The organism is Streptomyces sp. NPDC045022 (assembly GCF_056432605.1).
The window spans coordinates 225,902-281,690 of record NZ_JBWKIR010000005.1 but is presented as its reverse complement, the minus strand read 5'-3'; the positions used below and the strand labels follow the sequence as shown (position 1 = coordinate 281,690).

Here is a 55,789-nt window from a genome sequence, read left to right as displayed (position 1 = left end):
GGTCCCTGATGACGGCCTGGATCTCGTCACCCCACTTGGTGCCCCGCACCTGGCCCAGGTACAGGGCGACCAGATAGCAGGCCACCAGCTGGGTCAGGAACGCCTTCGTGGAGGCGACGGCGACCTCGGGGCCGGCGTGCGTGTACAGCACCGCGTCCGACTCGCGCGGGATCGTCGAGCCGTTGGTGTTGCAGATCGCCAGCACCTTGGAGCCCTGCTCGCGGGCGTGCCGGAGGGCCATCAGGGTGTCCATGGTCTCGCCGGACTGGGAGATGGCGATGACGAGGGAGCGCCCGTCCAGGATCGGGGCCCGGTAGCGGAACTCGCTCGCCAGTTCCACCTCGCACGGGATGCGCGTCCAGTGCTCGATGGCGTACTTGGCGATCAGACCGGCGTGGAAGGCCGTACCGCAGGCGACGATGACGACCTTGTCGACCTCGCGCAGTTCGGACGGGCTGATCCGGACCTCGTCCAGGGTCAGCGAGCCGGACGGGTCGATGCGCCCGAGCAGCGTGTCGGCGACCGCCTTGGGCTGCTCGGCGATCTCCTTGAGCATGAAGTAGTCGTAGCCCCCCTTCTCCGCGGCGGAGGCGTCCCAGTCCACGTGGTAGGACCGGACCTCGGCCGGGCGGCCGTCGAAGCCGGTCACCGTGACGCCGTCGCGGCGCAGCTCCACCACCTGGTCCTGGCCCAGCTCGATCGCCGACCGCGTGTGGGCGATGAACGCGGCGACGTCGGAGGCCAGGAACGCCTCACCCTCGCCGACGCCCACCACGAGCGGGGAGTTCCGCCGTGCGCCGACGACCACCCCCGGATCGTCGGCGTGCGCCGCGACCAGGGTGAACGCACCCTCCAGCCGCCGGCACACCAGCCGCATCGCCTCCGCCAGGTCGGCGGTCGCCGAGAACTCCTCGGCCAGCAGGTGGGCGACCACCTCCGTGTCCGTCTCGGAGGTCAGCTCGTGCCCCCGCTCGGCCAACTCCGCCCGCAGCACCGCGAAGTTCTCGATGATGCCGTTGTGGACCACGGCGACCCGGCCCGCGTTGTCGAGGTGCGGGTGGGCGTTCGCGTCCGTGGGGCCGCCGTGCGTGGCCCAGCGCGTGTGGCCGATGCCCGTCGGGCCCGTCGGCAGCGGCCGTTCGACCAGCTCCTTCTCCAGGTTGACCAGCTTCCCGGCCTTCTTCGCGGCGGCCAGCCCGCCGTCCGCGAGCACGGCGACACCCGCCGAGTCGTACCCCCGGTACTCCAGCCGCTTGAGCCCGGCCATCACGACATCGAGCGCCGACTGCGGCCCTACGTATCCCACGATTCCGCACATGAGCGGCAGCCTACGGCTCGGGAGCGTCCCGAAACGGGCTCCGCCTGCCCGGAATCGGAAATTCCCACCGCCGTACGAAGGGCCCGTGATCGAATTGCCTTCGGTGCGGACCCGGAGGGGCGGAGATCGGGTGAGCGAGCGGTACCGCGAGGTGTACTACTTCGACTTTCATGAGGACTTCGGGCTGAGCGGACTCGCCGGAAGTGTCTGCTCCGGCACCGGACCGCGCCCGGACCCGCGCTCGGTACTGGCATGTGCCGCGCGGGCCGCCACCGACGACGAGGACTACCGGCTCGGCGTCGACGTACGCCTCCTGCTGGACTCTCCGCTGCCGGACGAGTCGCTCCGTGCCCTGTGGTCCGCCCTCACCGCCGGCTGCTTCGACCCGTCCGCCGGTCACGGCATCGCCCCGCGGAACTGGCTGCGCCTGCTGGCAGAGGTGGGCCCGGCCGACGCGCCCGTCCGGGCCGTCGCGGAGCGAGAGGTCCTGGACGACAGACGCCCCGCGGTGCCCGAGGACGAACTGCGCGCGGCCGTACGCGCCGAGCTGTCGCCGGCCGCCGCCGCCCCGGTGCCACCGTCCGTCGCCCCCGCGCTCCGCCGGATCGTCGACGACGTCGACGCCGACCTGGGCTTCCGGCTGCTGCTGCGCGTCCTCAAGGCACACGCCGTACCCGTGGAGAAGGAGCGGTACGACCGGCTGCGGGGCATCGGCGACCAGCTGGCCCACCCCGGGTCCGCCGTCTTCGAGGGCCTCCGGGTGCGGTGGCCGCCGTTGGACGCCGGCCTGCGGGACTTCTCGGACCGGTTCGGGCTGCCCTTCCTCGCGGCGATGTACCACGGGCAGTACGACGCCTGGCGGTGGGCGGGCACGGGCACACCACGTGAATACATCACGACACTCACCCACGGCGACCCCGGTCTCGCCCCCGGCACCCACGCCGCCGTCCTCCTCCAGGACACCCGGCGCCTGCTGGATTCGCCGCTGTCCGACACGGCGGTCACCACGCTGTGGCAGACGGCTTCGGCCCGGCGGCGGGACGCGGACGACGCGGACATCGTCCTGTGGCGGACCCTCACCTGCGGACCTCGCCGCGTGGACGACTTCGACCTGGACGGCCGGGAGTGGCTGCTGGAGATCGCCGCGGTGTGCGGCGAACGGCTGGCGGAGGTCGCCCCGGACCACACACCGGCCGTGTCACCGCCCCGCACCGAGCTCACGGATCAGGTGCTGCGCGAGGCCACGGAGATCGGCCCCCTCCTGAACCGCACGGCCGGCGACATCACGGACGTGCTGCGGGAGACGGTGATCTCCGTGGACCCGGACCTGGGCTTCCGCTTCCTGCTGCAGACACTGGCCGCGCACGACGTCCCGGTGACACGCGCCCAGCAGGCCCGTCACCAGGCTCTCGGCGCCCGCCTCGGCTACCACGAGGTATACGTCACCGACCGCTTGGAGAGGCTGGTGCGGCCGGAGTGAGCGGGCCCGAGGGGAGGCGTGACGGACCCCACCCGCCGCCCCGTTCAAACTCCGTTAACAATGGACTGTGATCTCACCGGTCTCCGCGATGCCCAGGAGCGCCCACCGGCACAGGCCGGAGGCGACTCCCTACGTCGACCTCACCCGCGCCGAGTGGAGCGCGCTGCGCGACAAGACCCCGCTGCCGCTCACCGCCGAGGAGGTGGAGAAACTCCGCGGCCTCGGCGACGTCATCGACCTCGACGAGGTGCGGGACGTCTACCTCCCGCTCTCCCGGCTCCTCAACCTCTACGTCGGCGCCACCGACGGCCTGCGAGGCGCGCTGAACACCTTCCTCGGCGAGCAGGGCTCCCAGTCCGGCACTCCCTTCGTCATAGGAGTCGCCGGCTCCGTGGCCGTGGGGAAGTCCACGGTGGCCCGCCTCCTCCAGGCCCTGCTCTCCCGCTGGCCCGAGCACCCGCGCGTGGAACTGGTCACGACGGACGGCTTCCTGCTCCCCACCAGAGAGCTGGAGGCCCGCGGCCTGATGTCGCGGAAAGGATTCCCCGAGTCCTACGACCGCCGCGCCCTCACCCGCTTCGTCGCCGACATCAAGGCGGGGAAGCGCGAGGTCACGGCGCCTGTCTACTCCCACCTCATCTACGACATCGTCCCGGACAGGAAGCTCACCGTCCGCCGCCCCGACATCCTCATCGTGGAGGGCCTGAACGTCCTCCAGCCCGCCCTGCCCGGCAAGGACGGCCGCACCCGCGTGGGCCTCGCCGACTACTTCGACTTCAGCGTGTACGTCGACGCGAGCGCCGAGGACATCGAGCGCTGGTACCTCAACCGCTTCAAGAAGCTGCGCCACACGGCGTTCCAGAATCCGAACTCGTACTTCCGCAAGTACACCCAGGTCTCCGAGGACGAAGCCCTCGACTACGCCCGCACGTTGTGGCGGACGATCAACAAGCCCAACCTGGTCGAGAACATCGCCCCGACCCGCGGCCGCGCCGCCCTCATCCTCCGCAAGGGCCCGGACCACAAGGTGCAGCGGCTGCGGTTGCGCAAGTTGTGACGTGTCCCTGGCGGACTGTTAGAAAGGCGTCATGCTGCATCTACGCCTGATCACCCCGGCCGAGACGACGGACGAGGTGGTGCGGCTGATCGAGAGGACGGTCGGCACCACCCACCTCGTGGTGCTGCCGGGGGCCGCCCGCAATCCCGCCGGGGACGTCGTGATGTGCGACGTGGCGCGCGAGGCGGGCGACGAACTCCTCACCTCGCTGCGCAAGCTGGCCCTGGACAAGACCGGGTCCATCGCGGTCGAGAACATCGACCTCTCCCTGTCCCGGCGGGCCGACGAGGCGGAGGCCGAGGCGCCGGGCGAGGGCGCGGACGCGGTGCTGTGGGAGGGCCTGGCCGACGCGACCCACGAGGAGTCGACGCTGTCGGTGACCTATGTCGCCTTCATCACACTGGCCACGATGATCGCGGCGTGCGGTGTGGTGCTGGACAACGCCATCCTGATCGTGGGCGCGATGGCGGTGGGCCCGGAGTTCGGTCCGCTGGCCGGCATCTGCACGGCCCTGGTGCAGCGTCGGCCGCGCCTGGCGTGGCGCTCGGCGACCGCGCTGCTGGTGGGCTTCGCGGCGGCCATGGCGGTGACGTCGGCCTTCAGCCTGTTCATGGACGCGGTCGGCCTGTTCAGCAAGGCGCAGCTGGAGGCCGACCGGCCCAACACCGGCTTCATCTACGCCCCGGACTGGTTCTCGTTCGTCGTGGCGGTGCTCGCCGGGATCGCCGGCACGCTGTCCCTGACGTCCGCCAAGTCCGGCGCTCTCGTCGGCGTCGCCATCTCCGTGACGACCGTACCCGCCGCCGCCAACGCGGCCGTGGCCCTCGTCTACAGCGACACCGACCAGACCGTGCGCTCCTCGGAACAGCTGCTGCTGAACCTGCTCGGCATCATCCTCGCCGGAACGCTCACGCTGCTCGCCCAGAAGCACTTCTGGAAGCGGCAACGGCAGCGAGCCTGAGGGGCGCGGGGAACTGCGCGGCAAGCCACGACGAACCCGCGGCCCGTAACCGGCGGCTCCCGGCACCCCGGGCCCGGCGCTAGCCCAACGCCGACTTCACCGCATCGGCGAGCCGCCCGGCCACCGACCGAGCCTGGTCGATGTCCGCGGCTTCGACCATGACCCGCACCAGCGGCTCGGTCCCGGAGGGACGCAGCAGCACCCGCCCCGTCTCCCCCAGCTCCCGCTCGGCCTCGGAGACCGCGGCGGCGAGGTCGGCCGACGTACGCACCCGCGACCTGTCCACGTCCGGGACGTTGATCAGCACCTGCGGCAGCCGCTCCATCACGGAGGCCAGCTCCCGAAGGCTACGGCCGCTCTCCGCGACCCGAGCGGCCAGCAGCAGCCCGGTCAGCGTGCCGTCACCGGTCGTCGCGTGGTCGAGGATGATCACGTGCCCGGACTGCTCGCCGCCCAGGGCGAAGTCGTGCTCCTTCATCTCCTCCAGCACGTACCGGTCGCCGACGGCGGTCTGCACGAGCCGGATGCCCGCACGCTCCATCGCCAGCTTGAAGCCCAGGTTGGACATCACCGTGGCGACCACCGTGTCGGCCCGCAGCGCGGAATGCTCCCGCATCGCCAGCGCCAGCACGGCGAGGATCTGGTCGCCGTCGATCTCCTCGCCGGTGTGGTCCACGGCCAGGCACCGGTCCGCGTCCCCGTCGTGCGCGATGCCGAGGTGCGCACCGTTCCCGATGACGGCGGCCTTCAGCTTGTCCAGGTGGGTCGAGCCGCAGCCGTCGTTGATGTTGAGCCCGTCCGGCTCGGCACCGATCGTGATGACCTCGGCGCCCGCCCGGGAGAACGCCTCCGGCGAGACCCCCGAGGCCGCGCCGTGCGCTTCGTCCAGGACGATCTTCAGTCCCTCGAGCCGGTGGGGAAGCACCGACAGCAGATGGGCGATGTACTGCTCGGAACCCTCGTCGTACGACCGCACGCGGCCGACCCCGGCGCCCGTCGGCCGCTCCCAGGGCTCACCGTGCCGGTGCGACTCGTACACCGCCTCGATCCTGTCCTCCAGCTCGTCGGCCAGTTTGTGGCCGCCGCGGGCGAAGAACTTGATGCCGTTGTCCGGCATGGCGTTGTGGCTGGCGGAGAGCATCACACCCAGGTCGGCGCCGAGCGCGCCGGTGAGGTGCGCGACCGCCGGCGTCGGCAGCACACCGACGCGGAGCACGTCCACGCCCGCGCTGGCCAGGCCCGCGACCACGGCCGCCTCCAGGAACTCCCCGGACGCGCGCGGGTCCCGTCCGACCACCGCCGTCGGCCTGTGGCCCTCGAAGGTGCCCGCCTCGGCCAGCACATGCGCCGCCGCGACGGAGAGACCGAGCGCCATCTCGGCCGTCAGATCCGCGTTGGCGACACCGCGCACGCCGTCCGTGCCGAAGAGTCGTCCCACTTGTCCTCCAGAGGAAGCGTCATTGCTGCCGGGAATGATGCCAGGCGCCGTGACATCCGATCGCATAAGCCTTTGAGCGTCTTGTGTCGTTATACGCCCTTGGCTGGGATAAACGAACGCCCCGACGGCACATGTGGCGTGCCGCCGGGGCGTTCGGAGTACGAGCAGGCAGCTGCTGATTAGCGCTTGCTGTACTGCGGGGCCTTGCGGGCCTTCTTCAGACCGGCCTTCTTGCGCTCGACCGCACGGTCGTCGCGCTTGAGGAAGCCGGCCTTCTTGAGCGGGCCGCGGTTGTTGTCGACGTCGGCCTCGTTCAGGGCGCGGGCGACACCGAGACGGAGCGCACCGGCCTGGCCGGAGACACCGCCACCCGCGATGCGGGCGATGACGTCGTAACGGCCCTCGAGCTCGAGCACCTTGAAGGGCTCGTTGACTTCCTGCTGGTGCACCTTGTTCGGGAAGTAGTCCTCGAGGGTGCGACCGTTGATCTTCCACTTGCCGGTGCCCGGGACGATCCGGACGCGGGCGATGGCGTTCTTGCGGCGGCCCAGGCCGGCGGCCGGCTGGGGCTCACCGAAGCGGGACGCGAGGGACTCGGAGGTGTACTCGCCCTCGACGGGGACGTCCGACTCCGTGGTGTAGCTGTCGATGTCAAGCTCTTCGAGCGGCTGCTCGGCAGTGGTCTCGGCCACGATTCTCCTCAGATTCTGTTCAGTCTTAGGGGGTGGCCGGACTTACTGCGCGACCTGGGTGATCTCGAACGGCACCGGCTGCTGGGCAGCGTGCGGGTGCTGGTCACCCTTGTAGACCTTCAGCTTCGAGAGCATCTGACGGCCCAGAGTGTTCTTGGGGAGCATGCCCTTGACGGCCTTCTCGATGGCCTTCTCGGGGTTCTTGTCGAGCAGCTCGTCGTAGCGGACGGAGCGCAGACCACCCGGGTAACCGGAGTGGCGGTACGCCATCTTCTGGGTCCGCTTGTTGCCGGACAGGTGCACCTTGTCGGCGTTGATGATGATGACGAAGTCACCAGTGTCGACGTGCGGCGCGTAGATGGGCTTGTGCTTGCCCCGGAGAAGGGTCGCTGCGGTGGTGGCGAGACGACCCAGGACAACGTCCTGAGCGTCGATGACGTGCCACTGGCGCGTCACATCGCCGGGCTTGGGGCTGTACGTACGCACGGTTCGTAGCCTTCGCTTCGAGTGAATGGTCCTGAACAGGTCACCGAAACGATCACGACAGCCCTGACCGCACCGCGGTGACGCAACCGCGTGCTGATCGCTGGTCATCGGCCCGGTGGACCGGTGTAAGGGCCCGTCCCGTGAGAATGAGCAAGCCAATACACAACGAAGAAGCAGGTTACCCGGGCGCCCCCGTACGGGTCAAAACGAGGCATGCCGACGGACAAAAAAGGCATGCCGCCGCACGCGCGCCGGCACCCCCCGGCGCCCGTCTAAGATGCGCCCCATGAGTTACGGGCAGGGGGGACCCCAGTCTCAGTGGGATCCCTGGACACCGCATTCCCAGCAACCCTGGAGCAGCGGCGACGACGACGGGACTCCGGACTGGGCCGCGCTCGCGGAAGCCTCGGAGACCCGGAACAAACGTCGCAGGCTCCTGTTCATCGGCGGCGGCGCGCTCGCCACGGTCGCGGTCGGCACCGCCGTCGCGATGGCCGTCGTCTCCGCGAACGGCGGCGACGACCCGCACGGCGGCCCCAGCAACCTGCCCGCCAGCGCCTCGCTGCCCGGCTCGGCCTCCGCGACGCCGTCCTTCGCGCCCACCAGCGCCCCACCGCCGCTGGATCCGAAGGACTTCATATCCAGCGCCGAGAAGGACACCGCCCCGCTCAGCCCCGACACCCTCTTCCCGGGCACCCGGCTGACCATGGGCGACACGGTGTACAAGAAGGGCGCCACGGCCGACACCCGGAACTGCGCCTCGGCCGTCGGCGGCAACCTGCCGAAGGTCCTCAGGGCCAACGGCTGCACCCGTCTGATGCGCGTGAGCTACGCCAACGGCGGTATCGCCGTCACCGTCGGTGTCGCGGTCTTCGGCACCGAGGCACAGGCCACGAAGGTCAAGGCCCAGGCGGGCGGCAAGAAGAACCTCGTGAACGCGCTGCCCGGCAAGGGCATCAAGAACTTCTGCGACGCCGCGATCTGCCGCACCACCACGAACGCCTACGGCCGCTACGCCTACTTCACGATCAGCGGCTTCACCAACGGCAAGAACGTCACCACCAAGGACACCAAGGTCTTCAGCACCGGTGACGACCTGGGCCAGTTCACCTTCACCCAGATCCACCGCCGCGGCCAGGCCCAGGCCTCCGCGGCGGCGAACCAGTAGCTCAGCAGCACCCCGCCGACGGCAGCGATCGCCTGTTCCGCGCCTCCTTGTTGCGCGCGGCCAGCAGCTCGTCGGCGGGGTAGCCGACCTCCTCCAGGGTCAGCCCGTGCGGCCGTACGACGTGCACGGCGGAGTCCCGGACCCCCGCGGCCAGCACCTTCCCGGGCCACTCCGGCCCCCGGTGCCCGTCCCCGACGAACAGCAGCGCGCCGATCAGCGAGCGCACCATGTTGTGGCAGAACGCGTCCGCCCGGACCGTCGCCGTGATCACCCCGTCGGCGCCCCGCAGGAGGCTCAGCTCCTGCAGCGTGCGAATCGTGGTCGCGCCGTCCCGCTTCTTGCAGTAGGCGGCGAAGTCGTGCTCGCCGACCAGCGCCCCCGCGGCCTCGTTCATGGCGTCCACGTCGAGGGGCCAGTCGTGCCAGAGCACATGACCCCGCAGGAGCGGATCGACTCCCCCGGGGTTGTCCGTCACCCGGTACGCGTACCGGCGCCAGATCGCCGAGAACCGGGCGTTGAACCCCGCCGGAGCCTCGGAGAGCCGCCAGACCCGCACGTCCTTCGACAGCCGCCCGGCGAGCCGCTTCAGCAGCTTCTCCCGGTGCTCGGCCCACAGCTCCCCGGGCAGGTCGACGTGGGCCACCTGGCCGCGCGCGTGCACCCCGGCGTCCGTCCGCCCGGCCACGGTCAGCTCGTACGTCTCCTTCGACCGCGTCACCGTACGCAGGGCGTCCTCGATCTCCCCCTGCACGGTCCGCCTGCCGCCCGCCTGCTTGGCCCAGCCGTGGAAGCCGGTGCCGTCGTAGGAGAGGTCGAGGCGGATGCGTACGAATCCGGGCTGTACTTCGTCACTCACAGACAGATCCTCTCAAGCCCAGGCTCCTTCCGGATACGCGAAAGCGGGCCCGCCCCGAAGGGCGAACCCGCTTCCAGCGTCAGGCAGGGCCTCAGGCGTCCTTGGACTCCTCGGCCGGAGCCTCGGTGGCCTCGGTCTGCTCGACCTTGGGCTCCTCGGCCTCCTTGACCGCGCGCTTGGTGGCGGCCTCGGCCTCACCCACGGCCTTCTGCTGCACCGTCAGCGCCTCGACCAGCTCGATGACGGCCATGGGCGCGTTGTCGCCACGGCGGTTACCGATCTTGGTGATGCGGGTGTAACCACCGGGGCGGTTCTCGTACCGCGGGCCGATCTCGGTGAAGAGCGTGTGGACGACGCTCTTGTCCGTGATGACCTGGAGCACCTGACGGCGGTTGTGAAGGTCGCCCTTCTTCGCCTTGGTGACCAGACGCTCGGCGTACGGACGCAGGCGGCGGGCCTTCGCCTCGGTGGTGGTGATGCGGCCGTGCTCGAAGAGGCTCTTCGCGAGGTTCGCGAGGAGCAGCTTCTCGTGCGCGGCGCTGCCGCCCAGACGGGCACCCTTGGTGGGCTTCGGCATGGTTCTTCTCCTGTGTGTCTGCCCCGGCCGTATCAGGTACCGGAGTCAGTATCCGAGCGGGCGGGTTTGCCCGTCGGAGACCCCGCGCCCGAAGGGGCGCGGGGAACTGCGCGACCAGCCACGGCGGGCCCGCAGACGAAGACCGGCCCGGCGAGGCACCGTCCTGAGTCGGTCGCCCCGCCGGAGGCGATCAGTACTGCTCGGTCTCGACGAACCCGGCGTCCGCGTCGTCGTCCGCGCCGAAGGCGTCCGCGGCGGCGGTCGGGTCGAATCCGGGCGGGCTGTCCTTCAGGGCCAGGCCCATGCCGGCCAGCTTCGCCTTGACCTCGTCGATGGACTTCGCACCGAAGTTGCGGATGTCCAGGAGGTCGGCCTCGGAGCGCGCGACCAGTTCACCCACGGAGTGGATGCCCTCACGCTTGAGGCAGTTGTAGGAGCGGACGGTGAGCTCCAGCTCCTCGATCGGCAGCGCGAGGTCGGCGGCCAGGGCGGCGTCCGTGGGGGACGGGCCCATGTCGATGCCCTCGGCGTCGATGTTCAGCTCGCGGGCGAGACCGAACAGCTCGACCAGGGTCTTACCGGCAGACGCCATGGCGTCACGGGGACGCATGGCCTGCTTGGTCTCGACGTCGACGATCAGCTTGTCGAAGTCGGTGCGCTGCTCGACACGCGTGGCCTCGACCTTGTACGTGACCTTCAGCACCGGCGAGTAGATGGAGTCGACCGGGATACGGCCGATCTCCTGGCCCACCTGCTTGTTCTGCACGGCGGAGACGTAGCCGCGACCGCGCTCGACGGTCAGCTCCATCTCCAGCTTGCCCTTGCCGTTGAGCGTGGCGAGGACCAGGTCGGGGTTGTGCACCTCGACACCGGCCGGGGGCGCGATGTCGGCGGCGGTGACCAGACCCGGGCCCTGCTTGCGCAGGTACATCACGACCGGCTCGTCGTGCTCCGAGGAGACGACCAGCTGCTTGATGTTGAGGATCAGGTCGGTGACGTCCTCCTTGACGCCCGGCACGGTGGTGAACTCGTGCAGCACGCCGTCGATGCGGATGCTGGTGACAGCGGCACCCGGGATCGAGGACAGCAGGGTACGGCGCAGGGAGTTGCCGAGGGTGTAGCCGAAGCCCGGCTCCAGCGGCTCGATCACGAACCGGGAGCGGAACTCGTCGACGACCTCTTCGGTCAACGAGGGACGCTGAGCGATCAGCATGTGTGGATCAGATCCTTCATTCGTGGACGCCCGCTATTTGACGCCCGACGGAAACCGCACCCGTGAAAAGCGCGGGTACTGCAAGGGTACGGGCGGCATGCCCCTTACGGAGCCGTGCCGCCCGGACTCTCCACGCAACCGTGCGTCAGACGCGACGGCGCTTCGGCGGACGGCAGCCGTTGTGCGGGGTCGGGGTGACGTCCTGGATGGAGCCGACCTCGAGGCCCGTGGCCTGCAGGGAACGGATCGCGGTCTCACGACCGGAACCCGGGCCCTTGACGAACACGTCGACCTTGCGCATGCCGTGCTCCTGGGCGCGGCGGGCGGCCGACTCGGCAGCCATCTGCGCGGCGAACGGCGTGGACTTCCGGGAGCCCTTGAAGCCGACGTGGCCGGCGGAGGCCCAGGAGATCACGTTGCCGGACGGGTCCGTGATCGAGACGATCGTGTTGTTGAACGTGCTCTTGATGTGCGCGTGGCCGTGAGCGACGTTCTTCTTTTCCTTGCGGCGCACCTTCTTGGCAGCGCCCTGACGTCCCTTGGGGGGCATCTACTAACTCCTACGGGAGGTGGTCGGTCCTACAGCGAAGACCGTGGACAGGTGTCCGCTGCGGACTACTTCTTGCCCGGCTTCTTCTTGCCGGCGATGGCGCGACGCGGGCCCTTGCGGGTACGAGCGTTGGTGCTGGTGCGCTGACCGCGGACAGGCAGACCGCGACGGTGACGGAGACCCTGGTAGGTACCGATCTCGACCTTGCGGCGGATGTCGGCCTGGATCTCGCGACGGAGGTCACCCTCGGTCTTGATGTTGTTGTCGACGTACTCGCGGATCGCGACCAGCTGCTCTTCGCTCAGGTCACGAACGCGGGTGTTCGGGTCGACGCCGGTCGCAGCCAGCGTCTCCTTCGAGAGGGTCCGGCCAATGCCGAACACGTAGGTGAGGGCGATCTCCACGCGCTTTTCGCGCGGGATGTCAACACCGGAAACGCGTGCCATTCAATGGCTCCTGGTGAATCTTCGGAGGTCTTCCACAGAACCGGCTCCCGGCCGCCGTACTAGGTACGAACCGGGTCCCCGGCCTCCGAACCGGGGGTGTCGAGCTGGTTGGCTCGGGATCTGCGTATGAACATATTCAGCTTGCGTCGCGCGAAACTCTGCGATGGGTGCAGAGGGATCGGTCGTGCGTCAGCCCTGGCGCTGCTTGTGGCGCGGGTTCTCGCAGATGACCATGACCCGGCCGTGACGGCGGATCACCCTGCACTTGTCGCAGATCTTCTTGACGCTCGGCTTGACCTTCATTGGGTGAGGTTCTCCGGGTCAGTGCCATCGCTCCGGGCGGACCCGGGGCGCGGGCAAGATCTACTTGTACCGGTAGACGATCCGGCCACGCGTCAGGTCGTACGGAGACAGCTCCACCACGACCCGGTCGTCAGGGAGGATACGGATGTAGTGCATACGCATCTTGCCGCTGATGTGTGCCAGGACCTGGTGGCCGTTCTGGAGCTCGACCTTGAACATGGCGTTCGGCAGAGACTCGACGACAGTGCCCTCGATCTCGATGGCACCTTGCTTCTTGGCCACGCTTTGCCCTTCGAATCGACTACCTTGATCGACTCTCTCCCTTACCCCGGGAGGCAAGCGCGAACGCATGCGGACATGCGGGTGCACGAGAGCCGACGAGTCAGTCTACGTCGGCGCACCCGGAAAGGCGAATCGAGGAAGCCTGCCCCGTGCGAAGGTCCACTATGCGAGCGGGTCCGGTGCCGCCGCGACACCGTACTCGGCGAGCTTCGCCTTTCCGCCGTCCGGTGCGGTGAGGACCAGGGGGCCCTCTTCGGTGAGCGCGATCGAGTGTTCCCAGTGGGAGGACCAGGTGCCGTCCGTGGTGATGACCGTCCAGTCGTCCTGCAGGACCTCGGTCTTCGGGGTGCCCAGGGAGACCATCGGCTCGATCGCCAGGCAGAAGCCGGGGACCAGCTTGGGGCCCTTGCCGCGCCGGCGGTCGACGTAGTTCAGCAGGTGCGGGTCCATGTGCATCTCGGTGCCGATGCCGTGGCCGCCGTAGTCCTCGATGATCCCGTAACGGCCGCCGCCGGGCTTCGGCTGGCGGCGGATGTACGTCTCGATGGCCCGGGAGATGTCGACTAGCCGGTTGCCCGGCTTCATGGCCGCGATGCCGGCCCACATCGACTCCTCGGTCACCCGGGAGAGCTCGACCAGCTCCGGGGCGTGACCGGAGCCCACGAACGCCGTGTAGGCGGCGTCGCCGTGCCAGCCGTCGACGATCGCGCCGCAGTCGATGGAGATGATGTCGCCGTCCTTGAGCACGACGTCGTCGGAGGGGATGCCGTGCACGACCACATCGTTGACCGAGGTGCAGATCGTCGCCGGGAAGCCGCCGTAGCCCAGGAAGTTCGACTTGGCGCCGTGCTCGGCGAGGACCTTGCGGGCGACCTCGTCCAGATCCTTGGTGGAGGCGCCGGGGACGGCGGCCTCCCGCGTTGCCGCGTGGATGGCGGCTACGACCAGGCCCGCCGCACGCATCTTGGCGATCTGCTCGGGGGTCTTGATCTGCACCATGGGGGCCTGCGCTCTCCGTCACTCACGTCGGCTGGGTTATCTACACAACAGTACGGCCGCGGCGCCCTGGGGGTCCCCCGGACGCAGTCCGGGGGGGGGAGGGCACCGCGGCCGGAAGAACCGCGATCTACTTGTTCTCGGCCTTCTCGCGCTTCAGCGCTTCCAGCGCCCGCTCCGTGACCTCGTCCACCGGGCCCAGCGACGAGATCGTACGGACCAGGCCCTGCGCCTTGTAGTAGTCGATGATCGGCTCGGTCTGCGTGTGGTAGACCTCGAGCCGCTTGCGGACCGTGTCCTCGGAGTCGTCGTCGCGCTGGTACAGCTCGCCGCCGCAGACGTCACAGACACCCGCCTGCTTCGGCGGGCTGTACGTCTCGTGGAAGACGTGCGAGGAGTCGTTGCGGCAGATGCGCCGGCCGGCGATCCGCTTGACGACCTCGTCCTCGGGGACCTCCAGGTCCAGGACGGCGTCCAGCGTGATGCCCTCGGTCACCAGCAGCTCGTCCAGCGCCTGGGCCTGCGAGACGTTCCGCGGGAAGCCGTCCAGCAGGAAGCCGTTCTCCGCGTCCGGCTGCTCCATCCGGTCCTTGGCCATCGCGATGGTGACCTCGTCGGGGACGAGGTTGCCGGCGTCCATGTAGGACTTCGCGAGCTTCCCCAGCTCGGTCTGCCGGCTGATGTTGGCCCGGAACAGGTCGCCCGTGGAAATGTGCGGGATGGCCAGCTTCTCTGCGAGCCTGACGGCTTGCGTTCCCTTACCGGCACCCGGCGGCCCGACGAGGACGATACGCATCAGCGGAGGAACCCTTCGTAATTGCGCTGCTGGAGCTGGCTCTCGATCTGCTTCACCGTCTCGAGACCGACACCCACGATGATCAGGATGCTGGTCCCGCCGAACGGGAAGTTCTGGCTTGCGTTGAAGCCGACCAACGCCATTGTCGGTACGAGAGCGATCAGACCCAGATACAGCGAACCCGGCCAGGTGATCCGGTTGAGCACGTAGCTGAGGTACTCAGCGGTCGGTCGGCCAGCCCGGATGCCCGGGATGAAGCCACCATACTTCTTCATGTTGTCGGCGACTTCCTCGGGGTTGAAGGAGATCGCCACGTAGAAGAACGCGAAGAAAACGATGAGCAAGAAGTACAAAGTGATGTAAAGCGGGTGGTCGCCCTTGGTCAGGTTCTGCTCGACCCAGGTCTTCCAGCCCGACTTGCCCCCCGCGAACTGCGCCACGAGTGCCGGGATGTAGAGCAGCGAGGAGGCGAAGATGACGGGAATCACACCCGCCTGGTTCACCTTGAGCGGGATGTACGTGGACGTACCGCCGTAGGAACGCCGGCCGATCATGCGCTTCGCGTACTGCACCGGGATGCGGCGCTGGGCCTGCTCGACGAAGACGACCAGCGCGACCATCACCAGACCGACCAGGATCACCGTGCTGAACTCGATCCAGCCGCCGGCCAGGGTGCCCTGCTTCTTGATGGCCCACAGCGCGGACGGGAAGGTGGCGGCGATCGAGATGAACATCAGGATCGACATGCCGTTGCCGATGCCGCGGTCGGTGATCAGCTCACCGAGCCACATCACGACGGCCGTACCGGCGGTCATGCAGATGACCATCGTGATCGTCGAGAAGATCGCCTGGTCCGGGACGATGCTCGTGGCGACCGAGCAGCCGTTGAACAGCGCGCCGCTGCGGGCGGTGGCGACCAGGCCGGTGCCCTGCAGGATGGCGAGCGCGACGGTCAGGTAGCGGGTGTACTGCGTGATCTTCGCCGTGCCGGCCTGGCCCTCCTTCTTCAGGGCTTCCAGGCGGGGGATGACCACGGTCAGCAGCTGAAGGATGATGCTGGCCGTGATGTACGGCATGATGCCGAGCGCGAAGATCGTGATCTGCAGCAGCGCACCGCCGCTGAACATGTTCACGAGACCGAACAGGCCCTGATTGCCCTGCGCCTCGTTCACACAGGTCTGCACGGCCTTGTAGTTGACACCCGGGATCGGGATGTGGGTACCCACCCGGTACACCACGATGATGCCGAGCGTGAAGAGCAGCTTCTTGCGCAGGTCGGGCGTCCTGAACGCCCGGGCGAACGCGGTGAGCACGGTGCCTCCTGCGACCCCCGCGCAACTGCGTCAAGGGTGACGGTCTTGAGAGTCCGATAAGAACTACGACATAGATAACGGCCAACTGCCGCCCAGGGTGCCCCATGGGAACCACCCAGTGAAAGTAGGCAGTGCAGGCCACCTTACCGGCGAGAGCACCGCCTAGGAACGACCGACCGGGGATACCCCTTTTGTGGAGTATCCCCGGTCGGGATCGTTCACGTCATCGAGGAGTCTGAGGGGCTCAGATCAGCTCGGTGACCGTACCGCCGGCGGCGGTGATCTTCTCCTTGGCGGAGCCGGAGACGGCGTCGACCGTCACCTGCAGCGCCACGGAGATCTCGCCCTGGCCGAGGACCTTGACGAGGCTGTTCTTGCGAACGGCACCCTTGGCCACCAGACCCTCGACCGTGACCTCGCCACCCTCGGGGTAGAGCGCGGCCAGCTTGTCGAGGTTCACGACCTGGTACTCGGTCTTGAACGGGTTCTTGAAGCCCTTGAGCTTCGGGAGACGCATGTGGAGGGGCATCTGCCCACCCTCGAAGCGCTCCGGAACCTGGTAGCGGGCCTTGGTGCCCTTGGTACCACGACCGGCCGTCTTACCCTTCGACGCCTCACCACGACCGACACGGGTCTTGGCGGTCTTGGCGCCCGGGGCGGGACGGAGGTTGTGGATCTTGAGCGGGTTGTTCTCCGCCATGATCAGTCGACCTCCTCGACCGTCACGAGGTGGCGGACGGTGTGCACCATGCCGCGGAACTCGGGGCGGTCCTCCTTGACGACCACGGTGTTGATCCCCTTGAGACCAAGCGACCGCAGGGTGTCACGGTGGTTCTGCTTGCTGCCGATGTACGACTTCGTCTGCGTGATCTTGAGCTGAGCCATTACGCAGCACCAGCCCCGGCACGCGCACGCAGCAGAGCCGCGGGAGCGACGTCCTCGAGGGGCAGACCGCGGCGGGCCGCGATCTCCTCGGGACGCTGCAGGCCCTTCAGGGCCTCCACGGTCGCGTGCACGATGTTGATCGCGTTCGACGAGCCGAGCGACTTCGACAGGATGTCGTGCACGCCCGCGCACTCGAGCACCGCACGCACCGGGCCACCGGCGATAACGCCGGTACCGGGGGACGCGGGCTTGAGCAGGACGACGCCCGCAGCCTTCTCACCCGTGATCGGGTGCGGGATGGTGCCCTGGATACGGGGGACCTTGAAGAAGTGCTTCTTGGCCTCCTCAACACCCTTGGCGATGGCGGCCGGCACCTCCTTGGCCTTGCCGTAACCGACACCCACGGTGCCGTCACCGTCGCCCACCACGACCAGCGCGGTGAAGCTGAAGCGACGACCACCCTTCACAACCTTGGCGACGCGGTTGATCGCGACAACGCGCTCAACGTACGCGGTCTTCTCGGCGGCAGCTGCGCCGCCGTCACGGCCCTTCCGGTCCCGCCGCTCGCCGCCACCGGCACCGCCACCGCGGCGCTGGGGTCCAGCCATTGGAATTACCTCTCTCTGTCTCCGCTAGCTACGGAACCGACTCAGAACTTGAGTCCGGCCTCGCGGGCGGCGTCCGCCAGGGCGGCGATGCGCCCGGCGTACTGGTTACCACCACGGTCGAATACGACGGCCTCGACACCGGCGGCCTTGGCACGCTCGGCGACCAGGGCGCCGACCTGCTTGGCCTGCGCGGACTTGTCGCCCTCGCCACCGCGGATCGAGGTGTCCAGGGTGGACGCCGACGCAAGGGTGTGACCCTTGAGGTCGTCGATCACCTGGGCCACGATGTGGCGGTTGGAGCGGGTCACCACCAGGCGGGGACGCTCCGCCGTACCCGCGATCCGCTTGCGGATCCGGATGTGACGGCGCTTGATCGCGGCGCGCTTGTAGGCGTCGCCCTTCAGGATCTTCTGTCCGTATGCCATGGCTTACTTACCCGCCTTTCCGACCTTGCGGCGGATGACTTCGCCCTCGTACTTGACGCCCTTGGCCTTGTACGGGTCAGGCTTGCGCAGCTTGCGGATGTTGGCCGCAACCTCGCCGACCTTCTGCTTGTCGATGCCCTCGACCGAGAAACGCGTGGGCGCCTCGACCTTGAAGGTGATGCCCTCGGGGGCCTCGACCACGATCGGGTGGCTGTAGCCGAGCGCGAACTCGAGGTTCGCACCCTTGGCGGTCACGCGGTAACCGACACCACTGATCTCGAGCTTCTTCACGTAACCCTGGGTCACGCCGGTGATCATGTTCGCCACCAGCGTGCGGGACAGGCCGTGCAGGGCCTTGTTCTGACGCTCGTCGTTGGGGCGGGTGACGTTCAGGACGCCGTCCTCACCCTTGACGATCTCGATCGGTGCCACGACGGTGTGGGTCAGCTCGCCCTTGGGGCCCTTGACCTTGACCGTACGGCCGTCGATGGTGACGTCCACGCCGGCGGGAACCGCGATGGGGAGCTTGCCGATGCGCGACATAGCTGTTTCCTCCGTTCCCTTCTGCTACCAGACGTAGGCGAGGACTTCCCCACCCACGCCCTTCTTGCCGGCCTGCTTGTCGGTCAGGAGCCCGTGCGACGTGGAGATGATCGCCACGCCGAGGCCACCCAGCACCTTGGGCAGGTTGGTGGACTTCGCGTACACCCGGAGACCGGGCTTGGAGATCCGCTTGATCCCCGCGATGGAGCGCTCACGGTTGGGGCCGAACTTCAGCTCCAGGACGAGGTTCTTGCCGACCTCGGCGTCCTCGACCTTCCAGCCCGTGATGAAGCCCTCCTGCTGGAGGATCTCCGCGATGTGCGACTTGATCTTCGATGCCGGCATCGTCACGGAGTCGTGGTATGCCGAGTTCGCGTTCCGCAGACGCGTAAGCATGTCTGCGATCGGATCAGTCATGGTCATGAATTGGCCTTCGGCCTCTCTCGCCGGGGTTTCCTGGTGCGCCATCCCTCTCCCCGATCCGAGACGGGACGGGTGCGGCGCGGTGGACCTACGGCGTAGTAAGTCGTACGGGCGGCAGACGCCCAACCCCACAAGCCTAAGGCATGCGGAGGTGGGCCCCTGCCGACCCAGATGCTTACCGAGAGCTTCAGGAATCCCTAAAGCAGGGATTACCAGGAGCTCTTGGTCACGCCCGGCAGCTCGCCACGGTGAGCCATCTCACGAAGGCACACGCGGCACAGGCCGAACTTGCGGTACACGGAGTGGGGACGGCCGCAGCGCTGGCAGCGCGTGTAACCACGCACGCCGAACTTGGGCTTGCGAGCAGCCTTCGCGATGAGAGCCTTCTTCGCCATCTCGCTCACGCCTCCTTGAAGGGGAAGCCGAGGTGACGAAGGAGCGCGCGGCCCTCAGCGTCGTTGGTCGCCGTGGTGACCACGGTGATGTCCATACCCCGGACACGGTCGATCTTGTCCTGGTCGATCTCGTGGAACATGACCTGCTCCGTGAGACCGAAGGTGTAGTTGCCACGGCCGTCGAACTGCTTGGGGGACAGGCCGCGGAAGTCGCGGATGCGCGGCAGCGCGAGCGACAGGGTGCGGTCCAGGAACTCCCACATGCGGTCGCCACGGAGCGTGACGTGGGCACCGATCGGCTGACCCTCGCGCAGCTTGAACTGCGCGATGGACTTGCGGGCCTTGGTGACGGCCGGCTTCTGACCGGTGATCGTGGTGAGGTCGCGGATGGCGCCCTCGATCAGCTTGGAGTCGCGGGCGGCGTCGCCCACACCCATGTTGACCACGATCTTGACGAGGCCGGGAATCTGCATGACGTTCTCGTACTTGAACTCGTCACGCAGCTTGCCCGCGATCTCCTCGCGGTACTTCTGCTTCAGACGCGGAGTCGTGGTGGTAGCCATCAGATGTCCTCACCCGTCCGCTTGGCAACGCGGATCTTGTTGCCCTCGTCGTCGAAGCGGTAACCGACGCGCGTGACGACCTTGTTGCCGTCCTTCTCCACGACCAGCTGAACGTTGGACACGTGGATCGGGGCCTCGGTGGTCACGATGCCGCCGGCCTGGGAACCGCTGGCGGTCGGGCCGGCCTTGGTGTGCTTCTTGACCCGGTTGACACCCTCGACCAGGACACGCTCCTCGCGCGGGTAAGCGGCAATGACCTTGCCCTGCTTGCCCTTGTCCTTACCGGTGATGACCTGGACCAGGTCGCCCTTCTTGATCTTCATGCTTACAGCACCTCCGGAGCCAGCGAGATGATCTTCATGAACTTCTTCTCGCGCAGCTCACGCCCGACCGGGCCGAAGATGCGGGTGCCGCGAGGGTCGCCGTCGTTCTTCAGAATGACGGCGGCGTTCTCGTCGAAGCGGATGTACGAGCCGTCCGGACGGCGGCGCTCCTTGACGGTGCGAACGATGACCGCCTTGACGACGTCACCCTTCTTCACGTTGCCACCGGGGATCGCGTCCTTGACGGTGGCGACGATGACGTCACCGATGCCCGCGTAGCGGCGACCGGAGCCACCGAGCACACGGATGCAAAGGATTTCCTTCGCACCAGTGTTGTCGGCGACACGCAGTCGCGACTCCTGCTGGATCACGTCTATCTCCTGATCGTCTGCCGGTTCCCCGGGGGCCGCTTCTCAGCGGCCCCCGGAGCCTGGCGGAACTGACCTGCGGGATTTGCCCCGCAGGAAATTACTTGGCCTTCTCGAGGATCTCGACGACGCGCCAGCGCTTCGTCGCGGACAGCGGACGCGTCTCCATGAGGAGGACGCGGTCGCCGACGCCTGCGGCGTTCTGCTCGTCGTGGGCCTTGAGCTTGTTCGTACGACGGATGACCTTGCCGTACAGCGCGTGCTTGACGCGGTCCTCGACGGCGACGACGACGGTCTTGTCCATCTTGTCGCTGACGACGAGACCCTCACGGGTCTTGCGGAAGCCGCGGGCCTCTGCAGTCTGCTCAGTCACGTTGCTCTCACTCATCAGGCGCTCTCCACCGTCTCGATGCCCAGCTCGCGCTCACGCATCAGGGTGTAGATCCGCGCGATGTCCTTACGGACGGCCTTCAGCCGACCGTGGTTCTCGAGCTGACCCGTCGCCGCCTGGAAGCGGAGGTTGAACAGCTCTTCCTTGGCCTCGCGGAGCTTGTTCAGAAGCTCCTCGTTGCCCAGCTCGCGCAGCTCGGACGCCTTGGTACCGGCCGACATCACGCTTCACCTGCCTCGCGCTTGACGATCCGGCACTTCATCGGCAGCTTGTGGGCCGCACGAGTCAGCGCCTCACGGGCGATCTTCTCGTTGGGGTACGACAGCTCGAACATCACACGTCCGGGCTTGACGTTCGCGATCCACCACTCCGGCGAACCCTTACCGGAACCCATGCGGGTCTCGGCAGGCTTCTTGGTGAGGGGACGGTCCGGGTAGATGTTGATCCAGACCTTGCCGCCACGCTTGATGTGGCGGGTCATCGCGATACGGGCCGCCTCGATCTGGCGGTTCGTGACGTAGGCCGGGGTCAGCGCCTGGATGCCGTACTCGCCGAACGCAACCTGCGTCCCACCCTTGGACATACCGTTGCGCTTCGGGTGGTGCTGCTTGCGGTGCTTGACCCTACGGGGGATCAGCATTTCGGTCAGGCCTCCGTTCCGGTGCTCTCAGCCGGAGCGGACGCGGGAGCCTCGGCCTTGGGGGCCTCGGCGCCGGCAGCCTGCTGCGGCTTGCGACCGCGCCGCTCGCCACCACGGCCACCACGGGCCGGGCGGTCGGCACCGCCACGGGCCGGGCGGTTACCCGCACGGGCCGCAGCGTTCTCGGCGCGGACCTCGGCGATGTTCTTCACGTCGCCCTTGTAGATCCAGACCTTCACACCGATGCGGCCGAAGGTCGTCTTGGCCTCGAAGAAGCCGTAGTCCACGTTCGCACGGAGCGTGTGCAGGGGCACACGGCCCTCGCGGTAGAACTCCGAGCGGGACATCTCGGCGCCGCCGAGGCGGCCACCGCACTGGATCTTGATGCCCTTGGCGCCGGCCTTCATCGCCGACTGCATGCTCTTGCGCATGGCACGGCGGAAGGAGACGCGGGAGGAGAGCTGCTCGGCGACGGCCTGGGCAACCAGCTGAGCGTCGGTCTCGGGGTTCTTGACCTCGAGGATGTTCAGCTGGACCTGCTTGCCCGTGAGCTTCTCGAGGTCACCGCGGATGCGGTCGGCCTCGGCGCCACGGCGGCCGATGACGATGCCCGGACGAGCGGTGTGGATGTCCACACGCACACGGTCACGGGTGCGCTCGATCTCCACCTTCGAGATGCCGGCGCGCTCCATGCCGGACGTCATCATCCGACGGATGGCGACGTCTTCCTTGACGTAGTCCTTGTACAGCTTGTCGGCGTACCACCGGGACTTGAAGTCCGTGGTGACACCGAGCCGGAACCCATGCGGGTTAACCTTCTGGCCCATTACCGGGTTCCTTCCTTGCTGCTGACGACCACGGTGATGTGGCTGGTCCGCTTGCGGATCCGGTAGGCACGGCCCTGGGCACGCGGCCGGAACCGCTTCAGGGTCGGGCCCTCGTCGACGTAGGCCTCGGAGATGTAGAGGCTGTCGGCGTCGGTGTGGTCGTAGTTGTGCGCGGCGTTGGCGATGGCGCTGTCGAGCACCTTGCCGACCGGCACGGAGGCGGCCTGCGGAGCGAATCGCAGGACGGCCTGGGCCTCCGTGGCGTCCATGCCACGGATGAGGTCCACCACGCGGCGGGCCTTCATGGGCGTGACGCGGATGTACCGCGCCTGGGCCCTGGCTTCCATGGTTGTCCCTTCAGTTTCTTACGTGTCTGAATGCGATCCGCTACTAGCGGCGCTTCGACTTCCGGTCGTCCTTGACGTGGCCCCGGAAGGTGCGGGTCGGCGAGAACTCGCCGAGCTTGTGGCCGACCATCGACTCGGTGACGAACACCGGGATGTGGGTCTTGCCGTTGTGCACCGCGATCGTGTGACCGAGCATGGCCGGGACGATCATCGAGCGACGGGACCAGGTCTTGATGACGTTCTTGGTACCGGCTTCGTTCTGGACATCCACCTTCTTGATCAGGTGGTCGTCGACGAAGGGTCCCTTCTTCAAGCTACGAGGCATCTCAACCCGTCCTTAGCGCTTCTTGTTCGTCTTGCGGCGGCGGACGATGTACTTGTTCGACGCCTTCTTGGGCGAACGAGTACGGCCTTCCTTCTTGCCCCACGGGGACACAGGGTGGCGACCACCGGAGGTCCGGCCCTCACCACCACCGTGCGGGTGGTCAACCGGGTTCATGACCACACCACGGACGGTCGGGCGAACGCCCAGCCACCGCTTACGGCCGGCCTTGCCCCAGTTGATGTTGCTCTGCTCGGCGTTGCCGACCTCGCCGATGGTGGCGCGGCAGCGGACGTCGACCAGGCGGATCTCACCGGACGGCATGCGGAGGTGGGCCATCGAGCCCTCCTTCGCGAGCAGCTGCACGGAGGCACCGGCGGAGCGGGCGAACTTGGCACCGCCACCGGGACGGAGCTCGATCGCGTGGATCGTGGTACCGACCGGGATGTTGCGGAGGGCCAGGTTGTTGCCCGGCTTGATGTCGGCCCCGGGACCGTTCTCGACGCGGTCACCCTGCTGCAGGTTGCGCGGGGCGAGGATGTAGCGCTTCTCGCCGTCGGCGTAGTGCAGCAGCGCGATGCGCGCGGTGCGGTTGGGGTCGTACTCGATGTGCGCGACCTTCGCCGGCACGCCGTCCTTGTCGTGACGACGGAAGTCGATCACGCGGTAGGCGCGCTTGTGTCCGCCACCCTGGTGGCGAACGGTCACACGACCGGCGTTGTTACGGCCGCCCTTGCTGTGCAGGGGGCGGACCAGCGACTTCTCCGGCGTGGACCGCGTGACCTCGACGAAGTCGGCGACGCTGGCGCCACGACGGCCCGGCGTAGTCGGCTTGTACTTGCGGATTCCCATTTCTCAGTCCTCGTCCGATATCGGACGATCCGACCCGCTTACGCGGTCGGACCGCCGAAGATGTCGATACGGTCGCCCTCGGCGAGGGTCACGATCGCCCGCTTGCTGCCGGCACGCTGACCGAAGCCGGTCTTCGTGCGCTTGCGCTTGCCCTGGCGGTTGATCGTGTTGACCCCGGTGACCTTGACCGAGAAGACCGCCTGGACGGCCTGCTTGATCTGGGTCTTGTTGGCGCCCGGGGCGACGACGAACGTGTACTTGTTCTCGTCGAGGAGCGCGTAGCTCTTCTCCGAGACGACCGGCTTGAGCAGCACGTCACGGGGGTCCGTGAAGGACTTGCTCAGCGGGGTCTCGACGGTGTTCTTGCCCTCGGTGGCGTGGCGCTTCGCCTTGGCGACGCGCGCGGCCTTGGCGGCCTTGGCGGCCTTCGAGGCGATGCTCGGGTGACGCGTAGCCATCAGGCGTCGCTCCCTTCGGTGTCAGTGGCCTTCGGGCCGGACACGAAGGACTCGAAAGCGGCCTGGGTGAAGACCACGTCGTCCGAGACGAGAACGTCGTACGTGTTCAGCTGGCCCGGCTCCAGGATGTGGACCTGGGGCAGGTTGCGGGCGGACAGCCACGCGGCCTCGTCGGAGCGGTCGACGACCAGGAGCAGGTTCTTGCGCTCGCTGATCTTGCCGAACAGGCTCTTCGCGGCCTTCGTGGACGGGTTGCCGCCCTCGACCACGCCGGAGACGACGTGGATGCGGTTGTGACGCGCCCGGTCGGTGAGGGCGTGGCGCAGGGCCGCGGCCTTCATCTTCTTCGGGGTGCGCTGCGAGTAGTCACGCGGCACGGGACCGTGCACGACGCCACCACCGGCGAACTGCGGCGCGCGGGTCGAACCCTGACGGGCGCGACCGGTGCCCTTCTGGCGGTACGGCTTCTTGCCACCGCCGCGGACCTCGCCACGCGTCTTGGTCTTGTGGGTGCCCTGGCGGGCAGCGGCCAGCTGCGCGACGACGACCTGGTGGATCAGCGGGATGCTGATCTTTTCCACGTCGAAGATCTCCGCGGGGAGCTCGACGGAACCGGCCTTGTCGCCCGCCGGCGAAAGGATGTCAACAGTGCTCATCGGTTACCTCAGGCCCCCTTGGCCGCGGTGCGGACCAGGACGAGGCCGCCGTTCGGACCGGGAACCGCGCCCTTGATGAGCAGCAGACCCTTCTCCGCGTCAACGGCGTGGACGGTCAGGTTCTGGGTGGTGACCCGCTCGTTGCCCATGCGACCCGCCATGCGGAGGCCCTTGAACACGCGGCCCGGGGTGGCGCAGCCACCGATGGAACCGGGCGAGCGGTGCTTGCGCTGGGTGCCGTGTCCGGCGCCGAGGCCCTTGAAGTTGTGACGCTTCATGACACCGGCGAAGCCCTTGCCCTTGCTCTTGCCGGTCACGTCGACCTTGATGCCGGCCTCGAACACCTCGGCGGTGATCTCCTGGCCGAGGGTGTACTCGCTGGCGTCAGCGGTACGGATCTCGACGAGGTGGCGGCGGGGAGTGACGTCGGCCTTGGCGAAGTGGCCCTTGAGGGGCTTGTTCACCTTGCGCGGGTCGATCTCGCCGAACGCGATCTGGACGGACTCGTAGCCGTCGACATCGTTCGTGCGGACCTGGGTGACGACATTGGGGCCGGCCTTGACGACGGTGACCGGAACAACACGGTTGTTCTCGTCCCACACCTGCGTCATGCCGAGCTTCTCGCCCAGGATGCCCTTGATCTGCTTAGCCATCTTTCAGATCACCGGCCTCAGAGCTTGATCTCGATGTCGACACCGGCCGGGAGGTCGAGTCGCATCAGAGAGTCAACGGTCTTGGGGGTCGGGTCGAGGATGTCGATCAGGCGCTTGTGCGTGCGCATCTCGAAGTGCTCGCGCGAGTCCTTGTACTTGTGCGGCGACTTGATGACGCAGTACACGTTCTTCTCAGTGGGCAGCGGCACCGGGCCCGCGACCGACGCACCAGTGCGGGTCACCGTCTCGACGATCTTCTTCGCCGAGGAGTCGATGACCTCGTGGTCGTAGGCCTTGAGCCGGATGCGGATCTTCTGTCCCGCCATGGCTACTCAGTAGTCCTGTCTCTTCTAACGCTCTGGAACCCGGTGGTTCCCGTTTCCTTCTTCTCCGACCCACGCGGTCGGGCGTGTCGCTCTCCCGCTGACACGGATGTCCCTTGTCCGAACATCCCTGCGGGGAATGCGCACGGCCCTTCCGGAACCGCAAGCCGAGGGCGAAGGCCCACCGGGTGCCTGGCCGGTGCCGCGCTAGCACTTCCCGGAAGATTCCCGTACGTCCGCCCCAGTGCTGCCATCAGGCAGTTAGGACGACGAGTACTGTGGGACTCGCTTCCGGTCCTCCCGGCGGGAGGCGCGCAGCATCAACACTCGACCGAGCAACTCGGACAGTCTGCCATATGGGGCAGCTGCCTGGCCAATCGAGCGGAAGAGATTACCCCGAAGGTGACGTAGGTCAAACCGCCGCACCCGGCGGGCGACCGCGGCCTCACGACGGGGACACCATCCGCACGTCGGTGCAGCCCCGCTGCTTCGCCTCATGATCGGCGAAGGCCTGCAGGGCGGACCGGGCGAACGACGCGGAGTAGTGCGGGACCGGGTAAGTGTCGGTGTCCCGGTCGTAGAGGTGATAGAGCACGAACACCGCTTCCTGGGCCGACTGCGGGCACTTGGCCGTGGCCAGGGCGTAGTCGTCGCCGCGGTCGGAGAATCCGACCGCCTGGAAGTCCTTGGCGAGGGCGCCGTAGTACGCGTAGAGCCCGTAGCCCGGCTTGCCGGCCTGGGTGAAGAGGTAGCAGTTGACCTGCGGCGTCTGTGCGTCCACGGGGTACTCGACGGACTTGGGCGTGCCGGCGTCGGACGCCTGGCCGGTGAGCCCTCGGAGCGCGGCACAGGAGCCCTGGGCCTGCGTCAGTCGTTCCGGGGTCACGCTCCCGCTCGGGGACGGCAGCGAGACATGCGTGAGCTGCCTCCCCCCCTGCGTCCGGCACCCGTACTTCGCCGCGGCCTTCTGCGCCGTTTCCGTCGTCACTCGGCCCACCCCGGTGAGGACGGGTCCCCTCGCCTTGGCGTCCTCCGGCCACTGAACGAGGTCGCCGTAGGCCACCAGAGCCCTGTTCTTGTTGTTCTGGCAGTCGAGCGCGACCACGACCTCCGCGGTCCCGTCGTAGCGGACGAAGCCCGGCCAGCCGTTGCCGAGCGGTGCCGCCTGGCCCTGGACCCCGTTGGCGTTCCGGCCGAACGGCGCGAGGGCGTCGGATGTGGCCGACTGATCGCTCCAGCGGAGCCTGATCTGGAGTGCGCCGCCGTGCCGGCTTGTGTCCGGCCTGTTGAGCAGGCAGGCGGCCAGGTAGTCCGAGTCGTCACCGGCCCTGCCGCGCACGTGCGAGGAGTTCAGGGCGTCACCGAGCCCGTCCTGGTCCAGGGTGCCGTCGCATGCGGAGTCCAGGGACCGCTGATCCCGCCAGGAGGCGTAGACGCCGGTGCTGTAGAGCACCTGGGCAACGATGTACAGCGCGAGCAGGATCCCGCCCACGGACCAGCCGGCCAGGCGCCGCCTGCGGCTTGCAAAGATCTTCATCGTGCTCTTCCTGTTGCAGGCGGTGTCGCGCCCCGTCGTCAGCGGTCGGCCCGCAGGACGTCGAGCGCCCGGTCGCGGCCGTAGTTGTAGTCCCCCTGACCGGTGTGGACCCACTGCTTCGTCCAGTCGCTGTTGATGTCATGGCCGCGGCTGTGCCCCCACATCCTGACCATGTTCTCCACGTCATGCTGTCCGGCCGCGTAGAGCTTGACGTTGTCGTCCGTGGCCTTGAGGTTCGCTTCGGCGGTGTGCTCCTTGTTGGACTCGTACGTCCACAGGTCGACGGTCCTCGAGGCCACGTCTCCGACAGGGCTGAGGTCGGACACCGGATTGAACATCAGTGCGGTGCTGAGCGAGCTGCTGATGCCGTGGTTGAAGTCGGCGGCCCACTGAGTCTTGTTGAACCGTTCATCGAAGATGATGTCGGCACGGACTCCGTCGTACGCGCCCATGGCCCGCGAGCAGTCGGTGATGCGATTGCCGATCACGGTCTTGTCGGCGTCCTGCGGAAGCGCGGCCAGCAGGTCGTGAGCATGGCGCTGCTCCGCTCCGTAGACATGCCCGAAGGCCGTTGGATCGTCGGCGATCCCCCGCATCACCTTGGTGAGGTAGTCGCGCGCGACGGTGATGTGCGCTCCGTCCTTGTCGCTCCAGACCGACCCCGTGGTGCCCGGAGCGATCTCGAAGCGGGAGTCCGACTGCGCGTTGATCTCATGAGTGTCCGGTGTGTACGACGTCAGAATGTGCGCCAGCGGAAGCGAGAAGTTCTTCGGCAGCTTCTGTGCCTGGTCCGCCGAGTTCAGCTCGTCGATGGTGTGCTGCAGGATGCGTGCCTGCGGCTCGGTGTGCCGGCCGATCGCGTGATAGCCGCCCGGCGCCTCTCCGGTCGTGGCGGCCTCCAGGACCGCGCCGAAGCCCTTGCGGACGTCACCGTCCTCCGCCATGACGGGCATGCCGGTCGTCGTGCCGCCGGGCGGGGTCGCGAAGTGGTCCACGACGGTGTCCCAGTCCCGCCCGTGGAGCAGGTACTGCAGGTTGTCGTTGTGGGCCGGGTCCAGGTACTCGGTGCTGGTCCTGGGGTCCTGGGACATGATGCCGAGCACCCCGTCGAGCGGGTCGTTGGCGAACCAGCCGCGGTCCTTGCCGCTGAACTCGTCCCGCAGCTTCCAGATGGACTCGGTGTTGCCCTTGGCCGTGTACGACTCCTCCGTGTGCCGGATGTCGTCCGCGGTGTCCTCCAGGAACTGGCCGGAGTAGCCGTGCCCCTGCTGCATCAGCGTGACGAGGCTCTGGTAGCCGCGGACCTTTTCGTCCGGGATGGGGCTGAGGCCGTCGACCTTGAACTGCTCGGTTCCGGCCTTCCGCATGTCCGCGCGGAAGTCCTTGTAGAAGTCCGAGTGCGGATCCCGTGTGGCGGTCGCCAGCGTGGTGGCCAGGCCCTTCTGGATGTCCAGGTACTGGCTGCCGTGCTTCTGGTCGTCGTAGTGGGCGAGACTGTCGAGGCTGTTGGAGAGCCGCAGCGTCCCCTTGGCTCCCAGTTCGTCCAGCAGGGTCTGGCTGAACGCCGTGTCGCCGGAGTTGTCGTGGAAGAGCCGCTGCAGTTCCTTGTAGTCGCTCGCACTGGCCTTGCCGGCGTCGACGCGCGTGGCGATGTCCTTGGCCTCGTCCGCTTCGTACTTCTCGATGTCGCCCTGCGCCTTGGCGTTGAAGCCGCCGATCGTGCCGTCGTTCGTGTCGGAGTCGATCACCACGGCCTGGAAGGCGATCTCGACGCCCTTGTCGGCGTCGTTCACGTCCTTCACGCACTGGTCGATACGAGCCTGCCAGGAAGCGACGGACGTGCGGACGCTCTCCTGGTAGTCGGGATCGTGGGCCAGCGCCTGCCGGTCCCCCTGGCTGAGCTTCCCGGTGTCGTACGAGACCACGCCCTGGTCCGACACTTTCATCCCCTTGTCCACGGCGTCGTCCCGCGCCGACTCCAGCTTCTTGCGCAGGTCCACGAACTGGGTGTGCGCATCGCGGAGGAGCGAGGCGATCGCCTTGGCCTCGGTCTGCGCACTCTGGAACTCCGTGAGTCTGACCCCGAATCGCGCGTTGGCGGCTTGCCGGCTCTCACCCGCGAACGTCGGGCGCAGGGTGATGCCGTGCACGTCCCGCCGGTACGCGGTCTCCTGCTTGTGGAGCTCCTTCGCCATGCCGTCCCAGCGTTCGGCGGCCGTGGTGAGGGTGGACAGGTCGGTCGTCAGAATCTCGTGGTAGGTCGGCATGGGTCCCCGTTGGCTCTGGTGGCGTGCGAGAGGGCTCTGCTGTCTGTCAGTAACCCGGTGGCGGTGAGTATGTGTCGAGCACTGACACCTTGCGCGCTGTACCGCCCACTCCGACGTCCGTACCCCCCAGCACGGTGTTGTTGTTCCGAAGGGCTGATTCGTCCCCCGACAGCCGGTTCAGGAAGTTCTGCAGTTGTTCGCCCCAGGTCTTGTGCGCTTTGCTCACGGCACTGGACGTGAGCCAGCCATGCCCGTCCTTCGCGTCGAACGCCTTCACCACGGCGTTCGTCTCATCGTCCGCCCACTGCCCCGCCGTTTTGGTCTGCGGCTCGATGTCCTTGTGGAGGGTGTCCGCTGCGGCCTTCTTCTCGGCTGTGGAGTGCGCGAGGTCAGGCCCGCCACCGCCTGGGCCGTCCGGCAATTGGTTCAGCCTCATTGCCACGGCGTGTTCGCCGCCACTACCTGTCACGATTACCGACCCCCGTCTACCGCTCTGGCGTGCTCGCGTCACGCTAGCAACCGCCTGACATCACCGGGTAATTGAGCTGCGGCTTTGGTGTTTCCTTTACGGCGGCCCAGGTGTTCCGTGAGGCGTACGTGACGACGTCGGCCGGTATGGGCCGACTGCGCTGCTCACCGCCGGATCCCGCACCCACGGTTCCCGGTGCCGAAGGCGGTAACCACTGAAAGAACTCGGGGGGAAAGAACCCCCACCAAGCCCCACCCCTCCCGCCCGTGCTCCCCTCACTCGGGCGGGTGAACATCACCGGCTCGGCTGGATTTAAGGGACCCCAACTCCCCTACTCTCAGCGCAAACGACCGCAAACATGCATCGGCCCCCGGCCGGGACTAGCGATCCCGATCGAGGGCCTGACCACCGAGGAAATAGGGCTTCCCGATGGGTACCCAGAACCCTAGCGTGCTCCCACACGCCCAGTCAGCCGTTGCCGCCAACGAACCCCCCTCCCGGGCGAATCCACGCACACGCACTCGCCCCGGCCCCCGCGCCTACGGCGTCACCCACGACAACACCCGGCACACCACCCGCTTCACGGTGATCGGCAACCATCTCGCCCAGCACGCCGAGTTGTCCCTGGTCGCCATCGCGCTGGCCGTGCACATCCAGTCCCTGCCGGCCAACGCCCCCGTGGACATCAAGACCCTCGCCGACCGCTTCCCCGAGGGCCGCACCCGCATCGCCGCCGGACTGCGCGAGCTGGAGGCCCACGGCTACCTGCGCCGCGTACGCGAACGCACCCCCACCGGCCGCATCGTCACCCGCACGGTCAGCTGCAACCAGCCGCAGGTGGCCTTACGCCGCCACCCGCCCGCTCCCGTCCGGGCCACCGCCCCCGACAACCAGGCGGCGGTCCCCGACGAGTCCCCGGCAAGGACCGGCAACCCCCGCGAACCCCGCAAGAAGCAGCACCCGCTTCCCCCGGTCCCCCAGCCGGCGTGCCCCTCCCCCGCCCTCCTCCAGCAGGCCACCGACCTCCTCGCCACCCTGCACCGTGAGGACCCCCGCCTGCTCCTCTCGGCCTGCGACACCGCCCACCTGGCCCCCGGCGTCGCCACCTGGCTGCTGCGCGACGTACCCCCGACCGCCGTACGCCGCGCCCTGACCACCGACCTTCCACCCGAGGGCGTACGCCGCCCGGCGGCCCTCCTGGCCCACCGCCTCACAGCCCAGCTCCCACCCCCACCCCCGTTCCGGGCCCCGGCCGCCCCACCACCCGTGCGGCACCCCCTGCGGAATTGCGAAGGCTGCGACCGCGGCTTCCGTGGACCCGAGCCCGGAGGTCTCTGCCAGGACTGTCGCGCGGCGGCCGCGAGCCCAGCAGGCTGTCGGCCCGGCTCCGGCCACTCCCCCTCCCACTGACCAGGAAGACCGCACAGCATGTCCACGCTCCCGTCCCCCGCCGTCCCATGAGAACGCAGGCCCACCACGGACACGAGCTGGTGCCCCGCCCCGAACGGGGCCCGGACGCTGTGCGGGCCGCCCTCGCCGTCGTCGATCCCGGGCGCCTGCCGGAGATGCAGCGGACGAAGGACGAGGTTCGCCAGGGCCGTGAAGTGCAGTCGCTCGGCCCGGTGCGGAGCTGGGTCCTGGCCTGGGCCGGGACACCGAGATCGCCCGCCGCCCCGACCTGGCCGCCCGCCATGCCCGTGCCAGGAACGACCTGGGACACCGAGGACCCGGCCGTCGCCCGGGCAGCCCTGCGGGAGCTGAGCGCCGTCCTGGACGAGGCGATGAAGGCAGTACGCGCTTGAGCTGGACCTGGGAGTACGCCTTCGCAGCGGAGGAAGCCGCCCGTCACCTCCCATCCGGCATCCTCGCCGAGGTGGCTCACTGAACGCACCCGCAGACAAAGAACGGCGCTCGGAGCGGCCCGGTCGCCTCCCGGTAAGATCCCTTACCTGTGCCGGCAACCGGGGGGGAACGCGCGCATGATGCAGCTGCGCCACGACGACCCGCCAAGGATCGGGCCGTACGCGGTTCTGGCCGGGGTCGACGAGGAGACCGAGCGGCATCGGACGCCTGATCGCCGGTACATCGCCCGCAGCCCGGACGGCCGGCGCACGGTCCTCGTCCATGTTCCGCGCCCCGAGACCGATCCCGCCCGCTGGGCCGCCGAGGCCGAGGCCGCCCGACGACTGTCGATACCCGGCTTGGCGCCCGTGGCGGAGGTGGCCCAGGCTGCCGGTACGGCCTGGCACGCGGCGCCGTACACCCCCGTACTGCCACTGACCGCCGCTCTTGCCGCGCACGGCGGACCGCTGCCGGAGGCGGTCGTACGTGCGCTGGGTACGGCCCTCGCCGGCACACTTGCCACGGCCCATGCGCGAGGCCTGACCCATGCAGGCCTCTCCCCCGCCGCCGTGCTGCTCGGTGTGGACGGACCGCTGCTGACGTGCTTCGGTGCGGTGCGCGCCGTGGCTCCGGACGGCGAGCAGCGGCTGGGGAGGCCCGGACTCGATCCCGGATGTCTGGCACCGGAGCAGGCTCAGGGCGGTCGTCCCCGCCCGCTCGGCGACGTGTACGCGCTGGGCGCCGTGCTGTCGTACGCGAGCACCGGCTACACCGTCCCAGAGCGGGAGGAGCTCCCGGTGTCGCTGCGTGAGCCGGTCACGGCCTGCCTGGCCCGTGACGCGGCCCGGCGGCCGTCGGCGGCCGACCTCGCGGCCGGCTTGGCGGCACACCCCCTGCCCCAGGCGCCCTGGCCCTCACCGGCGCCGGTCCCCACGGTTCTCGACGGCCACCCCCCGTTCCCCCTCCCGGCCCGGATCATCGCCGCGCTGGCCCGTCAGTCGGCGGAGGTCCTGGTGGCTCAACCGCCCGCTCATACCCAGGAGGCGCGGCGGCTCTGATGTTCTCCCCTCTCAGCCACGACGATCCCGAGCGGCTCGGCGGGTATCACCTGATCGCCCGCCTCGGCAGCGGCGGCATGGGCACGGTCTACCTCGCCCGCTCGGACACCGGGCGCGTCGTCGCCCTCAAGACGATGCACGCCCGCACTGCCGCGGATCCCGTGCTCCGGACCCGGTTCCGGCTGGAGACGGACGCGGCCCGGGTCATCGGCGGTGAGCACGGCGCCCGGGTCCTCGATGCCGACATCGTGCACGAGACGCCCTGGCTGGCCACGGAGTACCTGATCGGGCCGCCCCTGGACGACGCCGTCCGGTTGGGCGGGCCGCTGCCGGAACGAGCGGTCCGGGCCGTCGGCGCCCGTCTGTGCGCCGCACTGGCCCAGCTGCACGACTCGGACGTCGTCCACCGGGACTTGAAGCCGTCCAACGTCATGGTGACAGCGGACGGTCCCAAGGTCATCGACTTCGGGATCGCCCGGGCGCTCGGCGACGACCGTCTCACTCGGGCGGGGGCCGCGGCGGGCACGCCTGCCTTCATGTCTCCCGAGCAGGCGGCGGGCGAGGAGCACACGCCGGCCGGTGACGTGTTCGCCCTGGCCGGGGTACTGGTCCACGCCGCGACGGGCAGGGGGCCGTTCGGTAGGGGGCAGGCGGCGGATCTGCTGTACCGGGTGCGGTACGCGGAGCCGGACCTGACCGGCGTTCCGGCCGGCCTGGTCCCCGTACTGCACCCGTGCTTCGCCAAGGACCCGCGGCAACGGCCCACGACCGACCAGCTCCGTTCCCGGCTGGGCGGCGACCAGCGCGACTTCGCGGACTGTCTGCCGGAGCCGGTTCTCGCTGACATCGCCCGGCGGGCCGCCGGCGTCTGGCGGGCCGAGCCGCACCGGCTGCCGCCCCCGGCCGGGCACGACCTCGGCAACCCCACACCCGACGCCACCCGGACGCGGTTGTCCCGCCGCCGTCTGCTGACACTCGGCGGCGGTACGGCCCTCGGCGTCGCGACTGCCGGCGCGGGCGCCTGGGCCTGGCTCGGCAACGACGGCGGCACGCCCGTGCGGCCCGAGCCCAGCGGCTCCCCGGGGCGGAAGCCCGAGTGGGACCTGCTCTGGCAGGTGTCGGTCGACTACACCGATCCCGGGGTTCTCCCGGCGCCGCTCCTGCTGGACCGGCTCGCCATCGTCGGGGAGTACGGACTCCAGGGCCTGGACCCACGGACGGGAAAGACGCTCTGGCCGGATTCCGCCGTCTGGTTCCGGCGTCGTATGGGCACGGACGGCAGGCTGATCCACACGCTCGACTACGCCGCCGACGCCGCCGCGCCCCTGGCCGTGTGCCGGGTCGATCCGGCCGACGGTTCGGTCGGTCACCCACTCATCCAGCTCAAGGACCTCAACGGGGACCTCTACGGAACCCAGCTGCTCTGCGCCACCGGCACCGCGCTCTACGCGGTCGGCGGCCGGGGCCCGCAACCGACCGGGAACAGCTCCTTCCGCAAGGCCCAGGCCTGGCATCTGCTCGCCTTCGACCTGAAGGCCCGCAAGAAGCTGTGGGACGTCCCGCTTCCGGCGCGCCCCGACGGCAACGAACGGTTCCACTTCCTGTCGGCCGAGGTGACGGGCGAGCGCCTCGTCCTCGTCCAGCAGTCGGCGGACGGTGCGACCCAGCTCGTCGTGAGGGACACAGGCACCGGGCGGCTGCTGTGGAGCCGCCCGCTCGACAGCGAGCAGCCCTCCTTCAGCCGGGCCCACCTGGCCGTCGACGACCGGCATGTGTACCCGTCGGCGGGCGGGCTGCTCGCGCTCGGCCTGAACGACGGCAAGGTCGCCTGGCGCTACGGCAAGGGGACCGCCGGAGCCGCGTACAGCCCACCCGCCGTCAAGGACGGGGTGGTCTACGCGGTGGAGTCGGGCCGCGGGATCGTCGCGGTCGACGCCGGCGACGGCGCACCTCGGTGGACGGAGAAGAGCGGCGGCGCCGGTACGGCGGACCTCACCGCACCGCCGGTGGTCGGCGTCGCCTACGTGTACCGCAGGGCGTCGTCACACCTGGCGGCCGTCGCTCTGACCGACGGCGTCACGACCCGTCCCGTCAAGGCCGCCGGGGCAGCCCGCTACTTCGCCCACCCCGCCTCCCGGCGCCTGATCGCCCTGGGCGAGAGCTACGCCGCCGGCTATCCGCTCCTCTGAGAGCGAAGACCAGGACAAGGCCGCCGGCACAACACCGGACGACCGGCTCGGCACGACCACGGAGAGCAGCACCGACATGAAGCCACTGGACACCGGAGACCCGCTCCGCCTCGGGCCCTATCGCATCCTCGGCGTGCTCGGCGAGGGCGGCATGGGCAAGGTCTACGTCGGCCAGGACCGGGACGGGTGTACGGCCGCGGTGAAGGTGCTGCACCGCCATCTGGCGGACGACCCGCAGCTCGGTCGGCGCTTCGTGCGCGAGGCCCAGATGGCGCAGGCGGTCAGCAGCCCGGTCGTGGCGAGGGTTCTGGGCGCACAGACCGAGGGCGGACGCCCATGGATCGCGACCGAGTTCCTCAGCGGCCCGAACCTCGAGGAGGCGATCGGCGCGTACGGCCCTCTCGACGAGAACGGGGTCCGGGCGCTCGCGGCGGCGCTCGCGCTCGCGCTGCGGGACATCCACGCCGCCGGCCTGGTGCACCGCGACCTGAAACCCGCCAACGTGGTGCTCACCTCGGCGGGGCCGCGCGTCATCGACTTCGGCATCGCCCGTCCCGAGCACGGACTGACGCTCACCACCACCGGACAGGTTCCGGTCTCCCCGGGCTACGGGGCCCCGGAGCAGGCTCTCGGGCAGCACGTGGGCCCGGCGGCCGACGTCTTCTCCCTCGGCGCCCTGCTGGTGTACGCGGCGAGCGGGCAACGCGCGTACGGCGGCTCGCACGTCGCCGCCGTCCAGTACGAGGTCGTCCACGGCACGCCGCGCATGGACCGGGTCCCGTCCGCCCTCCAGCAGCTCATCGGCCCTTGTCTGGCCAAGGATCCCGCGTACCGGCCCGCTCCCGACGCCATCGCGCAGGCCTTCGCCCCGCCACGCGGCGCCGACCGGGTGTGGCGCTCCGGCCCGCTGGCCGAGGACGTGCGGCGCCGTGAACGCGCCCTGCACGAGCTGACCACGCTGCCGGGCACGGACGTCGCCCAGGCCGGAGTCTCCCGGCGCCGCGTGCTGACAGCTCTCGCGGTCGGCGGCCCGGTCGCCGTCGCCGGCGGGGCCACGGCCACCTGGTGGTTCTGGCGCGGGAACCGCAGCGGTCCCTTCGACATCCCAGCCGCCGTCGCGACCCCGAAGGCACACCTGCTGTCGGCGGAGAAGGGGGACTACGTCCTCGGGCAGACTCCCGCCCCGCTCTGGAGCCGGCCGTCCGCCCTCGGTTCCGACACCCCCGCACCGTTGCCCGTACGCGACGTCCTGATCGTCGGAGACGCCAAGGGTGGCGTCACGGCACACGGCGTCGTCGACGGGAAACCGCGCTGGTCCGCCCCCGAAGCGATGGCGATACGCCGTTTCGTCTCACTCTCCGACCGACTGATCGCCGCCGTCGACGGTCATGGCACGCTGCGGACCTTCGTCGCGTCCACCGGCGCACCCAAGTGGGCGGCGCCCGCGGAAGCCTCCTACGTCCTCGCTGCCGACGCCGAGGCGGTGTACGTCGTTACGGGCGACGGCCGGCTGCGCAGCGTGAGCCGCTCCGACGCCAGGATCCGCTGGACCACGAAGCCCCGCTCCGGCCTCGGCACGACGGGCGCGGCGCGAGGCGTCGTGGCCCAGGGCATCCTGGCCGTCGCCACGAAGGCGGGGGACGTCCTCGCCGTCGACACGCGCACCGGCCGCACGCTGTGGGCGCTGCACCACCAGGCCGACGACAGGCCGGGGATCGCCGCGTCGGGCGGGACCCTGTTCGTGAGCGGCAGCCCGTACTTCACGGCCCGTGGCATCACCGACGGCAAGCGGTTGTGGCGCCCGGACCTGAGACGGACGGACGGCACGAAGGTCTTCTGGGGCCCCTCCACGCTTCACGGCCCCTACGTCTTCGCGGCCGCACTCGGAGCGCCGCTCCGCTTCGACATCAAGGACGGCAAACAGAGCGGCTGGCCCTACGACCTCCAGCAGATGTGCGCCCCGTACAGCCCCCTGGTGGTTCAGGGACACGGCTTCTGGTCGATCGCCGTCACTGCGACGGAAGGCGCAGTCAACGTCCTGAATGTGGCCGACGGGCCGGACGGGGGCAGCAACGACCCCGGCTCCCCGCTGAACAGGACCACGTGGAGTTTCCGCGTCATCAAGAACCCCGGCAGATACTGGATGACAGCCGACGCCAACCGCGTGTTCGTCGTGGACGGTGACTCCCTCACGGCACTACCGGTCTTCTGAAACGACGAAGAGGCCCGTACGACCGAAGTCGTACGGGCCTCCCCTGAGGTCAGTCAGTGACCCTCAAGCAAGCGAACTTACTTGACGATCTTGGTGACCTGGCCGGCGCCCACGGTGCGGCCACCCTCGCGGATGGCGAACTTCAGGCCCTCCTCCATGGCGACGGGCTGGATGAGCGCCACCGTCATCTCGGTGTTGTCACCCGGCATGACCATCTCGGTGCCCTCGGGGAGGGTCACCACGCCGGTCACGTCCGTCGTACGGAAGTAGAACTGCGGGCGGTAGTTGTTGAAGAACGGCGTGTGGCGGCCACCCTCGTCCTTGGACAGGATGTAGGCCTGCGCCTCGAACTCGGTGTGCGGGGTGACCGAGCCCGGCTTGATGATGACCTGGCCGCGCTCGACGTCCTCGCGCTTGATGCCACGGAGGAGCAGACCGACGTTCTCACCGGCCTGGCCCTCGTCGAGCAGCTTGCGGAACATCTCGATGCCGGTGACCGTGGTGGTGGTCTTCTCGGTCTTGATGCCGATGATGTCGACGGTCTCGTTGACCTTCAGGACACCACGCTCGATACGGCCGGTGACGACCGTACCGCGACCGGTGATCGTGAAGACGTCCTCGATCGGCATGAGGAACGGCTTGTCGACGTCGCGCTCCGGCTGCGGGATCGACTCGTCGACAGCCTTCATCAGGTTGAGGACGGAGTCCACCCACTCCTGCTCGCCCTCGAGGGCCTTGAGCGCGGAGACCTTGACGACCGGGAGGTCGTCGCCCGGGAACTCGTACTCGGTGAGGAGCTCACGGACCTCGAGCTCGACGAGCTCCAGGATCTCCTCGTCGTCCACCATGTCGGCCTTGTTGAGGGCGACGACGATGTACGGAACGCCGACCTGGCGGGCCAGGAGCACGTGCTCCTTGGTCTGCGGCATCGGGCCGTCGGTGGCGGCGACCACCAGGATCGCGCCGTCCATCTGCGCGGCACCGGTGATCATGTTCTTGATGTAGTCCGCGTGACCAGGGCAGTCGACGTGGGCGTAGTGACGCGCCTCGGTCTGGTACTCGACGTGCGCGATGGAGATGGTGATACCGCGCTGGCGCTCCTCGGGCGCCTTGTCGATGTTGTCGAACGGGGTGGCCTCGTTCAGGTCCGGGTACGCGTCGTGCAGCACCTTGGTAATGGCGGCCGTGAGGGTCGTCTTACCGTGGTCGATGTGACCGATGGTGCCGATGTTGACGTGCGGCTTAGTCCGCTCGAACTTCGCCTTCGCCACTGGGGTCCTCCTGTGGAGTGGTTCTGTACGCCTTACTTCATCGGCGCCAGGTGATCTTTGCTGTAAAGGCCCGGAACCCGGGGCGAACGCTCACGATTGCGGACGTTTGCCCCTGGAGGCTCCGGAGTCAAGCCTACGGCGTGTTAACGCGGTGCGTTACTCGCCCTTGGCCTTCGCGATGATCTCCTCGGCGACGTTCCGCGGAACCTCGGCGTAGGAGTCGAACTGCATCGAGTAGCTTGCGCGACCCGACGTCTTGCTACGGAGGTCGCCGACGTAGCCGAACATCTCCGACAGGGGCACGAGGCCCTTCACGACGCGGGCACCGGCCCGCTCCTCCATGGCCTGGATCTGACCACGGCGGGAGTTGATGTCGCCGATGACCTCACCCATGTAGTCCTCGGGCGTGGTGACCTCGACGGCCATCATCGGCTCGAGCAGCACGGGGCTGGCCTTGCGCGCGGCCTCCTTGAAGGCCTGCGAACCGGCGATCTTGAAGGCGAGCTCCGAGGAGTCGACCTCGTGGTAGGCACCGTCGTGCAGGATCACACGGACACCGGTCATCTCGTAACCGGCGAGGATGCCGAACTGCATGGCCTCCTGCGCACCGGCGTCGACCGAAGGGATGTACTCCTTCGGGATACGGCCACCGGTCACCTTGTTCACGAACTCGTACGAGGTGTCGCCACCCTCGAGCGGCTCGATGCCGATCTGCACCTTCGCGAACTGACCGGTACCACCGGTCTGCTTCTTGTGGGTGTAGTCGACGCGCTCGACGGCCTTGCGGATCGTCTCGCGGTAGGCCACCTGCGGCTTGCCGACGTTGGCCTCGACCTTGAACTCACGGCGCATACGGTCGACCAGCACCTCGAGGTGCAGCTCGCCCATACCACCGATGATGGTCTGGCCGGTCTCCTCGTCCGAGTGGACCTGGAAGGACGGGTCCTCCTCGGCCAGGCGCTGGATCGCGACGCCCAGCTTCTCCTGGTCACCCTTCGACTTGGGCTCGATGGCGACCTGGATGACCGGCGCCGGGAAGTCCATGGACTCCAGGATGACCGGGTTCTTGTCGTCGGACAGCGTCTCACCGGTGGTGGTCTGCTTCAGGCCCATGACGGCGACGATGTCGCCGGCGCCCACCGAGTCGATCTCCTCACGCTTGTTCGCGTGCATGCGGTAGATCTTGCCGATGCGCTCCTTCTTGCCCTTGACGGAGTTCAGCACCGAGGTGCCGGACTCCAGGCGGCCCGAGTAGACCCGGACGAAGGTGAGCTTGCCGAGGTGCGGGTCGCTCATGATCTTGAACGCCAGCGCGGACAGCGGCTCGTCGTCGGACGGCTTGCGCTTGACGACCGTCTCCGGGTCCTTGACGTCGTGGCCCTCGATGGCCTCGATGTCGACCGGGGAAGGCAGGTAGCGCACGACCGCGTCGAGCAGGGGCTGGACGCCCTTGTTCTTGAACGCGGTACCGCAGAACACCGGGGTCACGGTGGTGCCGGTGCCCTTGCCGGACGCGATGGTGATACGACGGATCGCGGCGTACAGCTGCTCCTCGGAAGGCTCCTCGCCCTCCAGGTACAGCTCCATGATCTCTTCGTCGTTCTCGGCCACGGCCTCGATCAGCTTGCCGCGGTACTCCTCGGCAGCCTCGGTGTGCGTGGCCGGGATGTCGACGACGTCGTACATCTCGCCCTTGGTGGCCTCGGCGGACCAGACAAAGGCCTTCATCGTCACGAGGTCGACGACGCCCTTGAAGTCGGCCTCGGCGCCGATCGGGAGCTGCATGACGATCGGCTGCGCACCCAGGCGGTCGCTGATCATGTCGACGCAGCGGTGGAACTCGGCACCGGTCCGGTCGAGCTTGTTGACGAAGCAGATACGCGGGACGCCGTAGCGGTCCGCCTGACGCCACACCGTCTCGGACTGCGGCTCAACGCCGGCGACGCCGTCGAACACCGTCACGGCACCGTCGAGCACGCGCAGGGAGCGCTCCACCTCGACGGTGAAGTCGACGTGGCCCGGGGTGTCGATGATGTTGATGGTGTGGTCGACGTCGTTCAGCGGCCAGTGACAGGTGGTGGCAGCAGAGGTGATCGTGATGCCACGCTCCTGCTCCTGCTCCATCCAGTCCATGGTGGCAGCGCCGTCGTGGACCTCACCGATCTTGTAGGACACACCGGTGTAGAACAGGATCCGCTCGGTGGTGGTCGTCTTGCCCGCGTCGATGTGGGCCATGATCCCGATGTTGCGGACCTTGGCCAGGTCAAGTGAAGTGGTAGCCATAAGGCTTCAGTCTTCTCTCGGTCTCGATGTGGGTAGCGACTACCAGCGGTAGTGCGCGAAGGCCTTGTTGGACTCGGCCATCTTGTGCGTGTCCTCGCGCTTCTTCACGGCCGCACCGAGGCCGTTCGAAGCGTCGAGAAGCTCGTTGAGCAGACGCTCGGTCATGGTCTTCTCGCGACGGGCGCGGGAGTAACCGACGAGCCAGCGCAGCGCGAGGGTGTTGGCGCGACCGGGCTTGACCTCGATCGGCACCTGGTAGGTGGCGCCACCGACACGGCGGGACTTGACCTCGAGGGTCGGCTTGATGTTCTCCAGCGCGCGCTTCAGCGTGATGATCGGGTCGTTGCCCGTCTTCTCACGCAGACCCTCCATGGCGCCGTAGACGATGCGCTCGGCGGTGGAACGCTTGCCGTTCAGCAGCACCTTGTTGATCAGCGACGTGACAAGAGGAGAACCGTAGACCGGGTCGATGATGACCGGGCGCTTCGGGGCGGGGCCCTTACGAGGCATTCTTACTTCTCCTTCTTGGCGCCGTAGCGGCTGCGGGCCTGCTTGCGGTTCTTGACACCCTGGGTGTCGAGCGAGCCGCGGATGATCTTGTAGCGAACACCCGGCAGGTCCTTCACACGGCCGCCGCGCACGAGCACGATGGAGTGCTCCTGCAGGTTGTGTCCCTCACCCGGAATGTAAGCGGTGACCTCGATCCCGCTGGTCAGACGCACACGCGCGACCTTACGCAGGGCCGAGTTCGGCTTCTTCGGGGTGGTCGTGAACACACGCGTGCAGACGCCACGACGCTGAGGGGAACCCTCGAGTGCGGGCGTCTTGTTCTTCTCGACCTTGTCCTGCCGGCCCTTACGGACCAGCTGCTGGATCGTAGGCACTACTTCTCCGGTTTCTGTGTGCCGAATGGTGAAGCTAACCTGGAACGTCGCCGACCCACGCGGTCGGGTGTGTCGAATCCTGCGGACCTTCGCCGCGAGGCGGAGAGGGGCGCAGATCACGGTGGCCGCTTGCGGCTCGCTGTACGGTTCGAAGGCACGCACAAGAGCCAGGGCACACCCCAGGCACAAGGTCTGAGCGTACCTACCTCATTCGCTGTGGTCAAAACAAATGGGACTCCCCCGCCTCGCCCTGCGGGCCATGTCAAGCCCACGTGCCCTACGTGATCTTCAAATCGACGGCTGTCGATCTCCAGGCACGCCGCTTTTCCGCCCCACCTGGCATGCCCAGCCCCGGCCTCCCTCCGCCTGTGGGGCGCTCACGGGCCCCCAGTGCCCGCAGGGCACTCCGCGGCCGGTCGGGCGCCCCGCGACGCCGCCGGCACCCCGCCAGGGCCCCTGGCGGCTTTCCACCAGCCCGCCGGTGGCCGGCAACGCCGAAGGGCGGCCACCCCCAACGGAGTGACCGCCCTTCGACTCAAGCTGCCCGCTTACTGGTTGTACGGACCGTAGTCGTAGTCCTCCAGCGGAACGGCCTGGCCGGAGCCGGTGCCGAACGGCGAGTAGTCGATGTCGTCGTAGCCGACGGCCGAGTACATCGCGGCCTTGGCCTCCTCGGTCGGCTCGACCCGGATGTTGCGGTAGCGGGACAGACCCGTACCGGCCGGGATGAGCTTACCGATGATGACGTTCTCCTTGAGGCCGATGAGGCTGTCGGACTTGGCGTTGATCGCCGCGTCCGTCAGAACTCGGGTCGTCTCCTGGAAGGAGGCGGCCGACAGCCAGGACTCCGTCGCCAGCGAGGCCTTGGTGATACCCATCAGCTGCGGACGACCGGAGGCCGGGTGACCGCCCTCCTGGACCACACGACGGTTCTCGGTCTCGAACTTCGAGCGCTCGACCAGCTCGCCGGGCAGCAGCTCGGCGTCGCCCGACTCGATGATCGTCACGCGGCGGAGCATCTGCCGGATGATGATCTCGATGTGCTTGTCGTGGATCGACACACCCTGCGAGTTGTAGACCTTCTGGACCTCGCCGACCAGGTGGACCTGGACGGCACGCTGACCCAGGATGCGCAGCACGTCGTGCGGGTTGGTGGCACCCACGGTGAGCTGCTGGCCCACCTCGACGTGGTCGCCGTCGCGGACCAGGACCTTGGCGCGCTTCGAGATCGGGAACGCCGTCTCGTCGCTGCCGTCGTCCGGGGTGACGACGAGCTTCTTGGTCTTCTCGGTCTCCTCGATCCGCACGCGGCCGGAGGCCTCGGAGATCGGGGCGACACCCTTCGGGGTACGGGCCTCGAAGAGCTCGACGACACGGGGCAGACCCTGGGTGATGTCGTCACCGGCCACACCACCGGTGTGGAAGGTACGCATCGTCAGCTGGGTACCGGGCTCACCGATGGACTGGGCGGCGATGATGCCGACCGCCTCACCGATGTCGACCAGCTTGCCGGTGGCGAGCGAACGGCCGTAGCACATCGCGCAGGTACCGACGGCGGACTCGCAGGTCAGGACCGAGCGGGTCTTGACCTCCTCGACGCCACGGCCGACGAGCTCCTCGATGAGGACGTCGCCCAGGTCGGTGCCGGCCGGGGCCAGCACCTGGCCGTCGACCACGATGTCCTCGGCGAGGCAGCGCGCGTACACGGACGTCTCGACGTCGTCCGTCTTGCGCAGCACACCGTCCGCGCCCCGCTCCGCGATCTTGAGCTTGAGGCCGCGGTCGGTGCCGCAGTCCTCCTCGCGGATGATGACGTCCTGGGAGACGTCGACCAGACGACGGGTGAGGTAACCCGAGTCGGCGGTACGCAGGGCGGTGTCCGCCAGACCCTTACGGGCACCGTGCGTGGAGATGAAGTACTCCAGCACGGACAGGCCCTCACGGAACGAGGCCTTGATCGGACGCGGGATGGTCTCGTTCTTCGCGTTCGACACCAGACCACGCATACCGGCGATCTGCCGCATCTGCATCATGTTTCCTCGGGCACCCGAGTCAACCATCATGAAGATGGGGTTCGTCTTGGGGAAGTTCTCGTTCATCGCCTCGGCGACCTCGTTGGTCGCCTTGGTCCAGATCGCGATGAGCTCCTGCGTGCGCTCTTCCTTGGTGATCAGACCGCGCTCGTACTGCTTCTGGACCTTCTCGTCCTGCGCCTCGTAACCCTTGACGATCTCCTTCTTCGCCTCGGGAACGACGACGTCGGAGATGGCCACGGTGACACCGGAACGGGTCGCCCAGTAGAAGCCGGCCGCCTTCAGGTTGTCGAGCGTCGCCGCCACGATGACCTTGGGGTAGCGCTCGGCCAGGTCGTTGACGATCTCGGAGAGCTGCTTCTTGCCCACCGAGTAGTCGACGAACGGGTAGTCCTCGGGCAGCAGCTCGTTGAAGAGCGCGCGGCCCAGGGTGGTGCGCAGGCGGAACGAGTCACCCTGCTGCCACTCGGGCTCGCCCTCCTCGCGCGCCGGCGGCATCCAGCCGCGCGGCGGGATGGTGCCCACCGGGAAGCGGATGTCGATCGGCGACTGCAGCGCCAGCTCGCCGGCGTCGAACGCCATGATCGCCTCGGCCGTGGAGCCGAACGCGCGGCCCTCGCCCTTGGTGTCACGCAGCTCGCCGTCGGTGGTGAGGAAGAACAGACCGAGGACCATGTCCTGGGTCGGCATCGTCACCGGGCGGCCGTCGGCCGGCTTGAGGATGTTGTTCGAGGACAGCATCAGGATGCGGGCCTCGGCCTGCGCCTCCGCGGACAGCGGCAGGTGCACGGCCATCTGGTCACCGTCGAAGTCCGCGTTGAACGCGGTGCAGACGAGCGGGTGGATCTGGATGGCCTTGCCCTCGACCAGCTGCGGCTCGAAGGCCTGGATGCCGAGGCGGTGCAGGGTGGGAGCACGGTTCAGCAGCACCGGGTGCTCGGCGATGACCTCTTCGAGGACGTCGTACACGACCGTGCGGCCGCGCTCCACCATGCGCTTGGCGCTCTTGATGTTCTGCGCGTGGTTCAGGTCGACCAGGCGCTTCATCACGAACGGCTTGAACAGCTCCAGCGCCATCGCCTTGGGCAGACCGCACTGGTGCAGCTTCAGCTGCGGGCCGACCACGATGACGGAACGCGCCGAGTAGTCGACTCGCTTGCCGAGCAGGTTCTGACGGAAGCGGCCCTGCTTGCCCTTCAGCATGTCGCTGAGGGACTTCAGCGGGCGGTTGCCCGGACCGGTGACCGGACGGCCGCGGCGGCCGTTGTCGAACAGTGCGTCGACGGCCTCCTGGAGCATGCGCTTCTCGTTGTTCACGATGATCTCGGGCGCGCCGAGGTCGAGAAGCCGCTTCAGGCGGTTGTTGCGGTTGATGACACGGCGGTACAGGTCGTTCAGGTCGGAGGTCGCGAAGCGGCCACCGTCCAGCTGCACCATCGGACGCAGGTCCGGCGGGATGACCGGAACGCAGTCGAGAACCATGCCCTTGGGGCTGTTGGAGGTCTGCAGGAAGGCGGACACAACCTTCAGCCGCTTCAGCGCACGGGTCTTCTTCTGGCCCTTGCCGGTGCGGATGATCTCGCGGAGACGCTCGGCCTCCTCGTCGAGGTCGAAGGACTCCAGGCGCTTCTGCAGCGCCGCGGCACCCATCGAACCGTCGAAGTACGTGCCGAAGCGGTCACGCAGCTCGCGGTAGAGCAGCTCGTCGCCCTCGAGGTCCTGGACCTTGAGGTTCTTGAACCGGGTCCACACCTCGTCGAGACGGTCGATCTCGCGCTGCGCACGGTCGCGCAGCTGCTTCATCTCGCGCTCGGCACCCTCGCGCACCTTGCGGCGCACGTCGGCCTTGGCGCCCTCGGCCTCCAGCTCGGCCAGGTCGGTCTCGAGCTTCTTGGCGCGGGCCTCGAGGTCGGCGTCGCGGCGGTTCTCGATCTGCTGGCGCTCGACCGAGACATGCGCCTCCAGGGAGGGCAGGTCGCGGGTACGGCGCTCCTCGTCCACGTACGTGATCATGTACGCGGCGAAGTAGATGACCTTCTCGAGGTCCTTGGGAGCCAGGTCGAGCAGGTAGCCCAGGCGGCTCGGGACACCCTTGAAGTACCAGATGTGCGTGACGGGCGCGGCAAGCTCGATGTGGCCCATCCGCTCACGACGCACCTTGGCGCGCGTGACCTCCACGCCACAGCGCTCGCAGATGATGCCCTTGAAGCGGACGCGCTTGTACTTGCCGCAGTAGCACTCCCAGTCCCGGGTCGGACCGAAGATCTTCTCGCAGAAGAGTCCGTCCTTCTCGGGCTTGAGGGTGCGGTAGTTGATGGTCTCGGGCTTCTTGACCTCGCCGTGGCTCCACTGACGGATGTCGTCAGCGGTGGCCAGACCGATCCGGAGCTCATCGAAGAAGTTGACGTCGAGCACTATGCGTCAATCCCTCTCAGGGTTGTAAGTCTGTGGTCTGAAACGGGGGCCTGGGGGTCGGCGGGGCCCTGTGGGTGAGGGCCCCGCCGGACTCCCGTCAGACCTCTTCGACGCTGCTCGGCTCGCGCCGGGACAGGTCGATACCGAGCTCCTCCGCAGCGCGGAAGACATCCTCGTCGGTGTCACGCATCTCGATGGACATACCGTCGCTGGACAGCACCTCCACGTTGAGGCAGAGCGACTGCATCTCCTTGATGAGGACCTTGAAGGACTCGGGGATGCCGGGCTCGGGGATGTTCTCGCCCTTGACGATGGCCTCGTAGACCTTCACGCGGCCGGTGACGTCGTCGGACTTGATGGTCAGCAGCTCCTGGAGGGCGTACGCGGCGCCGTAGGCCTCGAGGGCCCACACCTCCATCTCACCGAACCGCTGGCCACCGAACTGCGCCTTACCACCCAGCGGCTGCTGGGTGATCATCGAGTACGGACCGGTCGACCGGGCGTGCAGCTTGTCGTCGACCAGGTGGTGCAGCTTCAGGATGTACATGTAGCCGACCGAGATCGGGTCCGGGAACGGCTCACCGCTACGGCCGTCGAACAGCCGCGCCTTGCCGGACGGGAGCACCATGCGCTCGCCGTCGCGGTTCGGGATGGTGTGCTGCAGCAGACCCGCCAGCTCGTCCTCACGCGCACCGTCGAACACCGGGGTGGCGACGTTGGTGCCCGGGGCGACCTGGTCGGCGCCGATGACCTGCAGGCGCTGCGCCCACTCGTCGGCGAGGCCGGAGACGTCCCAGCCGCGGCTGGCGAGCCAGCCGAGGTGGATCTCCAGGACCTGTCCCGGGTTCATTCGGGACGGCACACCCAGCGGGTTGAGGATGATGTCGACCGGAGTTCCGTCCTCGAGGAACGGCATGTCCTCGATGGGCAGGATCTTCGAGATGACACCCTTGTTGCCGTGACGGCCGGCGAGCTTGTCACCGTCGGTGATCTTGCGCTTCTGCGCGACGTAGACGCGGACCAGCTGGTTCACGCCCGGGGGAAGCTCGTCGCCCTCCTCGCGGTCGAAGACGCGCACGCCGATGATCTTGCCGATCTCGCCGTGCGGCACCTTCAGCGAGGTGTCACGGACCTCACGGGCCTTCTCACCGAAGATCGCGCGCAGCAGGCGCTCCTCCGGCGTCAGCTCGGTCTCACCCTTGGGCGTGACCTTGCCGACCAGGATGTCGCCGGCGACGACCTCGGCACCGATACGGATGATGCCGCGCTCGTCGAGGTCGGCGAGGACCTCCTCGGAGACGTTCGGGATGTCCCGGGTGATCTCCTCGGGGCCGAGCTTGGTGTCACGGGCGTCGACCTCGTGCTCCTCGATGTGGATCGAGGAGAGGACGTCGTCCTGCACGAGGCGCTGCGACAGGATGATCGCGTCCTCGTAGTTGTGACCCTCCCACGGCATGAACGCCACGAGCAGGTTCTTGCCGAGGGCCATCTCGCCGTTCTGGGTGGCCGGGCCGTCGGCGAGCACCTGGCCCGTGATGATCCGGTCGCCCTCGTTGACGATGACCTTCTGGTTGACCGAGGTGCCCTGGTTGGACCGGGAGAACTTGGCCAGGCGGTACGTGATGTACGTGCCGTCGTCGTTGGCGGTGGTGATGTAGTCCGCGGAGACCTCCTGGACCACACCGTCCTTCTCGGCCTTGACCACGTCGCCGGCGTCGACGGCGGAGCGGTACTCCATGCCGGTGCCGACGAGCGGGGACTCGGACTTAATCAGGGGCACGGCCTGACGCATCATGTTCGCGCCCATGAGGGCACGGTTGGCGTCGTCGTGCTCGAGGAAGGGGATCATGGCGGTCGCGACCGACACCATCTGGCGCGGCGAGACGTCCATGTAGTCCACGTCGTCGGGCGCGACGTAGTCGACCTCGCCGCCACGGCGGCGGACCAGGACACGGGCCTCGGTGAACCGCATGTCGTCGTTGAGCGTGGCGTTGGCCTGCGCGATGACGAAGCGGTCCTCCTCGTCGGCGGTCAGGTAGTCGACCTCGTCGGTGACCTGGCCCTCGACGACCTTGCGGTACGGCGTCTCGATGAAGCCGAACGCGTTGACCCGGCCGTAGGAGGCCAGCGAGCCGATCAGACCGATGTTCGGGCCTTCCGGCGTCTCGATCGGGCACATGCGGCCGTAGTGCGACGGGTGAACGTCACGGACCTCGAAGCCGGCCCGCTCACGGGAGAGACCACCCGGGCCGAGCGCGTTGAGACGACGCTTGTGCGTCAGACCCGACAGCGGGTTGTTCTGGTCCATGAACTGGGACAGCTGGCTGGTGCCGAAGAACTCCTTGATGGAGGCGACGACCGGCCGGATGTTGATCAGGGTCTGCGGCGTGATCGCCTCGACGTCCTGGGTGGTCATGCGCTCGCGCACGACCCGCTCCATACGGGCGAGACCCGTACGGACCTGGTTCTGGATCAGCTCGCCGACGCTGCGGATACGACGGTTGCCGAAGTGGTCGATGTCGTCGGTCTCGACGATGATCGAGCGGCCGGACTCGCCGAGCGTCTCGGTCTCACCGGCGTGCAGCTTCACCAGGTACTTGATGGTGGCGATGATGTCGTCGGTGGTGAGCACACCGGCGTCCAGCGGCTCGTCCGCACCGAGCTTCTTGTTCACCTTGTAGCGGCCGACCTTCGCCAGGTCGTAGCGCTTGGGGTTGAAGTAGAGGTTCTCAAGTAGCGTCTGCGCGGCCTCACGCGTGGGGGGCTCGCCCGGACGCAGCTTGCGGTAGATGTCGAGCAGCGCGTCGTCCTGGCCCTGGGTGTGGTCCTTCTCCAGGGTGGCGCGCATCGACTCGTACTCGCCGAACTCCTCGAGAATCTGCTCGGTCGTCCAGCCGAGAGCCTTCAGCAGCACGGTGACCGACTGCTTGCGCTTGCGGTCGATACGGACACCGACCATGTCGCGCTTGTCGATCTCCATCTCCAGCCAGGCACCCCGGGACGGGATGATCTTGGCGGAGAAAATGTCCTTGTCGGACGTCTTGTCGATGGTGGAGTCGAAGTAGACACCGGGGGAACGGACCAGCTGAGACACAACGACACGCTCGGTGCCGTTGATGACGAAGGTGCCCTTGTTCGTCATGAGCGGGAAGTCGCCCATGAAGACGGTCTGGGACTTGATCTCACCGGTCTCGTTGTTGGTGAACTCAGCGGTGACGAAGAGCGGAGCCGCGTACGTGAAGTCGCGCTCCTTGCACTCGTCGATCGAGTTCTTCGGCGGCTCGAAGCGGTGGTCCCGGAACGTCAGCGACATCGACCCGGAGAAGTCCTCGATCGGGGAGATCTCCTCGAAGATCTCCTCCAGACCGGACTTGGTGGGGACGTCCTGACCGTTCTCCAGAGCCTCCTCGACGCGAGCCTTCCACGCGTCGTTGCCGAGCAGCCAGTCGAAGCTCTCGGTCTGGAGCGCAAGAAGGTTCGGAACCTCGAGGGGCTCCTTGATCTTTGCAAAAGAGATGCGCAGCGGGGCGGTGCTGGCGCCGTTGTTCATATTCGCGGTCGAGGCAGTGCGCGAGGCGGCCAAGAGGGGGTCCTTCCGAGGGCTCGGACTCACTACGCGCGTACCGGTCCCTCCCGTACACAGAGACAGAAACCCCAGGTCAAGGGAGCTTTGTCATCGGTGCTCGAGTGAGGGCAGACCCCTGGTGACGGGCAGGGGGCAGCTAACAGGCAGCGCAAAGGGTCAGTGTAGCCACTTGGCACACTGATGTCCAGCGCGGGTTTTTCGCGACCCTCGTTGTGCTCACCGCTCTTCTCAACGCCCTCGGCATGCTGCCCTCAACGCACGTTGATACTGCCCTCTTCGTCCTCGATCCATGCCTCGGATTCGGATCCTTGTGACGACGCGTCCTGAGAATTGCGCGCTGCGTGCGGTTCGTCAAGGCCCCTCAGTCCAAACGAGACTGGCCGGAGACACGACGAAGATCACCATACCCCTCGCCGTGGCGAGTGCAAGGCAGCCATGGTCGGTCCTCCGGATACACCGAAGAGCGACCACCCGGATGGATGATCGCTCTTCGGTGCGTTCGCGTTACAGCCCTACGGGGCCGCAATCAGCGTGCAGTCGGGTTCGTCGAACCCGGAAGGTCTTACTTGACCTCGACGGAGGCGCCGGCAGCCTTGAGGGACTCGGCGGCCTTCTCGGCGGCTTCCTTGTTGACCTTCTCGAGGACCGGCTTCGGGGTGCCGTCGACGAGGTCCTTGGCCTCCTTCAGACCCAGCGAGGTCAGCTCACGCACGACCTTGATGACCTGGATCTTCTTGTCGCCGGCGCCGGTGAGGATGACGTCGAACTCGTCCTTCTCCTCCTCGGCCTCGGCGGCACCGGCGCCGGCGCCGGCGCCGGCCACGACGACCGGGGCGGCAGCGGCGGCGGTGACGTCGAACTTGTCCTCGAAGGCCTTCACGAACTCGGAGAGCTCGATGAGGGTCATCTCCTCGAACTGGGCAAGCAGCTCGTCCTGGGTGAGCTTCGCCATGATGGCGGTCCTTCCACTCAATCGGCAGGTGCCGGGATGTACTGGATGTGGCGGGCGTACGTCGGCCCGCTGCGACCCTCGCCGCGTCATGCGGCCAGGATCAGAAAGCGAGCCGAATTACTCGGCACCGCCCTGCTCGGCCTGCTTGGCACGGAGCGCGTCCACGGTGCGGACGAGCTTCGAGGGCAGCGCCTGGAAGACGGAGGCAGCCTGGGACTGCTTCGCCTTGAAGGCACCGGCCAGCTTGCTGAGCAGAACCTCGCGGGACTCGAGGTCCGCAAGCTTCTTGATCTCGTCGGCGGAGAGGGCCTTGCCCTCAAGGACACCGCCCTTGATGACGAGATTCGGGTTGTCCTTGGCGAAGTCACGGAGACCCTTCGCCGACTCCACCGGGTCACCGGTGACGAAGGCGACAGCCGTCGGACCGTTGAACAGGTCGTCCAGCGTCGTGATCCCGGCCTCGTTGGCCGCAATCTTGGTCAGCGTGTTCTTCACCACGGCGTACTGGGCGTTCTCACCGAGCGACCGGCGCAGCGTCTTGAGCTGCGCCACGGTGAGACCGCGGTACTCGGTCAGCACGGCAGCGTTGGAGTTGCGGAACTGCTCCGTCAACTCGGCCACTGCGGCAGCCTTGTCGGGCCTCGCCATAGAGCCTCGGCCTCCTTCCGGGTGATTCTGACCGCGCGGACCCGAAGGAGGACTGGGGAAACGAAACGCCCCGGCGCAGGCGCACGGGGCGGACTCGACCGGTCGAACGCGCGTGAACGCGTCTGTCCGGGAGTACTTCCAGTCACCTGCGCGGGTCGTCCACTTTTCAGCGGATCCTTCGGCCACCGCGCCCTCCTGCGAGCGCACGGCAACGACCAGCGGTCTTTGGCTTCTGTAGGAGAGTACGGGACCGGGGCGCTGTCGAGCAAATCGGGCCGTGGAGGCCGCCCCGGTCCCTCTGCGTCGCCGGGCTCAGGAGCTGGTGCCGGTGCCCCCCGCCGCGGTTCCGCCGGACTTGAGCAGGTCGGCGAAGTCCTTGGTGTCGCCGGCCGGCGGCGCCTCGGCGGTGACCTTCACTCCGTAGTCGCTGTAGTACGTGGTGTTGGCCATGGTGCCGTGGGCGGTGTCCGCCTTCTCGGTCTTCTTGACCAGCAGGTTCTCGTCGTTGATCCAGATGTCGACGGTGTCGGTGGTGACGCCCGCCTGGCTGAGCTGCTTCTTCAGGGCCGCCAGCTGGCCGGCGCTCAGGTCGCTGCTCTTGCCGGCGAGGTCGGCGACGTCCACCCTGCCCGCGTAGTGCGTGGTGTGGGCGCCGGAGACGGTCTCCTCGCCCACCTTCCTGACGTCGCCGGAGGCCAGCAGCATCTTCACGGACTGGTTCGGCGTGGCGTTCTGGATCTGGTCCTTCATGTACGAACCGGAGGCGCCGCCGAGCTTGGCGAGGTCGTCGTACGAGTACTTGAGCCAGTGCTTGCCGCCCGTCTGCTGGGCGTAGGTGTCGCTCATGTGCGCGTAGTAGGCGTCCGGCAGATACCGGGCCTCCATCGACGAGGTGCCGGCCTTCTTCATCATCTCGGCCATCTGGCCGCCGGTGTACGTGATGGTGAGGTTGCCCTTGAGGCCGTCGCCCCAGGTCAGTGCGCCGTTCGCGGTCATCGACATGAGGTCGCCGACGGACGTGCTGGAACGCACCTTGGCCGAGTCGGCCTTGTCGGTGGACTTCTCGGCGGAGCGCAGGGCCGCGATGGGGCTGACGTGTATCGCACCCCCGCCGGCCGCCTTGCCGCCCTTGTCGCCGTCCGAGGAGCCGCAGGCGGCCACACCCGTCAGCGCGGCGACCACCGCGATCGAGAGGCCCATCCGGCGCACGGTCGTGCTCTTCATCTAGTCCCACCCCTAATGCGAGTCCTGTGCCTGCACCGTAGCCCAGGCCACCGACAGTCATATGAAAGGTCGCACAAAGAAAGGACGGGCCCCGCACCTGGAAGGTTGCAGGGCCCGCCCTCTACTTACGCGTACCTGACGCGGCTACCGGGGTGAGCGGACGGCTCAGACGGCGGCCGGGTCCTCCTCGACGAGGAGGTTGCGGGTGCGGTTCGGGTCGACCGGGATGCCGGGGCCGATCGTGCTGCTGATCGCGGCCTTCTTGATGTAGCGACCCTTGGCGGCGGACGGCTTCAGACGGAGGATCTCCTCCAGCGCGGCGCCGTAGTTCTCCACCAGCTTGGTGTCGTCGAACGACGTCTTGCCGATGATGAAGTGCAGGTTCGAGTGCTTGTCGACGCGGAACTCGATCTTGCCGCCCTTGATCTCGGTCACAGCCTTGGCGGTGTCCGGGGTCACGGTGCCGGTCTTCGGGTTCGGCATCAGACCACGCGGGCCGAGGACGCGGCCGAGGCGGCCGACCTTGCCCATGAGGTCCGGGGTGGCGACGACGGCGTCGAAGTCCAGACGGCCCTTCGCCACCTCGTCGATCAGCTCGTCGGCGCCGACGATGTCGGCGCCCGCGGCACGCGCGGCCTCGGCACGGTCACCGGTCGCGAAGACCAGGACCCGGGCGGTCTTACCGGTGCCGTGCGGAAGGTTCACGGTGCCACGGACCATCTGGTCGGCCTTGCGCGGGTCGACACCCAGACGGAAGGCGACCTCGACGGTGCCGTCGAACTTGGTCGTGGAGGTCTCCTTGGCGAGACGGACGGCCTCGAGCGGGGCGTACAGCTTCTCCCGGTCGATCTTGGCGTCCGCAGCGCGGAGAGCCTTGCTGCGCTTGCTCACAACTGCTCCTGTGTGTTCTGAAAGGAGTCGTGGTACGGGCCGAGCAGGCCCTGCCACGTGCGACCGGCTACGGCCGCGTGACTGCTGGGGATGGGGCTCAGCCCTCGACCGTGATGCCCATGGAGCGGGCGGTGCCGGCGATGATCTTCGACGCGGCGTCCAGGTCGTTGGCGTTCAGGTCGGGCAGCTTGGTCTGGGCGATCTCGCGGACCTGCGCCTCGGTGATCTTGGCGACCTTGGTCTTGTGCGGCTCGCCGGAGCCCTTCTCGACACCAGCGGCCTTGAGGATCATCTTCGCGGCCGGCGGCGTCTTGGTGATGAAGGTGAAGGAACGGTCCTCGTAGACCGTGATCTCCACCGGGATCACCCAGCCACGCTGCGACTCGGTCGCGGCGTTGTAGGCCTTGCAGAACTCCATGATGTTGACGCCGTGCTGACCGAGCGCGGGGCCGACCGGCGGGGCCGGGTTCGCCGCGCCGGCGTTGATCTGGAGCTTGATAAGCCCCGTGACCTTCTTCTTCTTGGGAGGCATGCTCTCTCCGGGTCCTTACTGAGAGGTTGATTGCCATCCGCGCCTTCGACCTGCGCCCATCGGGGCAAGATCCCACAGATGGCATACCGCACAACGATAGCCGGTGTGCCCTCAAGACAAGAAATCGCCCAGGTCAGACCACCTGCGCGGGGCCTCCGAGCCATCGGTCGCGCAGCACGTGCGCGGCGTCGGCCGGCCCTACGAGCCGGTCAGGACGCCCGGCACGGCGGGCAGTGCGGCGACGCGCCCCCGGCCGGTGGTCGTCGGTGAACGCCACTCTCCGGGCGCGTGACGCGCGTCCACGGTGTCACCCTCGGCGTGGCCCCGCGCGCGTGACAACGGAAGACCGGCCGTCAGGTCCGCCGGCGGAACGCCGGCGGTGGGCCGGACACGGCAAGAGCGCCCCGGCCCGGTCTTCACCGGCGGGGCGCCCTCGGGGTGTGTGCTCAGTTCTTCTGGATCTGGTCGAAGGAGAGCTCGACCGGCGTCTCGCGGCCGAAGATCTCCACCAGGCCCTTGACCTTCTTGGAGTCGGGGTTGATCTCGTTGATGGTCGCCTGGAGCGTGGCGAACGGGCCGTCGGTGACGGTGACCGAGTCGCCGACCTCGAAGTCCAGCACCTGGACCTCGACCTTGCGCTGCGGGGCGGGCTTGCCCTCGGCCTCCGCGGCCTCGCGGGCGGCCTTCTCCTCGGCCTCCGGGGCGAGCATCTTGACGATCTCGTCCAGGGTCAGCGGATACGGGTCGTAGGCGTTGCCGACGAAGCCGGTGACGCCGGGGGTGTTGCGGACGACACCCCACGACTCGTTGGTCAGGTCCATGCGGACCAGGACGTAACCCGGCAGCTTGTTCTGCTTGATCGTCTTGCGGTCGCCGTTCTTGATCTGGACGACCTCTTCCTGCGGCACCTCGGCCTGGAAGATGTAGTCCTCGACGTTCAGCGAGACGGCGCGCTGCTCCAGATTGGTCTTCACGCGGTTCTCGTAACCGGCGTAGGTGTGGATGACGTACCACTCGCCGGGCAGGGCGCGCAGTTCCTGGCGCAGGGCCTCGATCGGGTCGACCGGCGCGGCCGGCTCCTCCTCGGGCGCCTCGGCGACGACGGCTTCCTCGTCGCCCTCTTCGGCGTCGCCTTCCTCGTCCTCGACGTGCAGGGCGGCCTCTTCGGCCGGCTCGCCCGACTCGGCCTCGGCAGCCTCGAACTCGTCCTGCTCATCCGCGCCTTCGACGATGTCGAGCTCGTCGTGCACCGTCTCGTCCGGCTCGATGGCGTCGTTCAGGTTCGGGTCAGACACGATGGCTGCTTCTTCCTGGATACATAGGGGTGGAACATGCGAAAAGGGGCGCCGGTACCACGGCGCCCTTCGCTCTTGGCTCAGCCGAAGACGTACTTGGCCGCGTGGTTGAGCCCATAGTCAATCACGGTCACCAGGGCGATCATGATGGCGACGAAGAAGATCACCACAGTGGTGTACGACGTCAGCTGGTTGCGTGTCGGCCAGACGACCTTGCGGAGTTCCGCAACGATCTGGCGGTAGAAGGTGGCCAGGCGCCGGAGCGGG

The 55,789-nt window shown here is 68.0% G+C and carries 60 protein-coding genes (2 of these 60 cut by a window edge); 9 read left to right on the top strand and 51 right to left on the bottom strand.

Annotated elements, in window-relative coordinates; all coding sequences use genetic code 11:
• Positions 1-1,318, bottom strand: partial view of a glutamine--fructose-6-phosphate transaminase (isomerizing) gene (gene glmS, locus AC07C1_RS12515; RefSeq protein WP_478938646.1) — the 5' portion only. The gene continues 530 nt to the left of window position 1, outside the view; only the first 1,318 of its 1,848 coding nucleotides appear in the window; the start codon lies at positions 1,316-1,318; the stop codon falls past the left edge of the window.
• A gap of 130 nt (positions 1,319-1,448) precedes the next feature.
• On the opposite strand from glmS, the gene AC07C1_RS12510 reads away from it, so the two are divergent.
• From AC07C1_RS12510 to AC07C1_RS12500, 3 genes are all read left to right on the top strand, one after another.
• A complete protein-coding gene (locus AC07C1_RS12510; RefSeq protein ID WP_478938645.1) occupies positions 1,449-2,798 on the top strand; it encodes a hypothetical protein in 1,350 nt (449 codons plus the stop codon).
• An 88-nt stretch (positions 2,799-2,886) separates the two neighbouring features.
• Positions 2,887-3,855, top strand: coding sequence for a type I pantothenate kinase (gene coaA / locus AC07C1_RS12505; RefSeq protein ID WP_478938733.1), 969 nt, complete (start codon positions 2,887-2,889; stop codon positions 3,853-3,855).
• Positions 3,856-3,886: 31 nt separating this feature from the next.
• Positions 3,887-4,816 (top strand): DUF389 domain-containing protein, encoded by a 930-nt coding sequence (locus AC07C1_RS12500; protein WP_478938644.1) that lies wholly within the window; start codon positions 3,887-3,889, stop codon positions 4,814-4,816.
• A 79-nt stretch (positions 4,817-4,895) separates the two neighbouring features.
• On the opposite strand, the gene glmM is transcribed toward AC07C1_RS12500, so the two are convergent.
• The 3 genes from glmM to rplM form a co-directional block, all read right to left on the bottom strand.
• Positions 4,896-6,254 carry a phosphoglucosamine mutase gene (gene glmM, locus AC07C1_RS12495; protein ID WP_478938643.1) on the bottom strand — a complete coding sequence of 453 codons (1,359 nt, stop codon included), beginning with the start codon at positions 6,252-6,254 and terminating at the stop codon, positions 4,896-4,898.
• 179 nt (positions 6,255-6,433) lie between these two features.
• Positions 6,434-6,946: a 30S ribosomal protein S9 gene (gene rpsI / locus AC07C1_RS12490; protein WP_020941689.1), complete on the bottom strand. Its 513-nt coding sequence runs from the start codon at positions 6,944-6,946 to the stop codon at positions 6,434-6,436.
• Positions 6,947-6,988: 42 nt separating this feature from the next.
• Complete coding sequence (gene rplM, locus AC07C1_RS12485; RefSeq protein WP_315884859.1) at positions 6,989-7,432, bottom strand: 50S ribosomal protein L13; 444 nt, start codon at positions 7,430-7,432, stop codon at positions 6,989-6,991.
• 286 nt (positions 7,433-7,718) lie between these two features.
• Between rplM and AC07C1_RS12480 the strand changes: the two genes are divergently transcribed.
• Positions 7,719-8,600 (top strand): hypothetical protein, encoded by an 882-nt coding sequence (locus tag AC07C1_RS12480; protein WP_478938642.1) that lies wholly within the window; start codon positions 7,719-7,721, stop codon positions 8,598-8,600.
• A gap of 1 nt (position 8,601) precedes the next feature.
• On the opposite strand, the gene truA is transcribed toward AC07C1_RS12480, so the two are convergent.
• The 34 genes from truA to AC07C1_RS12310 all read right to left on the bottom strand — a co-directional run bounded on the left by truA (position 8,602) and on the right by AC07C1_RS12310 (position 30,174).
• Complete coding sequence (truA, locus tag AC07C1_RS12475) at positions 8,602-9,456, bottom strand: tRNA pseudouridine(38-40) synthase TruA (protein WP_478938641.1); 855 nt, start codon at positions 9,454-9,456, stop codon at positions 8,602-8,604.
• A 91-nt stretch (positions 9,457-9,547) separates the two neighbouring features.
• A complete protein-coding gene (gene rplQ, locus AC07C1_RS12470; protein ID WP_478938640.1) occupies positions 9,548-10,033 on the bottom strand; it encodes a 50S ribosomal protein L17 in 486 nt (161 codons plus the stop codon).
• Between the two features lie 190 nt (positions 10,034-10,223).
• Positions 10,224-11,246, bottom strand: a complete 1,023-nt coding sequence (locus AC07C1_RS12465; protein ID WP_003966937.1) for a DNA-directed RNA polymerase subunit alpha — start codon at positions 11,244-11,246, stop codon at positions 10,224-10,226.
• A gap of 145 nt (positions 11,247-11,391) precedes the next feature.
• Complete coding sequence (rpsK, locus tag AC07C1_RS12460; protein ID WP_003956432.1) at positions 11,392-11,796, bottom strand: 30S ribosomal protein S11; 405 nt, start codon at positions 11,794-11,796, stop codon at positions 11,392-11,394.
• A 65-nt stretch (positions 11,797-11,861) separates the two neighbouring features.
• Positions 11,862-12,242, bottom strand: a complete 381-nt coding sequence (rpsM, locus tag AC07C1_RS12455; protein WP_030745266.1) for a 30S ribosomal protein S13 — start codon at positions 12,240-12,242, stop codon at positions 11,862-11,864.
• A 189-nt stretch (positions 12,243-12,431) separates the two neighbouring features.
• Positions 12,432-12,545: a 50S ribosomal protein L36 gene (gene rpmJ, locus AC07C1_RS12450; RefSeq protein WP_003998809.1), complete on the bottom strand. Its 114-nt coding sequence runs from the start codon at positions 12,543-12,545 to the stop codon at positions 12,432-12,434.
• Positions 12,546-12,605: 60 nt separating this feature from the next.
• A complete protein-coding gene (infA, locus tag AC07C1_RS12445) occupies positions 12,606-12,827 on the bottom strand; it encodes a translation initiation factor IF-1 (protein WP_003948620.1) in 222 nt (73 codons plus the stop codon).
• 162 nt (positions 12,828-12,989) lie between these two features.
• Positions 12,990-13,826 carry a type I methionyl aminopeptidase gene (map, locus tag AC07C1_RS12440; RefSeq protein ID WP_478938639.1) on the bottom strand — a complete coding sequence of 279 codons (837 nt, stop codon included), beginning with the start codon at positions 13,824-13,826 and terminating at the stop codon, positions 12,990-12,992.
• A 127-nt stretch (positions 13,827-13,953) separates the two neighbouring features.
• Positions 13,954-14,619 carry an adenylate kinase gene (locus AC07C1_RS12435; RefSeq protein WP_478938638.1) on the bottom strand — a complete coding sequence of 222 codons (666 nt, stop codon included), beginning with the start codon at positions 14,617-14,619 and terminating at the stop codon, positions 13,954-13,956.
• Positions 14,619-15,932, bottom strand: a complete 1,314-nt coding sequence (gene secY / locus AC07C1_RS12430; protein WP_478938637.1) for a preprotein translocase subunit SecY — start codon at positions 15,930-15,932, stop codon at positions 14,619-14,621. The genes AC07C1_RS12435 and secY overlap by 1 nt, the downstream gene beginning before the upstream one ends.
• Before the next feature lie 244 nt (positions 15,933-16,176).
• Positions 16,177-16,632 (bottom strand): 50S ribosomal protein L15, encoded by a 456-nt coding sequence (rplO, locus tag AC07C1_RS12425; RefSeq protein WP_478938636.1) that lies wholly within the window; start codon positions 16,630-16,632, stop codon positions 16,177-16,179.
• 2 nt (positions 16,633-16,634) lie between these two features.
• A complete protein-coding gene (gene rpmD / locus AC07C1_RS12420; protein WP_095748087.1) occupies positions 16,635-16,817 on the bottom strand; it encodes a 50S ribosomal protein L30 in 183 nt (60 codons plus the stop codon).
• The gene (gene rpsE, locus AC07C1_RS12415; RefSeq protein ID WP_013001409.1) at positions 16,817-17,425 is read right to left on the bottom strand and encodes a 30S ribosomal protein S5; all 609 of its coding nucleotides are present in this window, start codon (positions 17,423-17,425) and stop codon (positions 16,817-16,819) included. The genes rpmD and rpsE overlap by 1 nt, the downstream gene beginning before the upstream one ends.
• Before the next feature lie 41 nt (positions 17,426-17,466).
• Positions 17,467-17,850: a 50S ribosomal protein L18 gene (gene rplR / locus AC07C1_RS12410; RefSeq protein WP_030174556.1), complete on the bottom strand. Its 384-nt coding sequence runs from the start codon at positions 17,848-17,850 to the stop codon at positions 17,467-17,469.
• 3 nt (positions 17,851-17,853) lie between these two features.
• Positions 17,854-18,393, bottom strand: coding sequence for a 50S ribosomal protein L6 (gene rplF / locus AC07C1_RS12405; RefSeq protein WP_201816815.1), 540 nt, complete (start codon positions 18,391-18,393; stop codon positions 17,854-17,856).
• 24 nt (positions 18,394-18,417) lie between these two features.
• On the bottom strand, positions 18,418-18,816 hold the full coding sequence (rpsH, locus tag AC07C1_RS12400; protein ID WP_007384075.1) for a 30S ribosomal protein S8: 399 nt from the start codon (positions 18,814-18,816) through the stop codon (positions 18,418-18,420).
• Between the two features lie 209 nt (positions 18,817-19,025).
• Positions 19,026-19,211, bottom strand: a complete 186-nt coding sequence (locus AC07C1_RS12395) for a type Z 30S ribosomal protein S14 (RefSeq protein ID WP_003948630.1) — start codon at positions 19,209-19,211, stop codon at positions 19,026-19,028.
• A 5-nt stretch (positions 19,212-19,216) separates the two neighbouring features.
• Entirely contained in the window at positions 19,217-19,774 is a 558-nt protein-coding gene (gene rplE / locus AC07C1_RS12390) for a 50S ribosomal protein L5 (protein ID WP_016434630.1), read from the bottom strand.
• Entirely contained in the window at positions 19,774-20,097 is a 324-nt protein-coding gene (rplX, locus tag AC07C1_RS12385; protein WP_030930498.1) for a 50S ribosomal protein L24, read from the bottom strand. The genes rplE and rplX overlap by 1 nt, the downstream gene beginning before the upstream one ends.
• A 2-nt stretch (positions 20,098-20,099) precedes the next feature.
• Positions 20,100-20,468, bottom strand: a complete 369-nt coding sequence (rplN, locus tag AC07C1_RS12380) for a 50S ribosomal protein L14 (RefSeq protein ID WP_003998823.1) — start codon at positions 20,466-20,468, stop codon at positions 20,100-20,102.
• 97 nt (positions 20,469-20,565) lie between these two features.
• Positions 20,566-20,853, bottom strand: coding sequence for a 30S ribosomal protein S17 (gene rpsQ / locus AC07C1_RS12375; RefSeq protein ID WP_003992363.1), 288 nt, complete (start codon positions 20,851-20,853; stop codon positions 20,566-20,568).
• Positions 20,853-21,077, bottom strand: a complete 225-nt coding sequence (rpmC, locus tag AC07C1_RS12370) for a 50S ribosomal protein L29 (protein WP_010036720.1) — start codon at positions 21,075-21,077, stop codon at positions 20,853-20,855. Before rpmC ends, rpsQ begins: the two co-directional genes overlap by 1 nt.
• Positions 21,077-21,496, bottom strand: coding sequence for a 50S ribosomal protein L16 (gene rplP, locus AC07C1_RS12365; protein WP_009190136.1), 420 nt, complete (start codon positions 21,494-21,496; stop codon positions 21,077-21,079). Before rplP ends, rpmC begins: the two co-directional genes overlap by 1 nt.
• A 5-nt stretch (positions 21,497-21,501) precedes the next feature.
• Positions 21,502-22,323 carry a 30S ribosomal protein S3 gene (gene rpsC, locus AC07C1_RS12360; protein WP_003998826.1) on the bottom strand — a complete coding sequence of 274 codons (822 nt, stop codon included), beginning with the start codon at positions 22,321-22,323 and terminating at the stop codon, positions 21,502-21,504.
• Positions 22,323-22,670 carry a 50S ribosomal protein L22 gene (rplV, locus tag AC07C1_RS12355; protein ID WP_019329637.1) on the bottom strand — a complete coding sequence of 116 codons (348 nt, stop codon included), beginning with the start codon at positions 22,668-22,670 and terminating at the stop codon, positions 22,323-22,325. Before rplV ends, rpsC begins: the two co-directional genes overlap by 1 nt.
• A 43-nt stretch (positions 22,671-22,713) precedes the next feature.
• Positions 22,714-22,995, bottom strand: coding sequence for a 30S ribosomal protein S19 (rpsS, locus tag AC07C1_RS12350; RefSeq protein ID WP_003948639.1), 282 nt, complete (start codon positions 22,993-22,995; stop codon positions 22,714-22,716).
• Positions 22,996-23,007: 12 nt separating this feature from the next.
• Positions 23,008-23,844: a 50S ribosomal protein L2 gene (gene rplB / locus AC07C1_RS12345; RefSeq protein WP_031167077.1), complete on the bottom strand. Its 837-nt coding sequence runs from the start codon at positions 23,842-23,844 to the stop codon at positions 23,008-23,010.
• Between the two features lie 38 nt (positions 23,845-23,882).
• The gene (rplW, locus tag AC07C1_RS12340; RefSeq protein ID WP_478938635.1) at positions 23,883-24,302 is read right to left on the bottom strand and encodes a 50S ribosomal protein L23; all 420 of its coding nucleotides are present in this window, start codon (positions 24,300-24,302) and stop codon (positions 23,883-23,885) included.
• Complete coding sequence (rplD, locus tag AC07C1_RS12335) at positions 24,302-24,958, bottom strand: 50S ribosomal protein L4 (protein ID WP_478938634.1); 657 nt, start codon at positions 24,956-24,958, stop codon at positions 24,302-24,304. Before rplD ends, rplW begins: the two co-directional genes overlap by 1 nt.
• An 8-nt stretch (positions 24,959-24,966) precedes the next feature.
• Positions 24,967-25,611, bottom strand: coding sequence for a 50S ribosomal protein L3 (gene rplC, locus AC07C1_RS12330; protein ID WP_020135811.1), 645 nt, complete (start codon positions 25,609-25,611; stop codon positions 24,967-24,969).
• 17 nt (positions 25,612-25,628) lie between these two features.
• Positions 25,629-25,937, bottom strand: a complete 309-nt coding sequence (gene rpsJ / locus AC07C1_RS12325) for a 30S ribosomal protein S10 (protein WP_003948644.1) — start codon at positions 25,935-25,937, stop codon at positions 25,629-25,631.
• Between the two features lie 442 nt (positions 25,938-26,379).
• Positions 26,380-27,471, bottom strand: a complete 1,092-nt coding sequence (locus tag AC07C1_RS12320) for a hypothetical protein (protein ID WP_478938633.1) — start codon at positions 27,469-27,471, stop codon at positions 26,380-26,382.
• Positions 27,472-27,509: 38 nt separating this feature from the next.
• A complete protein-coding gene (locus tag AC07C1_RS12315) occupies positions 27,510-29,738 on the bottom strand; it encodes a hypothetical protein (protein ID WP_478938632.1) in 2,229 nt (742 codons plus the stop codon).
• 46 nt (positions 29,739-29,784) lie between these two features.
• A complete protein-coding gene (locus AC07C1_RS12310) occupies positions 29,785-30,174 on the bottom strand; it encodes a hypothetical protein (RefSeq protein WP_478938631.1) in 390 nt (129 codons plus the stop codon).
• Between the two features lie 462 nt (positions 30,175-30,636).
• Here AC07C1_RS12310 and AC07C1_RS12305 point away from each other — a divergent pair, with 462 nt between their 5' ends.
• From AC07C1_RS12305 to AC07C1_RS12285, 5 genes are all read left to right on the top strand, one after another.
• The gene (locus AC07C1_RS12305) at positions 30,637-31,617 is read left to right on the top strand and encodes a helix-turn-helix domain-containing protein (protein ID WP_478938630.1); all 981 of its coding nucleotides are present in this window, start codon (positions 30,637-30,639) and stop codon (positions 31,615-31,617) included.
• A 47-nt stretch (positions 31,618-31,664) separates the two neighbouring features.
• Positions 31,665-32,009: a hypothetical protein gene (locus AC07C1_RS12300; RefSeq protein WP_478938629.1), complete on the top strand. Its 345-nt coding sequence runs from the start codon at positions 31,665-31,667 to the stop codon at positions 32,007-32,009.
• 177 nt (positions 32,010-32,186) lie between these two features.
• A complete protein-coding gene (locus AC07C1_RS12295; protein WP_478938628.1) occupies positions 32,187-33,107 on the top strand; it encodes a protein kinase family protein in 921 nt (306 codons plus the stop codon).
• Positions 33,107-35,296, top strand: coding sequence for a protein kinase domain-containing protein (locus tag AC07C1_RS12290; RefSeq protein ID WP_478938627.1), 2,190 nt, complete (start codon positions 33,107-33,109; stop codon positions 35,294-35,296). The genes AC07C1_RS12295 and AC07C1_RS12290 overlap by 1 nt, the downstream gene beginning before the upstream one ends.
• Positions 35,297-35,372: 76 nt before the next feature.
• Positions 35,373-37,508, top strand: coding sequence for a protein kinase domain-containing protein (locus AC07C1_RS12285; protein WP_478938626.1), 2,136 nt, complete (start codon positions 35,373-35,375; stop codon positions 37,506-37,508).
• Between the two features lie 77 nt (positions 37,509-37,585).
• Here AC07C1_RS12285 and tuf read toward each other — a convergent pair whose 3' ends face one another.
• From tuf to secE, 13 genes are all read right to left on the bottom strand, one after another.
• Positions 37,586-38,779: an elongation factor Tu gene (tuf, locus tag AC07C1_RS12280; RefSeq protein ID WP_362155137.1), complete on the bottom strand. Its 1,194-nt coding sequence runs from the start codon at positions 38,777-38,779 to the stop codon at positions 37,586-37,588.
• A gap of 156 nt (positions 38,780-38,935) precedes the next feature.
• Positions 38,936-41,062, bottom strand: coding sequence for an elongation factor G (gene fusA / locus AC07C1_RS12275; protein ID WP_478938625.1), 2,127 nt, complete (start codon positions 41,060-41,062; stop codon positions 38,936-38,938).
• A gap of 39 nt (positions 41,063-41,101) precedes the next feature.
• Positions 41,102-41,572 carry a 30S ribosomal protein S7 gene (gene rpsG, locus AC07C1_RS12270; RefSeq protein WP_003992340.1) on the bottom strand — a complete coding sequence of 157 codons (471 nt, stop codon included), beginning with the start codon at positions 41,570-41,572 and terminating at the stop codon, positions 41,102-41,104.
• A 2-nt stretch (positions 41,573-41,574) separates the two neighbouring features.
• Entirely contained in the window at positions 41,575-41,946 is a 372-nt protein-coding gene (rpsL, locus tag AC07C1_RS12265) for a 30S ribosomal protein S12 (RefSeq protein ID WP_003948652.1), read from the bottom strand.
• Positions 41,947-42,494: 548 nt separating this feature from the next.
• On the bottom strand, positions 42,495-46,394 hold the full coding sequence (locus tag AC07C1_RS12260; RefSeq protein WP_478938624.1) for a DNA-directed RNA polymerase subunit beta': 3,900 nt from the start codon (positions 46,392-46,394) through the stop codon (positions 42,495-42,497).
• A gap of 97 nt (positions 46,395-46,491) precedes the next feature.
• Entirely contained in the window at positions 46,492-49,977 is a 3,486-nt protein-coding gene (gene rpoB / locus AC07C1_RS12255) for a DNA-directed RNA polymerase subunit beta (RefSeq protein WP_478938623.1), read from the bottom strand.
• A 565-nt stretch (positions 49,978-50,542) separates the two neighbouring features.
• A complete protein-coding gene (rplL, locus tag AC07C1_RS12250; protein ID WP_478938622.1) occupies positions 50,543-50,932 on the bottom strand; it encodes a 50S ribosomal protein L7/L12 in 390 nt (129 codons plus the stop codon).
• A gap of 117 nt (positions 50,933-51,049) precedes the next feature.
• Entirely contained in the window at positions 51,050-51,580 is a 531-nt protein-coding gene (gene rplJ / locus AC07C1_RS12245) for a 50S ribosomal protein L10 (RefSeq protein WP_030046352.1), read from the bottom strand.
• 312 nt (positions 51,581-51,892) lie between these two features.
• Entirely contained in the window at positions 51,893-52,804 is a 912-nt protein-coding gene (locus tag AC07C1_RS12240) for an SCO4651 family lipoprotein (protein ID WP_478938621.1), read from the bottom strand.
• Between the two features lie 165 nt (positions 52,805-52,969).
• A complete protein-coding gene (gene rplA / locus AC07C1_RS12235) occupies positions 52,970-53,695 on the bottom strand; it encodes a 50S ribosomal protein L1 (protein ID WP_403759842.1) in 726 nt (241 codons plus the stop codon).
• Positions 53,696-53,792: 97 nt separating this feature from the next.
• Positions 53,793-54,227 (bottom strand): 50S ribosomal protein L11, encoded by a 435-nt coding sequence (rplK, locus tag AC07C1_RS12230; protein WP_055515278.1) that lies wholly within the window; start codon positions 54,225-54,227, stop codon positions 53,793-53,795.
• Positions 54,228-54,673: 446 nt separating this feature from the next.
• A complete protein-coding gene (gene nusG, locus AC07C1_RS12225; protein ID WP_478938620.1) occupies positions 54,674-55,522 on the bottom strand; it encodes a transcription termination/antitermination protein NusG in 849 nt (282 codons plus the stop codon).
• Positions 55,523-55,602: 80 nt separating this feature from the next.
• Positions 55,603-55,789: the 3' portion of a preprotein translocase subunit SecE gene (gene secE / locus AC07C1_RS12220; RefSeq protein WP_478938619.1), read on the bottom strand. 98 nt of this gene lie beyond the right edge of the window; the window shows 187 of its 285 coding nt (coding positions 99-285); its start codon lies off the right edge, out of view — the gene reads right to left on this strand; the stop codon is at positions 55,603-55,605.

Bases quoted from the DNA above. Each gene is read 5' to 3' on its own strand.
- rpmJ (WP_003998809.1), bottom strand. From the start codon at position 12,545: ATGAAGGTCAAGCCGAGCGTCAAGAAGATCTGCGACAAGTGCAGGGTG.
- rplX (WP_030930498.1), bottom strand. From the start codon at position 20,097: ATGAAGATCAAGAAGGGCGACCTGGTCCAGGTCATCACCGGTAAGGAC.
- rpsG (WP_003992340.1), bottom strand. From the start codon at position 41,572: ATGCCTCGTAAGGGCCCCGCCCCGAAGCGCCCGGTCATCATCGACCCG.
- AC07C1_RS12480 (WP_478938642.1), top strand. From the start codon at position 7,719: ATGAGTTACGGGCAGGGGGGACCCCAGTCTCAGTGGGATCCCTGGACA.
- AC07C1_RS12305 (WP_478938630.1), top strand. From the start codon at position 30,637: ATGGGTACCCAGAACCCTAGCGTGCTCCCACACGCCCAGTCAGCCGTT.
- rpsJ (WP_003948644.1), bottom strand. From the start codon at position 25,937: ATGGCGGGACAGAAGATCCGCATCCGGCTCAAGGCCTACGACCACGAG.
- rpsK (WP_003956432.1), bottom strand. From the start codon at position 11,796: ATGCCCCCCAAGGGACGTCAGGGCGCTGCCAAGAAGGTGCGCCGCAAG.
- coaA (WP_478938733.1), top strand. From the start codon at position 2,887: ATGCCCAGGAGCGCCCACCGGCACAGGCCGGAGGCGACTCCCTACGTC.
- rpsM (WP_030745266.1), bottom strand. From the start codon at position 12,242: ATGGCACGCGTTTCCGGTGTTGACATCCCGCGCGAAAAGCGCGTGGAG.
- rplD (WP_478938634.1), bottom strand. From the start codon at position 24,958: ATGAGCACTGTTGACATCCTTTCGCCGGCGGGCGACAAGGCCGGTTCC.
- rplJ (WP_030046352.1), bottom strand. From the start codon at position 51,580: ATGGCGAGGCCCGACAAGGCTGCCGCAGTGGCCGAGTTGACGGAGCAG.
- rplF (WP_201816815.1), bottom strand. From the start codon at position 18,393: ATGTCGCGCATCGGCAAGCTCCCCATCGCGGTTCCCGCCGGCGTGGAC.
- AC07C1_RS12500 (WP_478938644.1), top strand. From the start codon at position 3,887: ATGCTGCATCTACGCCTGATCACCCCGGCCGAGACGACGGACGAGGTG.
- rplR (WP_030174556.1), bottom strand. From the start codon at position 17,850: ATGGCATACGGACAGAAGATCCTGAAGGGCGACGCCTACAAGCGCGCC.
- rplE (WP_016434630.1), bottom strand. From the start codon at position 19,774: ATGGCTACCACCACGACTCCGCGTCTGAAGCAGAAGTACCGCGAGGAG.
- rpsE (WP_013001409.1), bottom strand. From the start codon at position 17,425: ATGGCTGGACCCCAGCGCCGCGGTGGCGGTGCCGGTGGCGGCGAGCGG.
- rplQ (WP_478938640.1), bottom strand. From the start codon at position 10,033: ATGCCGAAGCCCACCAAGGGTGCCCGTCTGGGCGGCAGCGCCGCGCAC.
- AC07C1_RS12320 (WP_478938633.1), bottom strand. From the start codon at position 27,471: ATGAAGATCTTTGCAAGCCGCAGGCGGCGCCTGGCCGGCTGGTCCGTG.
- AC07C1_RS12315 (WP_478938632.1), bottom strand. From the start codon at position 29,738: ATGCCGACCTACCACGAGATTCTGACGACCGACCTGTCCACCCTCACC.
- rplB (WP_031167077.1), bottom strand. From the start codon at position 23,844: ATGGGAATCCGCAAGTACAAGCCGACTACGCCGGGCCGTCGTGGCGCC.
- AC07C1_RS12240 (WP_478938621.1), bottom strand. From the start codon at position 52,804: ATGAAGAGCACGACCGTGCGCCGGATGGGCCTCTCGATCGCGGTGGTC.
- rplK (WP_055515278.1), bottom strand. From the start codon at position 54,227: ATGCCTCCCAAGAAGAAGAAGGTCACGGGGCTTATCAAGCTCCAGATC.
- AC07C1_RS12310 (WP_478938631.1), bottom strand. From the start codon at position 30,174: ATGAGGCTGAACCAATTGCCGGACGGCCCAGGCGGTGGCGGGCCTGAC.
- AC07C1_RS12295 (WP_478938628.1), top strand. From the start codon at position 32,187: ATGATGCAGCTGCGCCACGACGACCCGCCAAGGATCGGGCCGTACGCG.
- rplP (WP_009190136.1), bottom strand. From the start codon at position 21,496: ATGCTGATCCCCCGTAGGGTCAAGCACCGCAAGCAGCACCACCCGAAG.
- AC07C1_RS12435 (WP_478938638.1), bottom strand. From the start codon at position 14,619: ATGCGTATCGTCCTCGTCGGGCCGCCGGGTGCCGGTAAGGGAACGCAA.
- rpsS (WP_003948639.1), bottom strand. From the start codon at position 22,995: ATGCCTCGTAGCTTGAAGAAGGGACCCTTCGTCGACGACCACCTGATC.
- AC07C1_RS12465 (WP_003966937.1), bottom strand. From the start codon at position 11,246: ATGCTGATCGCTCAGCGTCCCTCGTTGACCGAAGAGGTCGTCGACGAG.
- AC07C1_RS12395 (WP_003948630.1), bottom strand. From the start codon at position 19,211: ATGGCGAAGAAGGCTCTCATCGCGAAGGCTGCTCGCAAGCCCAAGTTC.
- rplC (WP_020135811.1), bottom strand. From the start codon at position 25,611: ATGGCTAAGCAGATCAAGGGCATCCTGGGCGAGAAGCTCGGCATGACG.
- map (WP_478938639.1), bottom strand. From the start codon at position 13,826: ATGGTGCAGATCAAGACCCCCGAGCAGATCGCCAAGATGCGTGCGGCG.
- rplV (WP_019329637.1), bottom strand. From the start codon at position 22,670: ATGGAAGCCAGGGCCCAGGCGCGGTACATCCGCGTCACGCCCATGAAG.
- AC07C1_RS12290 (WP_478938627.1), top strand. From the start codon at position 33,107: ATGTTCTCCCCTCTCAGCCACGACGATCCCGAGCGGCTCGGCGGGTAT.
- rplL (WP_478938622.1), bottom strand. From the start codon at position 50,932: ATGGCGAAGCTCACCCAGGACGAGCTGCTTGCCCAGTTCGAGGAGATG.
- rpsQ (WP_003992363.1), bottom strand. From the start codon at position 20,853: ATGAGTGAGAGCAACGTGACTGAGCAGACTGCAGAGGCCCGCGGCTTC.
- rplW (WP_478938635.1), bottom strand. From the start codon at position 24,302: ATGGCTACGCGTCACCCGAGCATCGCCTCGAAGGCCGCCAAGGCCGCC.
- rpsC (WP_003998826.1), bottom strand. From the start codon at position 22,323: ATGGGCCAGAAGGTTAACCCGCATGGGTTCCGGCTCGGTGTCACCACG.
- rpmC (WP_010036720.1), bottom strand. From the start codon at position 21,077: ATGTCGGCCGGTACCAAGGCGTCCGAGCTGCGCGAGCTGGGCAACGAG.
- AC07C1_RS12285 (WP_478938626.1), top strand. From the start codon at position 35,373: ATGAAGCCACTGGACACCGGAGACCCGCTCCGCCTCGGGCCCTATCGC.
- AC07C1_RS12300 (WP_478938629.1), top strand. From the start codon at position 31,665: ATGAGAACGCAGGCCCACCACGGACACGAGCTGGTGCCCCGCCCCGAA.
- rpmD (WP_095748087.1), bottom strand. From the start codon at position 16,817: ATGGCTCAGCTCAAGATCACGCAGACGAAGTCGTACATCGGCAGCAAG.
- fusA (WP_478938625.1), bottom strand. From the start codon at position 41,062: ATGGCTACCACTTCACTTGACCTGGCCAAGGTCCGCAACATCGGGATC.
- rplO (WP_478938636.1), bottom strand. From the start codon at position 16,632: ATGGCGGAGAACAACCCGCTCAAGATCCACAACCTCCGTCCCGCCCCG.
- rpsH (WP_007384075.1), bottom strand. From the start codon at position 18,816: ATGACCATGACTGATCCGATCGCAGACATGCTTACGCGTCTGCGGAAC.